The sequence below is a fragment of the Streptomyces lavendofoliae genome, from assembly GCF_014649735.1.
In the GTDB taxonomy this organism is placed as follows: Bacteria; Actinomycetota; Actinomycetes; order Streptomycetales; family Streptomycetaceae; genus Streptomyces; species Streptomyces lavendofoliae.
This window is the reverse complement of record NZ_BMTP01000011.1, coordinates 226,309-269,797: the sequence shown is the minus strand read 5'-3', so window position 1 is coordinate 269,797 and position 43,489 is coordinate 226,309. Positions and strand designations below refer to the sequence as shown.

The 43,489-nt window shown below is 69.6% G+C and carries 31 protein-coding genes and 4 pseudogenes; 12 read left to right on the top strand and 23 right to left on the bottom strand.

Features of this window, described 5'->3' with window-relative positions:
• Together IE109_RS21750 and IE109_RS21745 are read left to right on the top strand one after the other, a co-directional pair.
• On the top strand, positions 1–3,533 hold a 3,533-nt coding region (locus tag IE109_RS21750), incomplete at its 5' end, for an ALF repeat-containing protein (protein ID WP_229891404.1).
• Between the two features lie 5 nt (positions 3,534–3,538).
• Positions 3,539–3,796: a hypothetical protein gene (locus IE109_RS21745; RefSeq protein WP_189552669.1), complete on the top strand. Its 258-nt coding sequence runs from the start codon at positions 3,539–3,541 to the stop codon at positions 3,794–3,796.
• Positions 3,797–4,946: 1,150 nt separating this feature from the next.
• Here the strand turns inward: IE109_RS21745 and IE109_RS21735 are convergent.
• Positions 4,947–7,115: an FG-GAP repeat domain-containing protein gene (locus tag IE109_RS21735; protein ID WP_189552668.1), complete on the bottom strand. Its 2,169-nt coding sequence runs from the start codon at positions 7,113–7,115 to the stop codon at positions 4,947–4,949.
• Between the two features lie 166 nt (positions 7,116–7,281).
• A pseudogene (locus IE109_RS21730) lies at positions 7,282–7,647 on the bottom strand (transposase); the annotation flags it as partial.
• Between the two features lie 476 nt (positions 7,648–8,123).
• Here IE109_RS21730 and IE109_RS21725 point away from each other — a divergent pair.
• Positions 8,124–8,957, top strand: coding sequence for a hypothetical protein (locus tag IE109_RS21725; RefSeq protein WP_189552667.1), 834 nt, complete (start codon positions 8,124–8,126; stop codon positions 8,955–8,957).
• 278 nt (positions 8,958–9,235) lie between these two features.
• Here IE109_RS21725 and IE109_RS21720 read toward each other — a convergent pair whose 3' ends face one another.
• Entirely contained in the window at positions 9,236–9,412 is a 177-nt protein-coding gene (locus tag IE109_RS21720; RefSeq protein WP_189552666.1) for a hypothetical protein, read from the bottom strand.
• A 431-nt stretch (positions 9,413–9,843) separates the two neighbouring features.
• Here IE109_RS21720 and IE109_RS21715 point away from each other — a divergent pair, with 431 nt between their 5' ends.
• The gene (locus IE109_RS21715) at positions 9,844–11,262 is read left to right on the top strand and encodes a helix-turn-helix domain-containing protein (RefSeq protein ID WP_189552665.1); all 1,419 of its coding nucleotides are present in this window, start codon (positions 9,844–9,846) and stop codon (positions 11,260–11,262) included.
• A 7-nt stretch (positions 11,263–11,269) separates the two neighbouring features.
• On the opposite strand, the gene IE109_RS21710 is transcribed toward IE109_RS21715, so the two are convergent.
• Genes IE109_RS21710 through IE109_RS21665 form a run of 10 tightly spaced genes read right to left on the bottom strand, consistent with a single transcriptional unit; the run spans position 11,270 to position 22,703 of the window.
• A complete protein-coding gene (locus tag IE109_RS21710; protein ID WP_189552664.1) occupies positions 11,270–12,850 on the bottom strand; it encodes an amidase in 1,581 nt (526 codons plus the stop codon).
• Positions 12,847–13,188, bottom strand: a complete 342-nt coding sequence (locus IE109_RS21705; protein WP_229891402.1) for a hypothetical protein — start codon at positions 13,186–13,188, stop codon at positions 12,847–12,849. The genes IE109_RS21710 and IE109_RS21705 overlap by 4 nt, the downstream gene beginning before the upstream one ends.
• Positions 13,189–13,193: 5 nt before the next feature.
• On the bottom strand, positions 13,194–13,424 hold the full coding sequence (locus IE109_RS21700) for an MbtH family protein (protein WP_189552663.1): 231 nt from the start codon (positions 13,422–13,424) through the stop codon (positions 13,194–13,196).
• A gap of 25 nt (positions 13,425–13,449) precedes the next feature.
• A complete protein-coding gene (locus tag IE109_RS21695; protein WP_189552662.1) occupies positions 13,450–14,232 on the bottom strand; it encodes a thioesterase II family protein in 783 nt (260 codons plus the stop codon).
• Between the two features lie 21 nt (positions 14,233–14,253).
• The gene (locus IE109_RS21690; RefSeq protein WP_189552661.1) at positions 14,254–15,468 is read right to left on the bottom strand and encodes a cytochrome P450; all 1,215 of its coding nucleotides are present in this window, start codon (positions 15,466–15,468) and stop codon (positions 14,254–14,256) included.
• Positions 15,461–17,323, bottom strand: coding sequence for a non-ribosomal peptide synthetase (locus IE109_RS21685; protein WP_189552660.1), 1,863 nt, complete (start codon positions 17,321–17,323; stop codon positions 15,461–15,463). The genes IE109_RS21690 and IE109_RS21685 overlap by 8 nt, the downstream gene beginning before the upstream one ends.
• 1 nt (position 17,324) lies before the next feature.
• Positions 17,325–19,241, bottom strand: a complete 1,917-nt coding sequence (asnB, locus tag IE109_RS21680) for an asparagine synthase (glutamine-hydrolyzing) (RefSeq protein WP_189552659.1) — start codon at positions 19,239–19,241, stop codon at positions 17,325–17,327.
• 8 nt (positions 19,242–19,249) lie between these two features.
• A complete protein-coding gene (locus IE109_RS21675) occupies positions 19,250–21,079 on the bottom strand; it encodes a non-ribosomal peptide synthetase (RefSeq protein WP_268251482.1) in 1,830 nt (609 codons plus the stop codon).
• A 21-nt stretch (positions 21,080–21,100) separates the two neighbouring features.
• Positions 21,101–22,255 carry a hypothetical protein gene (locus IE109_RS21670; protein WP_189552657.1) on the bottom strand — a complete coding sequence of 385 codons (1,155 nt, stop codon included), beginning with the start codon at positions 22,253–22,255 and terminating at the stop codon, positions 21,101–21,103.
• Positions 22,256–22,313: 58 nt separating this feature from the next.
• On the bottom strand, positions 22,314–22,703 hold the full coding sequence (locus IE109_RS21665) for a cupin domain-containing protein (protein WP_189552656.1): 390 nt from the start codon (positions 22,701–22,703) through the stop codon (positions 22,314–22,316).
• Positions 22,704–23,002: 299 nt separating this feature from the next.
• On the opposite strand from IE109_RS21665, the gene IE109_RS21660 reads away from it, so the two are divergent.
• From IE109_RS21660 to IE109_RS21650, 3 genes are all read left to right on the top strand, one after another.
• Entirely contained in the window at positions 23,003–23,608 is a 606-nt protein-coding gene (locus IE109_RS21660; RefSeq protein WP_189552655.1) for an AzlC family ABC transporter permease, read from the top strand.
• The gene (locus IE109_RS21655; protein ID WP_189552654.1) at positions 23,605–23,922 is read left to right on the top strand and encodes an AzlD domain-containing protein; all 318 of its coding nucleotides are present in this window, start codon (positions 23,605–23,607) and stop codon (positions 23,920–23,922) included. The genes IE109_RS21660 and IE109_RS21655 overlap by 4 nt, the downstream gene beginning before the upstream one ends.
• A gap of 1,132 nt (positions 23,923–25,054) precedes the next feature.
• Positions 25,055–25,444, top strand: coding sequence for a hypothetical protein (locus IE109_RS21650; protein WP_189552653.1), 390 nt, complete (start codon positions 25,055–25,057; stop codon positions 25,442–25,444).
• Between the two features lie 947 nt (positions 25,445–26,391).
• Here IE109_RS21650 and IE109_RS21645 read toward each other — a convergent pair.
• Together IE109_RS21645 and IE109_RS21640 are read right to left on the bottom strand one after the other, a co-directional pair.
• On the bottom strand, positions 26,392–26,946 hold the full coding sequence (locus IE109_RS21645) for a tellurite resistance TerB family protein (protein WP_189552705.1): 555 nt from the start codon (positions 26,944–26,946) through the stop codon (positions 26,392–26,394).
• Between the two features lie 1,670 nt (positions 26,947–28,616).
• A pseudogene (locus tag IE109_RS21640) lies at positions 28,617–28,760 on the bottom strand (transcriptional regulator); the annotation flags it as partial.
• A gap of 131 nt (positions 28,761–28,891) precedes the next feature.
• On the opposite strand from IE109_RS21640, the pseudogene IE109_RS33290 reads away from it, so the two are divergent.
• Positions 28,892–29,054: pseudogene (locus IE109_RS33290) on the top strand (restriction endonuclease); the annotation flags it as partial.
• A 439-nt stretch (positions 29,055–29,493) separates the two neighbouring features.
• The gene (locus IE109_RS21635; protein ID WP_189552652.1) at positions 29,494–29,877 is read left to right on the top strand and encodes an SH3 domain-containing protein; all 384 of its coding nucleotides are present in this window, start codon (positions 29,494–29,496) and stop codon (positions 29,875–29,877) included.
• Positions 29,878–30,327: 450 nt separating this feature from the next.
• Here the strand turns inward: IE109_RS21635 and IE109_RS21630 are convergent, their stop codons facing one another.
• A complete protein-coding gene (locus IE109_RS21630) occupies positions 30,328–30,465 on the bottom strand; it encodes a hypothetical protein (protein ID WP_189552651.1) in 138 nt (45 codons plus the stop codon).
• 87 nt (positions 30,466–30,552) lie between these two features.
• On the opposite strand from IE109_RS21630, the gene IE109_RS21625 reads away from it, so the two are divergent.
• Together IE109_RS21625 and IE109_RS21620 are read left to right on the top strand one after the other, a co-directional pair.
• Positions 30,553–31,686, top strand: coding sequence for a hypothetical protein (locus IE109_RS21625; protein WP_189552650.1), 1,134 nt, complete (start codon positions 30,553–30,555; stop codon positions 31,684–31,686).
• A gap of 572 nt (positions 31,687–32,258) precedes the next feature.
• Positions 32,259–33,092, top strand: coding sequence for an NAD(P)H-binding protein (locus IE109_RS21620; RefSeq protein WP_189552649.1), 834 nt, complete (start codon positions 32,259–32,261; stop codon positions 33,090–33,092).
• 91 nt (positions 33,093–33,183) lie between these two features.
• Here IE109_RS21620 and IE109_RS33890 read toward each other — a convergent pair.
• From IE109_RS33890 to IE109_RS21595, 5 genes and pseudogenes are all read right to left on the bottom strand, one after another.
• Positions 33,184–34,192 (bottom strand): annotated as a pseudogene (locus IE109_RS33890) (transposase).
• A 1,103-nt stretch (positions 34,193–35,295) separates the two neighbouring features.
• Positions 35,296–35,799, bottom strand: coding sequence for a hypothetical protein (locus IE109_RS21610; protein WP_189552648.1), 504 nt, complete (start codon positions 35,797–35,799; stop codon positions 35,296–35,298).
• The gene (locus IE109_RS21605; RefSeq protein ID WP_189552647.1) at positions 35,796–36,731 is read right to left on the bottom strand and encodes a ParB/Srx family N-terminal domain-containing protein; all 936 of its coding nucleotides are present in this window, start codon (positions 36,729–36,731) and stop codon (positions 35,796–35,798) included. The genes IE109_RS21610 and IE109_RS21605 overlap by 4 nt, the downstream gene beginning before the upstream one ends.
• Positions 36,728–38,074 carry a putative antirestriction adenine methyltransferase gene (locus IE109_RS21600; RefSeq protein WP_189552646.1) on the bottom strand — a complete coding sequence of 449 codons (1,347 nt, stop codon included), beginning with the start codon at positions 38,072–38,074 and terminating at the stop codon, positions 36,728–36,730. Before IE109_RS21600 ends, IE109_RS21605 begins: the two co-directional genes overlap by 4 nt.
• Before the next feature lie 754 nt (positions 38,075–38,828).
• Complete coding sequence (locus IE109_RS21595) at positions 38,829–39,434, bottom strand: hypothetical protein (protein ID WP_189552645.1); 606 nt, start codon at positions 39,432–39,434, stop codon at positions 38,829–38,831.
• Positions 39,435–40,203: 769 nt separating this feature from the next.
• Between IE109_RS21595 and IE109_RS21590 the strand changes: the two genes are divergently transcribed.
• A complete protein-coding gene (locus IE109_RS21590; RefSeq protein ID WP_229891400.1) occupies positions 40,204–40,566 on the top strand; it encodes a helix-turn-helix domain-containing protein in 363 nt (120 codons plus the stop codon).
• A 1,127-nt stretch (positions 40,567–41,693) separates the two neighbouring features.
• On the opposite strand, the gene IE109_RS21585 is transcribed toward IE109_RS21590, so the two are convergent.
• Complete coding sequence (locus IE109_RS21585; RefSeq protein WP_189552704.1) at positions 41,694–42,839, bottom strand: GDSL-type esterase/lipase family protein; 1,146 nt, start codon at positions 42,837–42,839, stop codon at positions 41,694–41,696.
• 64 nt (positions 42,840–42,903) lie between these two features.
• Positions 42,904–43,452: a YciI family protein gene (locus IE109_RS21580; protein ID WP_189552643.1), complete on the bottom strand. Its 549-nt coding sequence runs from the start codon at positions 43,450–43,452 to the stop codon at positions 42,904–42,906.
• Positions 43,453–43,489 lie beyond the last annotated feature (37 nt).

The window sequence follows — 43,489 nt, the reverse complement described above, 5'->3', positions numbered from 1 at the left end:
GGAAGATCGAGGCGCTGCGCGGCACCGGCGGCCCGTTCTTCAACGCCGAGGTGGAACGGGTCCTGAAGGGCACGGCGCAGGACCGCGCCGACTTCCTGGCCTTCGGCGCCGACATCGCTCGGCAGCGGGACAAGGCGACGGAGCAGAACGACAAGGAGCGCGCGGCGGAGAACCGCAAGCGCGTCGAGATGCTCGCGGCGGTCGGCGGGCCCGAAGTGAAGCGCACCGCGCAGGCCGCACTGGCCACGGGCGACGACAAGGCGATCGCCGAGTACCTGGCGAAGGGCTATCTGGCCGCCGCGCAGAAGGACGCGGACGACCGGGAAGCGCACGAGAAGGCGCAGAAGGAGGCCCAGGAGGCGGCCGAGAAGCTGCGCGAGCTGGCGGAGAAGGCGGCCGTCGCAGCCGCCGCCCGCACCAAGCTGATCGCCGCGCACGGCGACGCGGTGAAGGCGCTGAAGACCGCGTCGAACGCGATGAGTTCGGCGGCCGCGCAGTCGCGTGAGGCCGACCGGATGCTCGCCGCCGACAAGGCCGGCAAGCGCCTGTCGGACTACGCCCCGGTGAAGGCCGAGGTCGCCCGCCAGGTCGGCATCGCCGAAGGCGCCGCCAAGCAGGCGCAGGTGGCTGCCCTTCTGGCCCAGGTCGAAGCCGGGATTCTCACTGATACCGGCCTAACGCATGGGGTGCAGTGGTCGGAGGTGGCCTCCGGCATCGCGGGTGCGTCGGACGCGGCGGCGAAGGCCGCGGCGACCGCGCGGCACGCGGTGGACGCCACGGCGGCCGACGCGGCCGGGCTGAATTCCCAGAACCAGGCCGAGCTGCACGCCCAGCAGGCCGCCAAATGGCGTGCCAACGCCGAGGAGCACGCCAAGGCAGCGGCCCGGCTGGCCGCGGCCGCCGCCCAGCAGGCGAGGATCGCGGCGGACGCCGCGGCGAAGTCGCGTCAGGCGAGGATCGCAGCCGAGCAGGCGGAGAAGGAGGCCTGGGCGCACGCCAAGAAGACGCGGGACGCGCGTATCGAGGCCGAGCGTCAGGCGAAGATCGCGGCTGAGCAGCGGGTGATCGCCGAGCGCGAGCGCGATCTCGCCGCCGCCGCGCGTGCGCGGGCGGAGAAGGAGCGGGACATCGCGGCTGCGGCACGCGCGCGTGCCGAGGCCGAGGCCCGTACCGCCTCCGCCGCCCGCGCGCAGGCCCAGGCGGCTGCCGCGACGGCCGCCGAGAAGCGGGCCACCGCGCAGGCCCAGGAGGGCATTGCCGCCAAGGCCGACGAGCTGGCGCGGGGCGAGGAGACCAAGGCCCGTACCGCCCGCAACAAGGCGGTGGAGGCCGAACGCGTCCACGACGCCGAAGCGGCGAGGGCCCGGGCGACCGAGGCGATGGCCGCCAAGGCCGCGGGCACCGAGCACGCCGGCACCGCCCGCGCGGCGGCCACCGAGGCGCGCTCCGCGGCCGACGCCGCCGGCACGGCGGCCGGTACGGCACGGGGCGCGGCCGACCAGGCATCCGCGGCGGCGGTCCGGTCCCGCTCGGCGGCCATCGAGGCGGCCGGAGCGGCGGCCCGCGCCAGGGCGGCGGCCGCCGAGGCCACCGCGCACGCGGCACGCGCCAACGCCGCCGCCAACAAGGCCGAGGCGGCCGCCTTCGCGGCGAACGCGGCGGCCAACCGGGCCGAGGCCGAGGCCGCGCTCACCCACGCGGCGGCGCAGCGGGCCAACGCCCAGGCGGCCGAGGCGACCGCGCAGGAGGCCCGCGCCGGCATCGCGGCCCATGAGGCGTCCCGGCTCGCCGGTCTGGCCGCGATCCACGCCAACCAGTCGCTCCAGGCGGCCAACCGGACCCGGGACGAGGCCGAGGGCGCCACCCGGGAGGCGGCGATGGCCCGCCTCCAGTCCACGATCGCGCTCCAGGCCGCCACGTCGGCCCGTACCACCGCGGCCGGCATCGCCGACCCGGCCAACACCGCCATCCTCCTCACCGCGCCTTTCACCGGCACGGACATCTCCGCCGACTTCGCCGCCGAGGTCGCCCAGGCCGCCCAGGCGATGGGCCAGGCCGAGGTCACCAAGGCCGAGGCCCGCGCCGCCGAGGCGGTCAAGGCCGCCGAAGCCGCCGAGGCCGCGGCCAAGCGGGCCAACGCCCAGGTGGCTCCGGCCTTCAAGGCGGCGGCGGCCGCCGCCCTTTCCTCCGCCGACGCGGCACGCTCCTCGGCCGCGGCGATGAAGTCCGCCGCCCAGGCCGCCGAGGACGGCGCCAAGGCCAGGGCCGCCGCGGCCCGCGCCAACCAGGCGGACGCCCAGGCCCAGGCCGACGCCAAGCTCGCCCGCTCGGCCGCCAACCAGGCGTTCGCCGACGCGGCAGCCGCCCGCAACGCGGCCACCCAGGCCGAGGCCGAGGCGGCCCGCGCGCGTGGCGCCGCCGCCGGCGCCGAGAACCACGCCGCGGCAGCCAACAGCGCCGCGAACCTGGCCGAGAAGGAGGCGAGCGTCGCCCAGGGCGCCGCCGCCCAGGCGGAACAGGACGCCGCCGACGCGAACAAGTTCGCCGAGTCCGCCGAGAAGCACGCCACCTCCGCCGAGACCGCCGCCAAGAACGCCGGCACCTACGCCAAGGAGGCCGACGAGGCCGCCAAGAGGGCCGAGGAGTACCAGCGCGAACTCGAACGCAAGGAACGCGAGGAAGCGGCCAAGGGCAAGAAGGACGCCCCCGGCGACCTGTCGGACACCGATCGCCGAGCGATCGAAGCAACGGGTATGACTCCGGCCGAGTACGAAGCGGCCCGGGCGCTGGCGCAGAAGGACCTGCTCGACTACCTCAAGGAGAACGGCGGCGAACTCCTCGTCGAACTGTTCGCCGAGGACATCAAGGAGTGCTGGGACGACCCCGACGTCGGGATCTGCATCTGGGCCATCATCCAGAACCTCGGCCCGGTCAAGGCTCTCAAGATCGCCAGCAAGCTTCCGAAGATCGCGAAAGCCATCGCCGGAATCAACGACTTCCTCGACAAGTCGGCCAAGGCGAAGAAGCTGGTCGAAAAGGGCGAGAAGGCCGTCGAGGAGATCAGGCGGAAGATCCCGGAGTGCTTCGCGAAGAAGGCCAAGGACCGCAAGTCCTCCGGTGCCTCCCGTACGTCCGCGATGCGCGTGGCCGCCGACAAGGGCAAGGGAGACGACGACTGCCCGGCGGTGACCATCTCCATCTACCGGACGCCGAAGATGGTCGACAAAGACTACGAGTTGAAGAACGGGCCGAACGGGGCGGCGCACACGGGAGGCGACGGCTCCATCTACTTCGGCGAGCACAGCGTGGCCAAGGAGTACGTGGGCAGCGGAAGCGGCCCCTTTGCCGATGGTATGATTCGCTACGAAATGTCCCCCGAGTTTCTGGCGAAGTTCGGTGACTGCGCCGAGCGGTACGACTGGCAGGGACCAGACGGAAAGCCCCGTATCGAGTTCGTCATCCCGGCAGACCGACTGAAGGAATTTAACGACCTCACCGTCAAGCGTGAGTGGCTGAAGGGCAAAAAGGACTGACGGCCATGGACTACCTTCTGCACCATGAGATCGACGTAACCGTGGTCGCCGCCCACCCCTGGGGCCTGGAGGTCGAATCGGGACACGGAACCCGTGGCTTCATCGACAACACCAAGAGCCCGGCGTGGCCGTCCGGTGATCCGCAGGACCTTGTCGGCACGGTCCTGCACGCCGTCGTCATCGATGACGAGCGGGATCCCGTCCGGCTAAGCACCCTTGACACAGACAAGCGGATCGCCCGCGAGAAGAGGGGCCCCTTCTAGCGGGACCAGCTCACGGGACCCCACCGGCCATGGCGCCGGTGGGGTCCTTCGCATGAGACCTGTCGTACACCTGTTCCGTCGGTCCACGGGCCGACGGCAGCGCTCTCACCTTCACGCGGGGTGGCAGGCGATACAGGGTGGCCCTGTAGTCACCCCGCTGAGGCGCCACCGGATCAGACGACCGCGTCATCGTCCTCAGGCCGGCCGGTCTTGGTGGGGACCCACAGGCAGCCGGGGCCGGTTCCCGTGAGGGTGGAGGTCACGTCGGCGCGCTGGCGCAGCTACCGCCGCACGGTACGCATGGTTGGAGGTGTCCGGCCCCGGGGAACAAACGGTGCGGCGGTTGCGGCGAGATCGATCTTGCCTGCACGCCGGGCACATGCTCCAGGTACCAGGGAAAGTCCTCGCCGCCATGGTGATCGGTGACGAGTGGTTACCTTGCACGGACCAGTTCGGCTAGAAACTGGCCAAGGACGCGTCCCACCCCGTTAAAGGTGCCCTTGACGAGCTCCCAGCCCAGGTCGAGACCGGGTTTCGCCGACCGTTTGTCTGACTGGTCGCCGAGTGCGCGCGGCTGGCCCTGTGTGCGCCTGCAGCTCATGTCCTGTCCCCTTCCTCAGCAGGTCGCCGGCATTGGCGGCCCGTCATATTGGAGAGTAGGGACGACAGGTAGTTGCCCATCTTTGATCACCAAGCGGACCTGCGACGTCCAGCCGGAGCCGGGCGAAGCGCACCGGGTGTCTCCACGATCCGCGCTCCTGCACCGTGTCCACCGTGATCTCGGCGACCATCTCCGGTTCGACCAGCACGACGTCGAGCGGGGTGCGCGACCCCCAGGAGGTCGTGAACCGTACACCCTCCCACGGGTGCCGGGGCCCTGCCGGCGTCAGCCGCTCGGCCAGGTCCCGCGCCGCGTCCGGCCGCAGCAGCGTACTGCGCCCGACCAGCCGGAGCAGGCAGCGGAGGGGCAGGTGGTACGTACCCTCTCCACCGTCCGCGACGTCCCGTCCTCCGCTCCGGGCGAACAGGGCCGCTTCGGCATCGCCGCCGAGCACCGCCCGGGCGGTCCGCAGCTGCCGGGCCCCTGACGAAAGCAGCGGGGGGAGCCGCCGTGGCTCCCCCCGCTGTCGGTGGGTCTTCCCGCTGTCGGTCAGTACAGCGACCGGTAGTTCTGCCAGCCCGTGGCGATAGTCAGGGTCGCCCCGAAGGAGCCCTTGCCGTCGCCCTTGTTGCGCAGCAGCTTGCCGTTGGTGTCGCGTGACAACAGGTCGGGCAGCCCGTCACCGCTGATGTCGCCGACCCCGATGATCTCGGAACGCCCGGCGCCCCAGTCCTGGAACAGCAGCTGCCGCGGCTTGAACGTGCCCTGCCCCGTGCCGCTGTACCGCCACAGCTCACCGGACGAATCGCGGGCCAGCAGGTCACCGTGCCCGTCGCCGTCGACGTCGCCCGCGCCGATCAGGCGGTACCCCGTCCAGCCGGTGCCGACGCGTACCGCCGGGTCCAGACCGCCGGCCGCGTTCGCCTTGTACAGGAAGAGGTAGCCGGTCGTGGTCTGCCTCGCCAGCAGGTCCGGCAGGCCGTCGCCGGTGAAGTCACCGGGCGCGGCGAAGTGGTCGAAACCATTCCAGCCCGTACCGATCTGCACGTGCGGGGCCGCGGCGGAGGACGGGGCGAAGTCGCCCTCGCACTTTCCGCCGCTCCGCCACAGCTTGCCGTCCGTGGTCTGCAGCAGCATGTCGTCGCAGCCGTCGCCGTCGATGTCGCCGAACGGGATGAAGCGGGTCGCCGGGTCCCAGGGCGAGCTCGACCAGTCTCCGCCGGCGGCGCCGATGCGGTGTGCGGCCAGCTTGCCGCCCTCGGTCATGGAGTAGTACTCGCCCAGGCCGTCACCATTGGCGTCGCGGTGGGCGGTGCGCCCGCCGAGCACCTGCGTGGTGCCGCGGCTGACGACCTTCGGGCCGGTGCCGTCGCCCTGGTCGGTGCTCAGCTCCCAGTGGTGCGGCCGGCTCACGGCGGGCCTGCCGTCGGCGCCGAGGCCGTCCCAGGTGGCGCGGATCGCCGCGCCGTCGCGGTCGGTGCCCGCGATCTCCCGCACCGTGTTGCCGTAGGCGTCACGGAAGGTCAGCTTCCAGGACGCCACCGGGCGGCTCAGCCGCCACAGTCCGGTCCACGGCGACGGGGAGGCCGCGCGCAGGTCGACCGACGCCGACGTGTGCGTGCCCAGGACCGCCAGCGGCGAGCGCGGCACCGTGACCGCGGGAACCCGAATACGGCGCGCCTCGTCGACGTACGCGACGTGTCCGCCGAACCTGTCGACCGTCCACTCGCCGATGGACGGCCGCTGTGCCAGCACCGTCTCGGGCGCGGGCTGACCGGCTCCTTGGTGGAAGTCCTTCAGCACCAGCCGGGTTGCGTCCGGATCGGCGTCGTCCTTCCAGACCACGAAGCCGTCGCCCAGCTGTGCCGCCACCGGCACCGGTATGCCGCGCCCCTCCGTGCGGTCCCACACCCCGGCGCGGCGCTCGGCGTAGCACCCCCAGTACAGCCAGCGGCCGACCGCCTGCAGGTCGTTCGGCACGCATGCGGAACCGATGTTGATGTCGGCCGACTCCGTCTTCTTGCGCAGGTCGTACGACCTGACCGTGCCCGTCGTGGTTCCCGGCTTCCACAGCGTGTCACCCCAGACGGCGGCCGTGCTTCCCGGCACGGAGTGGGATGCCGTCCCGGTCTCGGCCGCGTCGAAGGTGTCGACGAGCAGCCCTGGCCCGTCGGCGTTCCTGACGACGATGTACGGACCGGACGCGCCCACCACGTCGTCGTACGGGACGTACGAGGTGACGTGGATCTGTTCGGCGGGCACCTTCCCGCCGTTGGCCTCGTGGTAGGCGACCGGGTGGTCGAGTGGGGTCCGGTATCCCACGCGTCCGTCTCCGAGCGCCCACAGGCGGGAATCGAACTCGGCGCACGAGTATTCGCCGCCCGTGCCCTCGCACGGATAGTCCATGTAGAAGTCGCCCTGCACCAGCCGCCGGGGGCCGGGCTCCGGGCCGCCCGAGGCCGGCAGGTCGTACTCGTACAGGCCGCGTGTCGTTCCGGTGTCCGCCCAGCCCACCACGGTGAGCCGGCCGCCGCCCAGGGCGATTCCCTCCGGGCTCCCGGTGCCGCTGAGTGTTCCGAACGTGATGACGGCCTCGCCCCCGTCCGTCGCGGCGGGTGCCGCCGCGACGGACGGGGCTGGAACGAGCCCGCCCACCGCCAGTGCGACGACGGCGAACCCGAGGGTTCTCGCGGTACGTCGTCTCCTGCGGATGGTCATGTCATGCCCCCCTCTGGTTATGTGATCACCTGAATCCTAGGACCGGCCCGCCGACGACCGGTCCGTACACGACCCGGGGCGGACCAGGGGAGCCCCCGAGGTCCGCGGGTCCCGATGACCATGGGGCCGGCAAAGGGGCAGTTAGAGGTCGTTTTCATCCGATGTTTCATCCGGATGCGTGCTGTTTAGTGGCCTCTTTCGGGTCGCGCCAGGAGATGGTGTTCTCGCTGGTGAGGCGGCGGGCCATGAGGTCGGTCATCGCAAGGTGAATCAGGGCTTCGGAGCGGGTGGGCAGGGTTTCGTAGTCGCGGGCCAAGCGGCGGTGGAGCATGAGCCAGCCGTAGGTCCGCTCCACGGCCCACCGTTTCAGGAGCGGGGTTAGACCCCTGGTCCCGGGCTTGCGGGCGGCGATCTCCATGTCGATACCGAGGACGGCGGCATGCTCGACGAGGTGCTGGCGGTAGCCGCCGTCGACCCAGACTTGGCGGATGCCAAGGTGATCCGCGGCAACCTGGTTCAGGAGTTGGGTACCGACGCGGGGACTCGGACGGCTGGCGTGCCACCCGTCCGTGGGCGTGGCGAGGCGCCGCCCCTCTGTCCCCCGGCTCCGGCTCCCGGCTCCCGGCTCCCGAGCGGATGGAGAGCGCCCCGTTCCTTCTCCGCGCCCGGTGGAAGGAGGAGCTGGAGGAGGTCCTGCTGGACGACCTCGAGTTCGTATGGGGACCATCCATCCGTGTCAGCCGGTGAGCAGCCGGGAACGGGCGGCGGGGCCGGACAGGATGAACCTGTCCGGCCCCGCTAGACCAGTTCGACCGGGAGCCTGGTGACGTGGTCGCCGGTGGCCGCAGGGTGAGGATGACGGCGCGCGGACGTCCGTGTCGGTCGACGATCAGCTGGTGCTTGGAACCGGGGCGGCCCGGTCGACAGATGAGGGAGACGACGTGATTCCTCCAGGTGGGCGCTGCGAGAGGGCCCCGCCGTCCCCGCCCAGCCCTTACGATCGGGCGCATGTCGATCACATCGCCAATACCGGTTCTTCGTGCCTCCGATGGCGCCCTGCTCCGCTTCGACGGTGATGCGCTGGTCTTGCACCGGAAGACCGAGGAGGTCCGGATTCCCCTCCTGGCGATAGGGTGCATCCGTTCCGAGGGGCGCAGCCTGGCCGTCGAACTTACTGCCCCGTCCGGAATGGTGCCTGCGATGCACCGGTTTGACGACGTGAGCGAGGCTGCCGCTGACCTGTTCGCCGAAGCCGTCAACGCGGTCCTGCCTGAGCGTCCCGTGAGCGCCGACGGCTCGAAACTCGTGACCACCCGCGCGGTGACCGAGTCCCAGGAGGAGAGGGACAAGCGAAGGCGCAGGTGGTGGGGAACTGCTGTCGTCCTCGTGTGTGCCGGCCTTGCTGCGGCCGTCGCCGCCCATGGAGTGTGGACCCTCGCGTTCATCATTATGCTGATCGGTCCCGTTGGCGCGTTGCTCACAGTAATCGGTGCCGACATGATGCGGTTGCGGTATCGCTCCCGATACCTGCTCCGTCATGGCGTCACCGTCGAAGCGAGGAGAGTCGGGGAAACTCGCATTCTGGGCGGTGAGTTCGGGATGTTTGTGTACACCGACATGCACGGTGTGGAGCGTAGCGTGAACGTCAAGAGCCGATCCGCTACGGTCCAGGTCGTCTACCACCCGGACAAGCCAGGCATGGTGACCGAATACGGCTCGCGGGCCAGCCGCGCGAGCGACACCGTCGCCGCCCTGTGCTTCCTCGTCTTCGGGCTCATCGTCGACGCGACGGTCATCGGCGTAGCGATCGGCTCCTTCCAGGGCATGTACCCCGGCTACTGAGACGGTGCTGGTGGAAGCCTGGTCTCTTGCCCCGCGAGCCCTTAACTGATCGCTCCGACTTGAGGTGGACTCCAGGTCTTGTGTTGAGTGCTCTCGATCGGCAAGGTTCCACGGGTGTCTGATCTTATTCCTGACGACCTGTGGGATCCTGTGGCCCCGCTGCTGCCGCCGGCTCCTGAGCGGTGCGGCTGTCTCGGGCGGTTGCGCGTTCCTGACCGAGCCGTACTCGCTGGCGCAGCACGGACGTCAGCTCCTGCCCGATCCGGCACAAGCCGCCGTCAACGTGCATCCGGTCCGGCCCGGTCCGCGGACAGCTCGTGCGGCTCGTGCAGCTCGCGGGGAAGATATCGCAGGCTCGTGGTGAACAGATCAATCATTGAAGACCGGTCAACTGGACGAAGCTCCTGGCCGACGTGGGTGATCTCGGCCTCGAACCCGTCTGCCAGGAGCTTCATCAGTTCGTACGGCCCACCGCCCCTCGGCCCCCGTGGCCGGGTTGGAAACGGTTCACGGACAGTCCGGTGTCCCACCCGGCTATCTGCTCAGCCGTCATATCCAGCATCACGCCCGGTCAACGACTCCACCGGGAGTCCGTCGCAAGGCCTCCGGCTGCGGTGCCGACGGGCCAGCGAAAGCCGACCACAGACGTGACTCAATCCATTCGCCGGAAGGTATGAGTCCATTAAAGGGTTGCCTCGCCAGGGCCTACTGTGGGTACGTGAAACAAAAGGCCGTAACGCCGCGGCAGCCCGCAAGGAGCGCGGATTGCCAGTCCTCCGGAATAAGATATTTCTATTTCCACCCCTGGATGAGCAGAACAGGGGGATATAGCCGTTCCTCACCCTTACGCCAGGGATGTGTCACGCACGAATCTCGCGGAGGAGATATGGAGAACACCCCCAAACTGTCCTACGTCACCCCCTCGAGCCTCCGCTTGCACGACGGCGCGGCTCACTCCGACCAGAAGATCAACGACGTAGTGATCACCGAACTCCGGGACCCTCGCCCTCTGCTCGAAGGCGGTGAACTGGTGCTGACCACAGGAGAACGCCAGCATGAAGAAATGGGGCAGCGATTATTCGCGGAGAACGTCGCTCATGGAAATGCAGCGGCCATCGGGTTCGTGATCGGCTTACGGCACAGGGCCGCACCTGCGGCGATGTTGGAAATCGCCGAGCAGTCCGGCCTTCCTGTACTGGAAATACCCAGCCGATCACTGGTATCCGAATCCAGCCCTTTTCAGAACCCTCCAGGAAAGCCAGAACGAGCGAGCCTGCCCACGCTGTCCGAGCATCAGCGCAGGATGCTCGACGAGGTCGTGGCGGGGCGCGGCATCGCGGGGGTTCTCAACAGGCTGAGCGAGGCAACCGGCGCGCCCACGGCGGTCCTGGACCTGACCGGCGCCGGGCTCGACCCCTGGGCCGACAGCTACGACTGGTCCACGCACCGGTTGCACGACCAGCGATTACGTATGACGGCCATCGATCCCCCGCACGCCAGGACCCTGCTTCTCTCCATGGCACGCAGCGACGCGGCGGCCGAGCTCCAGGAGCACGCCGCACAGCTCATCCATGTCGAACTGGGCCGCACCGCCGCCTTCCAGGCGGGGCGCCGGGAACTGGCGGGACAGATCATCGAGGATGTGGTGCGTGACGCGCTCTCCGGGTCAGAGGCGAGCAGGAAGCTCGTCACCATCGGCATCGACCCCGGGGACTCGCACAGCGTCCTGCTGGTGCGCAGCGACGACGAGGCGGCCTCCCACGCCGCTCAACTCACTCTCAGCCGGACGGCGGAGGTGGTGGCCGGCGTCGGAGCGTACGGCGTCGGCGTGATGCGCGGCCCGCAGTCCGCCGCCGAGTGGGCGGGCAGCCTCGCTCGGTACGGGCTCGATGGCCAGGATCTCGCGGTGGGGATCGGCGGCCCCTACCCGGGGGTCCAGGGACTGCGCTGGGCGTTCCTGGAGGCCCAGGAGGCCGCCGCCCACGGCAGCGGTGTGCACCAGGGGCGGCTGCCCAACATGGTCCGGCTGTTGATGTCCATGCCGGATCTGCCCCTGCGCGAGGTTGCGCACAAGGCGATGCAGCCACTTGTCGAATTCGACGCGTTGCATACGGGCGATCTGGTGCGCACCCTGACCACGTTTCTCGACTCGGGCTGTTCCCCGCAGCAGACCGCCCGCGAACTGTTCGTACACCGCAACACGGTGCGCTACCGCCTGGAGCAGATCGAGCGGCTCACCGGCTTGTCGCTGGCGAGCACCGAGAACCGGGTCCATCTGTGGCTGGCGTCCCAGCTGCTCGCGTAGCGTCCCGTCAGCACGTGGTGCGGGCGACCTGGACCGCGTCGAGCCGTCCGTGTCCGCGCGCCACGAAGCCGCCCGCCGCCCCCGGGTCCGCCGGCCGGCGGCGGTGCCAGTCGGTACGCGCCTGGTATGCGGCGGCCACGGACAGGAGACGGTCCTCGGCGTAGGGCAGACCGCCGAGGATCGTGCCCACGGGAAGGCCCGCACGGTCGAAGCCGATCGGCAGCCCCAGCTCGGGCAGTCCGAGCATGTCGAAGGGCACCGGATCGGTCTGGACGACGACGTCGCACTGGCCGAACAGGCCGTCCAGCACCCGTTCCAGCAGCAGCAGTCTGGTCCGCTGTCCGATGAGGAATTCGTTCCCGCCGAGGAGCGCCCCCTCGAGCCAGGGGATCACGGACACGCCGAATGCCCGCAGATCGCGCCTCAGCTGTGGCAGGAACGCCTCACTGCGCTCCGGGAGCCGTACGTTGTTGAACGCGTTGCCGGTCAGCAGTTCCCACTCGGCGGGCAGTGGAACGTCCACCACAGACGCCCCGGGGACGGCGTCGAGGGTGTCGAGGAAACGTTTGCGGGCCGCCGCCGTGTCGTCGGCCCCGGAGAGGTATCCCGGGACGACGCCGATCCTGGTCGGCCAGCGCAGTGCCACCCGGCCTCTCCTCCGCACGGGGGTCGCGGCCTCGATCAGGTCGGGTACCGGCGGCAGGCCCTGCGTCCTGAGGTCGTTTCTGTCGGGTCCCGCCATCACCGACAGCATGATCGCGGCGTCGAGGGCGTCCCTGGCGAGGGGGCCGGGATGGTCACGGGTATAACTCAACGGCACGATTCCGTACAGCGACACGCGGCCCATCGTGGGCTTGAGCCCGGTGAGGTTCTGCGCGTTGGCGGGCCAGGTGATGGATCCGCCCGTCTGGGTCCCCGTGCCCGACGTGGCCAGACGCCCGGCCACCGCGGTCGCCGTACCGCTCGACGAGGCTCCCGGGTCCACAGCCGGGTCGTCCGGCGCCCAGGCGTTGACCGTGGTGATCCGCCCGTCGGGCTCAGTGGCCCGGGTGGTGGCGAGCGGCCCCATCTGAGCCTTGCCGAGGACGACGGCGCCCGCCCGTCGCAGGCGTGCGACGGCCGTCGCGTCGAACGGCGGCACGAAGTCCTGGAAGAGGAAGGAGTTGGCGGTGGTGCGCGTCCCGGCCGTGAAGAAGTTGTCCTTGACAGCCAGCGGAATGCCGTGCAGGAGACCGCGTGCGGGCCGACGGCCCGCCTCTCGTGCCTCGGCCGTGGCCGCTTGCGTCCGTACGAGGTTGAACGCCCGGTAGACGTCCTCATGAGCGGCGATACGGGTCAGGTAGGCCCGTACCAGCTCTTCCGGCACCAGGTCGCCCCGCCGGATCATGGTCATGGCCTCGGCGATGGTCAGCTCGGTGAGGTCGGCGACCGCTTCCGGACGCGGTTCGACGAACGGCAGTGTGACGCTGGGGCGGGGCGCCCGCGTGGCCGCCACCGCGGGCAGGGGCCCGGCGCCCGCGAGCGACAGTGCGGCCGCCCGGGAGAGGAAGGCGCGCCGGTCCACTCGGCGGTCCAGCGGGCCTTTCATCGTCCGGTCCTTCCGGCCACCTGTGAGGGATACAGCTGGGGCGCGGCTGTCTGCTGGCGCAGGGCGTGGTCGTCGGCCGGGTCGGTGCCGTCAGGGGTCGGGATGCGGTAGGCGGCGAGCGCTCCGATCGTCTTTCTCACGAAGACGCGGAGTTCGGCGAGCACGGTGTCCTGACCGGGTGCTCCGGTGTCCTGGTCGGGACGGGAGCCCTCGGGGAGCTGGCGGAGGTCGATGCCGATGGATGTGAGACGCGCGCGGATCATGACGTCGATCACGTCGTCCGTGAGGCCGCCCGTTCCGGGCGGCGTCTGCGGGCTGTCGTTCCCGCTCCCGTGCACCCGTTTCAGCATGATGTCGGCCCGCCCGGGCCGGCGTCCATCCGGGTGCGCAGGCTGAGAGGCCGCATGTCCGTCCAGTTCCGGCCGATCCATTCCAGGCACTGTGCGCGGTCACCGCTGACTCCCACGGGCCGCCAGCCCGCCGGGGTCTCCAGGTCCGCGGCCCAGATCGAGTACTGCTCCTCGTGGTTGACCACGACGTCGTAGTGCGTCGGGTCGTCGTACGTGTTGTCCATTTGCGTGCCTCTCCTGTTCAGGTGCCTAGGGGCGTGGCTGTTCCTGAGCTGCCCGGCGCATATGGGTCTCCAGGTCCGCGTTGATCGTCTTCAGCACATGGGACCAGCCGCGCCGGTCGAACACGTGGGCTCCCGGCACGGATCGCAGCGTGAACGGGCCCCGGGTGGTGCGTGCCCATTGCGCCATGTCCTGGCCGGACACGAGGGGGTCGTCCGCCCCGTGGAAAGCCGTGACCGGGCAGTCGAGCCGCTCGGGTGACCGGTCGAGGTAGGCGTCGGCGACGTGGAGGTCCGCTCGCACGAGTGGCAGCGTGATCTCCATCAGCTCCTCGTCGGCCAGCACCTCGTCGGGGAGTCCGAGAGCGGACAGCTGAGTCCGCAGGCCCGCGTCGTCCAGGCTCCCGAGCGCGGGCAGCGGCCTCTCGGGCAGCGGCGCGTTGCAACTGGCGAAGAAGAGCCGCACGGGTTCTCGGCCGTGCTTCCTGCTGAGCTTCCGGGCGAGGACGAGGGCGATCAGGGCACCCATGCTGTGCCCGAACACCGCGAACGGTTCATCGACGTGCACCTGGAACAGCTCGCACAGCGTGTCGGCGATGACCTCCAGGTCCGTCAGCGGTTCCTCCCGCCAGCGGTCGGCGCGGCCGGGGAGCTGGACGGCCATTACCGCGGTGCCGGCCGGGAGGTGGTGTTCCCAGCCCTTGAAGACCGACGCGGAGCCGCCCGCGTACGGCAGGCACAGCAGCCGCAGCCGAGTCGGTCCCCCGGAGCTCTTGCTGACGAACCACCTGGGTTCGGAGGTCTTGCGCATCGTCGTGTCCTCCGGTTCCGCTCAGGAGACGAGAGCGACGGGAAGGTGGCGGATGCCGTACGCGAAGTTGGAGTGCAGCTTCTCCACCGGTCCGTTGAGTTCGAAGCGCAGGCCGCGTGCGAGGAGGGCACCGAGGAAGGCCTCCATCTCGAAGCGGGCGATGGAGGCGCCGATGCAGTGGTGGCGGCCCACCCCGAAGGTGAGGTGTTTGTTGGGCGTGCGGGTGATGTCGAAGTGGTCCGGGTCGTCGAAGACGTCCTCGTCGCGGTTGGCCGACGAGTTCCACAGCGTCACCGCGTCACCGGCCTTGATGTGCCGGCCGCGAATGGTCACGGGGCGCGTGAGCGTGCGCTGGACGTAGGTGTTGGTCGCCGTCCAGCGGAACAGCTCCTCCATCGCGCTGCCGAGCAGCTCGGGCTGCTTGAGGAGCCGTTCGTACTGATCCGGGTGCTCGATGAAGGTCAGCACGCTGAAGGTGGCCGTGTGCACCGTCGTTTCGTTGCCGCCGACGGCGAGGTTCATGCAGTTGTAGAGGATCTCGGACTCGTGCATCGGCCGGCCGTTGATCTCGGCCCGCAGGAGACGGCTGACCACGTCGTCGCCGGGGTTCTCCCGGCGTTCGTCGAGGAGCTCGGCGAAGAACTCGAAGATGTCCAGCTGGGACTTGATCAGCGTGACGTCGCTGGGGTTCTCGCCGCGGTACTCGGCGTCCCTGAAGCCGATCATGGTACGGGTCAGCCTCTGGAGCCGGGCGGCGCGTTCCGGTGGCAGTCCCATGGTGGCGGCGAGCACCCCGGTGGGCATGGCGGGTGACACCTCGGCGGCGATGTCGCCGCCGCCGTTCTCGACGAGGCGGTCCAGCGCCGCCTCCAGGCAGGCACGTACGCACTCCTTGGTCCTGGCCATGGTCGCGGGGTTGAATCCGGCCTGGTGGACCTGGTGCCGGAGCTGGGTGTGGCGGGGCGGATCGGTGGAGATGAGCATCTGGCCCGAAGAGGTGTCGCTCGGACTGCGGAAGGACCCGCCGAGCATCGTGCCGCGGGACGAGCTGTACGCGTCCGGGCGCAGGTAGGCGGTGGCGATGTCGTCGTACTTGGTCAGTGCCCAGAAACCACCGCTCTCGGTGGGGTTCCAGTAGACGGGGTCGTTGTGCCGCAGCCAGCGGAAGGCCTCGTAGGGGGAGCCCTCGGCGAACAGTTCGGTCGCCGACAAGTCGATGCGGGGAGCTTCAGTCATGGCCGGGAACCTCCTTCGCCGAGGGGGTCCGGTCGATCACTTCGGCCAGCTCCCGCAGCGTGCTGTGCTCGAACAGAACGTGTGATTCCACCGGTGTGCCGAGCTCCTTGACGATGGCGCTCCGTACCCGGAAGGCCAGCAGGGAATGGCCGCCGAGTTCGAAGAAGTCGTCCGTGGCGCTGACGTCCTCGACCTTGAGGACACGCTCCCACAGGGCCGCCAGCCGGCGCTCGGTCCTGGTCTCGGGGGGCGCCGCACCGGACCTGCGACGCACCTCGGCGGCGCGCAGGGCGTGCAGCGCGTCCCGGTCCCGTTTGCCGTTGCTCGTTGTCGGCAGGGCGTCGATGACCAAGACCGAGCCCGGCACCATGTGCCGGGGCACCGTATCCGCCAGGTACCGGCGCAGCTCCGGGCCCGTCAGGTCCTCGGACGCGGAGACGATGAACGCGGCCAAGGAGCGTTCGCCGGATGTGTCGTCGACGAGGACGGCGGCCTGCAGCACCTCCGGATGGCGGCAGATGGCCTGTTCCACCTCGGTGGGTTCGACGCGGTGGCCACGGATCTTGACCTGTGTGTCGAAGCGGCCGAGAAATTCCAGCTGGCCCTCGGCATTCGTCCGTACCCGGTCGCCGGTGGCGTAGAGGCGGCTGCCCGGGGCGCCGAAGGGGTTGGGCAGGAACCGCTCCGCGGTCAGATCGGGGCGTCCGAGGTAACCGCGGGCCACGCCGACGCCGCCGACGAGGAGTTCGCCACTCTCACCGGCCGGCAGCGGCCTCAGCCTCTCGTCGACGACATAGGTCTCGTAGCCGTCGAGGGCGGTGCCGATCGGGATGGCAGGGGTGTCGTCGGCGACGGAGTCGACGTGACAGGCGGTCGCGGCGGTGGTGATCTCGCTGGGCCCGTACAGGTTGTACAGCGTCCCCTTGAAGGCGCCGGCGAGCAGTTCTCGGCAGGTCTTCGGCAGGAGGACGTCGCCGCCGCCGCACAGGTACTTGAGCGGTGAGAAGGCGTCCCGGTCCACCCGGGTGACCTCGTTGAGCACGGCGGCGGGTACCAGCATCATGGTCACCCGGCGGCGCTTCAGTTCGCGGCGCAGGTCGATCGGCAGGAGCGCGTCGATCTTGGGCAGCACCACCACCTCGGCGCCGGCCGCGAGGGCCGCCCACATCTCGAGGGTGATTCCGTCGAACGAGATGCTGGAGATCTGGCCGATCTTGTCGTCCGGGCCGAGCTTCGGCAGGCTCGCACTGCGGGCCAGCGCCACGATGTTGCCGTGGGTGAAGACGATGCCTTTGGGTTCGCCGGTCGAGCCGGAGGTGTACAGCACGCAGGCGGCGGCCTCCGGGTCGTCGTAGGGACCGCCGAGGGCTGCGAGGGAGGCCTCGTCGTGCGCCGGGAGGCCGTCGTCCCCCGTCGCTTCGGTCGTGGCGGCATCGTCCCGCGGCGCGTTCAGCCGCTCGTTCCTCGGCGCGGCGTCGCCCCATGTGAGGAGTTCGACGCCCGGCGGCAGCGTGTCCGCCTCGTTCGCCTGCCCGACAAGGACCCTGAGGCCGCTGTCACGCGCCATCAGGTCCCGGCGCGCGAGCGGATAGTCGGCGTCGATGGGCACCGCCGACGCCCCGGCCCTGACGACACCCAGCAGGGCGGCTATGGCGTCCCTGCCCCGTGGCAGCCGGATGCCCACATGCTCTTCGGGGCGGATCCCGCGCTCGATCAGCGATGCGGCCAGTCGCCGGGATTGCGCGTCGAGCTGTCGGTACGTCCAGGTGCCCGCGTCGTCGCTCACAGCCGGGCGGTCCGCGTGCCGGGCCAGGGTCTCGGCGAACAGTGCAGGCAGAGTCCGAGTGGAACTCATCTCATGTCTCCAGTCGCGCTGGTGTCCTGCAGGGGGTGGTGTTCCGGTCCGCACGCGCCGGCTGTTCGCACAGGATCGTGAAAGTGAGCACGATCATGAGCCAGTCCGTGCGGAGCGGGGTCGATGGGCGGTGGCCCGGGTCGCGGCAGGCGTCGTAGAGACGCCCGACCTCGTCGGGGTCGAAGACGCCGTGCCGCTTGATGAGTTCCGGCGAGAGCCAGTCGCCGGTGAATTCGGGTGCCGCCCGGACCAGGTGGGCGCTGCTCTGAGCGGTGAAAGGGAACTTCTCCCGCTCGGCGACACTGGCGGGCACCGTGCCGCGGGCCGCCCGCTTGAGGATGTATTTCTCCTCGAAGTCATGCAACTTCAGATCCGGCGGCACTTCCATGGCCACGCGTACGAAGTCCAGGTCGAGGAAGGGGTAGCGGCCCTCCACCGAGTTGGCCATCGTCATCCGGTCGCCGTGGTCCCCGAGCAGGTGGTCGGTGAGCCGCAGCTTCACGTCCAGGTAGGAACGCTGGTGCATGCGGTGGCGCCCACGCAGCCGGCTGCCGTCCACGAGCGGGGGCGCCGCCGGGCCCGTACAGGAGAATTCGTCCAGCGCGGAGCGGAGTTCGGCGGAGTAGAGCTGGTTGCGGATCCGGTCCAGCGCCCGGAAGTCGAGGTCGTAGCCGTAGTCGGGATCGCCCCACAGGCGCTCTCGATGGGCTCGCTCTTCGGCGGGTACGTCGTGCGGGGGCGTGGGCCGCAGCGCGTCGAAGCGGTAGCCGGAGTATCCGGCGAAGAATTCGTCGGAGCCCTCGCCGGCCAGGACCACCTTGGTCCCGTTCTCCCGGGCGGCGGCGGCGAGCAGCAGCGACGCCACGTTGTACGACTCCCGTAACGGGGTCTCCGAGTGCCACACGGTCCGCTCCAGGTGGCGGCAGATGTCGTCGGCCGACACCTCGACCCGGTGCTGCGGGTATCCGAGCCGGTCGGCCACCACGCGCTGGTAGGAGCTCTCGTCCAGTTCGCTGTCGGTGAATCCCACCGAGAACACGTCGCTGACGTGACCGTCGTGTGCCTCGGCCGCCAGGGCGGCGACGAGGGCGGAGTCCAGCCCGCCGCTGACGTACAGCCCGATCGACGCGTCGGCCTGCAATCGCGCCCGCACCGCGCGGCGCAGTGCGGCGAGGATCCGTTCCCGGTACTCCGCCTCGCTCGCGCGGGAGGACGAGCGGGAGCGCTCGGCCGTCTCCCGGGCCGAGGGGTACTCCAGGTCCCAGTACTCGTGCTCGGTGGCGCCCGCGGGGGTGACCTGCAGGTAGTGGCCTGGACGCAGGGAACGCACGCCTTCGAACATCGTCCGGGGCGGCACGAGCGCGGGCAGGCACAGCACCTGATCGAGGCCGGTGAGATCGAGGGCTGGTGACGGGCCGCCCCGCGCGGCGTGGATGGCCTTGATCTCGGAGGCGAAGAGCAGGCCGTCATCGGTCGGGCGGTAGTAGAGCGGACAGATCCCGAAGTGGTCGCGTGCCAGGAAGACGGTGTCGCGCCGACGGTCGTGGAGCGCGAAGGCGAACTGGCCGTTCAGGGCGTGGACGAGTTCCATGCCGCGCTCTTCGTAGAGGTGCACGATGACCTCGACGTCGCACTGCGAGCGGAAGCGGTGCCGGCCCGCCAGCTCGTCGCGCAGCTGCCTGTGGTTGAAGATCTCACCGTTGCAGACCACCGCCACCGAGCCGTCCTCGCTGAAGAACGGTTGCCCGCCGCCCGCGAGGTCCACGATGCTGAGCCTCTTGCAGCCGAACGCGACGTGCGCGTCGGTGTAGGTCCCGTCCTCATCGGGGCCTCGATGGTGCAGTTGGGCGGCCATGAGCGCCAGGTCGCCGGGGTCGGGCCCGGTTCCCCAGTCGACGCACCCGAATATTCCGCACATGTGTCCTCCTAGCCCGGGTGCCTGTCGGCGGCGGCGTTCGTCGTCCTGCGCAACCGCTCCAGCTCGTCGCCGAGTTCGGCCACGGTCGGGCCGCGCAACAAAGTCCGCAGCGGCACGGGAATCCCGAGGTGCTCACGCAGCCGGGCGACGCAGACGGCGGCTTGGAGGGAGTCCCCGCCCAGGTGGAAGAAGTCGTCGTGCGGGCCGATCTCCTCCACGGCCAGCAGCTCCCGCCATACCTCGGTGACGAGCTCGCGCCCGTCGAGCCGGCCGGCCGGTTTCCCGTGCGGCGGTGGCTGAGCGGGCGGCGGCTCGTGCACCGGTCCGGCCAGGGCCGCGCGGTCGACCTTGCCGTGCGCGGTGACCGGCATGCGGTCCAGAGTGAGGAAGACCGAGGGGATGAGGTGGCCGGGCAGCCGGTCGGCCAGGAACGACCGCAGTTCCAGGGGGTCCGTCGCGCCGCGGTCGCGGACGACGTGGGCGACGAGCTGGTCCTCACCGCCCGCGGGGTGGGGGCGCGTGGTCACCACGGCCTCGCGGACCGACGGCGCGGTGAGCAGCGCCGCTTCGACCTCGCCCGGCTCGATGCGGAAGCCGCGCACCTTGACCTGGTCGTCGATGCGCCCGACGTACTCGAACCCTCCGTCGGCCGTGTACCGCGCCAAGTCGCCGGTGCGGTACAGACGGCCGCCCGGCGGTCCGTACGGATCGGGCACGAACCGGTCCGCGGTCAGGCTCGGCTGCCGCCAGTACCCACGGGCCACTCCGGCGCCGCCGATGTACAGCTCCCCCACCTCACCGGCATCGACCCGGCGGCCGCCGTCGAGGACGTGGAGCGTGGTCCCCCGCAGCGGCTCGCCCAGGGTGATGCGCGATCCCAGTGTCAGCGGGGCCGTGATCGTGCTGCACACCGAGCACTCGGTCGTGCCGTACGCGTTGAGCATGGTCCGCCCGGCGGACCAGCGCTCGACGATCGCGGGCCGGCAGGCGCCGCCGCCGTTGATCACAACCTCGAGGTCGGGCAGTCCGTCGGCCTCGGTCACGGTGAGGACGGCCGGGGGCGTCTTCACCGCGGTGATGCGCAGTCGGCGCAGCGTGTCCTGCAGTTCGGCGCCCGGCATCAGATCGTCGCGGGCGGCCAGGCACAGGGTGGCTCCGCTCAGCAGGGCGACGGCTATCTCGGTGAAGGACGCGTCGAAGCTGAGCGACGCGAACTGCAGGATCCGTGCTCCCGGTCCGGCTTTCCACCGGGGGATCTGGTCCAGTGCGAGCTGGACGAGGCCGGCGTGCGGGACGGCGACGCCCTTGGGCCGTCCGGTGGAACCGGAGGTGAAGATGACGTACGCGAGGTTGGACGGTTCCGCGTCGCCACCAGGGCCCCCCTCCCGGTCGTCGTCAGCCGTCGGGGCGTCGAGCAGCACGGGGGTCAGCGACGGTACGTCGATACGCCCGAGGAGTGCGGTCGTGGTCACCACCACGCGGCAGTCGCCCTCCTCGGCGAGGAGACGTATCCGGGCCGCCGGGTAGCCGGGGTCTATCGGAACGTATGCCGCGCCGGACTTGAGCACCGCCAGGATGGTGACGATCGCCTCCGGCGACCGGTCCAGGAACACCGCGATCCGCTGTTCCGGCCGGGCTCCTAGCTTGCGCAGGCGCCGCGCGAGCCGGTCCGAGGCGATGTCGAGCCGGTCGTAGGTCAGGTGCCGCTCACCGTGTTCCACGGCCACCGCGTCGGGTGTCCGTCGGCACTGTGCCCGGAACAACTCGTGGACGAGCGCCAGTGCCGCGGGCGCACCGGCCCGGGGCGGTGCGGGAGGTCGTTCGGTGCCTGCCGTCATGGTGGTCTCGGCCCTTTCCATTCAGGCGACCAAGGGCTCACAGGTGGCGACCAGTTCCTCGTAAGGATTTCCATGGCCGTTCGTACGGCGGGTCAGCCGGCGGGCCCAGTGGCCGGCCACCCTGCGCACCACCTGATGGGCCAACGGCTTGTCGAAGGCCGTGATCCCCGCCTGTCGCGAGAACCATTCGAGTCGCGAGGTGAGCGCCCCGCCGAAGGTGAGGGTCTGTCCCGGCACGACGAGAATGTCGGGCCGCGACACCTGGCGCATCAGTTCGATGCCCTCGACTCCGGTGGGGATGGCCAGGTTGTGCGCGAGGAGCAGGACGGTGCCCGGCTGCAGCAGACTGTGGTTCGAACGTTGGAGCTCGTGGCCCCAGGTCGTCGCGATCACCGTGCTGGAACGGGACAGCGCCTCGTCGGGGAACCGGTCCGGGACCGAGGTGAGACGGGGCACTTCGGCGGGCGGCTGCGCGGACCCGTCGTCGTACTTCAGGTCGCAGACCGTCAGGTCACGGTCGGTGCGGTCAATGAGGTCCGCGAGCACCGTCGTGCCCATGGCGCCGGCCGAGCCGATGAGGGTCACCTGTGAACTCTTGATCAGGCCTTCGAACTCGAGCGTCTCGTACGCCGCCGTGACACCCGTCGCGGAGTAACTGGCCTTTCCTCCACAGCCACCGGAGTCGCAGTGAATGCCGAGCACGTGCGGGGTGAACTCGTACAGGAGGTCCGACACGCCCGCGAACTTGCCGAAGTCCGGAGTGAGCTTGACCTTGCCGTCCAGCGAGTTGAGGAGTTCACCGAGCGGTTCGAAGATCCTGAGGATGGTGTCACGGAAGTCCGGGTGTTCCGGCTCCTCCAGTACCGCCGCCACCGCGGCGCTCGCCGGCCGGATGATGCAGCGGCCGCCGCCGACACGCGCACGGGCGAAGCCGGGCGGCAGGGCGTCGGAGAGGTCGTCCAGCGCGCCTTCCTCGACGGCCAGATTTATCAGCGCGTTCTTGTAGCCGCTTTCATTGCGCATCAGCGCGCACAGCATGCCGACGGCGTCCTCATATCCGGTCCGCCAGCCGACCAGCCGGCAACCACCGTAGGCGTAGTCCTTCGACGGATCCCCGTCCCATGCCACCCATGCGTCCGCGACGTCGGTGCGCACTTGATGTATTTCGACAGGCAAGGAATTCTCCTTCACTGCTGATCGCTCACGATGTAGCGGTATGTCGGGTCTCGCTGAATCAGCTGTCCCTGCGCTCTTCGCGGGGAAATTCCAGGGCGTCCGGAACCAGACTGTCCGGCAGCAGGTCGAGCCGGGGCGGCGCCGAAAACTCCAGATACCGGGCGCCGGAAGGCCCTACGCCCACCGCCGCGTGCCAGGAATTCGCGGGAAGGAAGGCGACTTCGCCTTCGGACAGCTCGAACCGGTTGTCGTCACAGGTCATGCCGAGCAGGCCGGCAGTGACGACGACCCACTGCTCGTGGGGGTGACGATGCGGACGCCCGTCGAACCGCGCTTGTGGATCCGTCTCGACGTACACCACGGAAATCTGCTGACCGGTGGCGAATCTCCGAACCGCCCCGGCGCGCAGGCTTCCGGTAGGCATCATTTTGTCCCAGTCGATCAGCACTGGTGATTCCTCCACGGAATGGGTTGGCAGAGGACGGAATCTGTCTCCTCAGCCACCCTAGGGGCGATGCACCCGACGAACTATGGGCAGTTGCACAGAATCAGTGGGACCGACTGGGCGCACCGCACACCCGGAGAGCGGCCAACGGTGACTTTCGGCCTGAATATCGAGTTCACTCGCATCCCCGGATGTGTTCCGTATATTGGATTCTCATGGAAGACGCCGATCACACGTCCGACCCACCATCCCCGTCCCCTCCGGCGTCGGTTCGCGCGGAACTGCCCGCCATCGCATCGGTCGTGACCGCGACGTTCCTCTTCGGAGTGACGTTCGGCGCGGTGGCCGGCGCGGCCGGCATCTCCACCCCGGCGGCCCTGGTCATGTCGCTCACCACATTCGGCGGCGCCGCCCAGATGGGAGCTGCCAGCGTGATCGCCGCGGGCGGCGGTGTGGGAAGCGCGATCCTGACCGGTTCACTGCTCAACCTGCGGTATCTGCCGATGGCCATCGCGGCGATGGGAGCCTACGGGGGATCCCGGTGGCGGCGCGGCGCGTACGCGCAACTCCTCGGCGACGAGACGTGGGCCCTGTCGCGCAGGCCGGACGGCAGCTACGACCGCCGCCTGCTGTTGCTGTCGGGCAGCGCCGCTTACGTGCTGTGGTTCGCGGGGACCGCCCTCGGCGCCCTCAGCGTCGGCTTCGCGGGCGATGTCAGCCGCTGGGGCCTCGACATGGTGAGCCCCGCCATCTTCCTCGCTCTGCTCTGGAAGCAGTTGGGTGAGCCTCGTACGCGTGTGGTGGCCGCCGTGGCGGCCACGCTCGCGCTCGCTCTCGTACCCGTGGCCCCGCCGGGGGTTCCCGTCGCCGTTGCCAGTTGCGCCTGCCTGATCGGACTCGTCAAATGACCGGCGAGTGGACCCTGGTCGTCGCTCTCGGCGTCATCGCCATCGCCATCAGAGCCGCAGGCCCCTTGCTACTCGGGGACTGGAAGCCGTCGCGCCGCGCCCAGCGCACCCTGCACATGGTGGCCCCCGCGATCCTCACCGCCCTCGTGGTCCTGCAGCTCTTCACCACGGGCCAGGAGTACCGTTTCGACGCACGGCTCGCCGGACTGGCCGCCGCGGTCGTGGCGCTGGCCCTCAGGGCCAGCCTCATGACCACCGTCGTCTCTGCCGTCCTGGCCACCGTCATCGCCCGCGCGTTGCTCGGCCAGTACTGAGCTGGTCCTCCTTTCCACCCTTCCGCCTTTCCCAGCGTGGACCTGAGGCGGTGGTGCGCAAGATCGGCGGGCCCAGTGGGGTCCGGGTGTGGCTGTGAGCTTGTCGCCGTCGGACGGCTCACATGGCTTGGCCGCCCGGAGCCCCGCGACGATTCGACCGCTCATGGGGACCACCGCGGCCGCCACGCTCGACGTGATCGCCGACTGCATCGACGCCTGACCGCTTGGGGCCGACCGTGAAACGGCCGGCCCTTACAGGCAGTACAGGGGCTGCCCGGGACCGCCTCCCGTTCGGCAGTTGTCCGCCGATGCGGTTGCGCGTCGCGTCGGCGTGGGGGGCACTCAGGGAGTGTCGCTGGTCGCTGGTCAAGTGGAGGTGGACCGGCCCTGGGTCGTGCATCGTCCCGGCGCCGGTACTGGCCTGCGGGTGGCTGCTACGGCTCCATGTGGGCAGGGGGGAGGACGATGAGGTCGAACGTCCCGCTGGTGGCCATGACGGTATAGCCACACCCGGTGAGGACAGCCCTCACCGCAGTGGACACGGCCGACCTCGTGCTCTCACCCAAGTGGTCGGGAGGCCCGCTCAGCTCGGCGGACCCGCCCAACGGGGTCCAGCGCACCATGGCTCCCGCCGGAACCTGGACCACTCGCATGCCGGGCGTCGCGGCATCCGTTGCGTCCGCCAGGCTGAAACCTGACCGCAGCAGTTCGTGCCGCACCCGGCGCACCAGGTCGGCGTGGGTGCCGCTCATCCCCGCACACCCGCCTCACATCGCACTGCACAATGGGCCGCTGGTCAGACTATCTCCTGACATCCAGCCACTGGTCCGTTGCCGGGTTGGACGGACGGCTGGAAGCTCGCTCGTACGCATGGCCGCGCTCCGCTGGCCGTCGAGCTGGGCCAGGGCCTGAGCGCTCAGCGGGGCACCTGTCAGCGTGAGGGCGTCGAGGATGGCGGAGGCGAATTGACGGGAGGGGAATCCCTGCCCCGAGCGATACCGGGAAACCGAGGCGGGGCAGAAGGCGTACTTCTGGACGCAGGCCCTTTGGGACATGCCCGTGCGATCGAAGAGCGCGTTCAGATTCTGGACGTAAAGCTGCTCGGCCGGACTGGCCGTCGATTCCCCGGGGGGTGCAGCTCGACGGCGGCGGCCGCCTCGCCCCCGCCGCACGGCGCGGCCTAGTCCACATCGCCTGCCTCGCCGGCGACTTCTCCACCGCGTACGACACCACCCAGACCCTCGGCTGGGTCAGCCGCCAGCACCGCGTCGAAGGCGACGTCCTGTGGCCCCACGGCGACATGGACCGCGCGGCCGCCGCCTGCGCCGCCCCACGCGACCAGGCCGAGCAGCGCGGTATCGCGAGCGAGCGCGCCACCAGCCAGGCGCAGCGTGCTCTCGTGCTCGCCCTCACCGACCCGGCCACCGCGAATGAAAAGCTGCATCTCGCCGAGCAGCTCCTCGCCGACCTCGACCTGAGCGCCACCAACTGCACGCTGAGGATCGCCGCGCTGGTCGCCTAGGCGGGCAGCCTGCGCGGCCTCGAGGCGGCCCGCGCGCTGCGCACCGAGATCCGGGAGACCGGCATCACCGCGGTCGAAGCCCTCCTCGACCTCGGCCTCGCGTTCCACCACGCCGTCCCAGGCGAGGAGAACAAGGCCGCGCCGTCATCGACCGGCTGCGCGAGCCGGCCTGGAACGGCGACTACGCCTGCCACGCCGATGCCGCCCACTTCATGGCCGGCCTCCGAGGACAATTGGGTATGACGATGAACCCGACACCGGGGTAGGTGGGATGGGCAGGTGCGTCGTCCACAGCCACGAAGACCCCGAACGCGACCTCGACCTCCAGGACCTCCTGGCGCAGCAACTCAGATACGGCGCCTCTCCTCCCCTAGAGCCTCCCATGGGCCCCATCTGCGTCCATGGATACACGGGATACGGCGTCCGTCCTCCAAGATCCCGCCAAACCCGTCTGGTGTCCCCCACGCCGCGCAGGCGGTCAGCATCGTCCGTGCGAGGGTCCCTCCTCGCACCGCCGGCGAAGACCGCCTGACCCGTCCGTCCGCATGTTCTTACCGCTGCCGCCACCGGAGAGCGCCAGGTCCACCACAGACGACTTCGGGCCGACTGAGCCGTCGGCCCTGCTCCAGCGTGACATCCACATCTAGCCTCGAGCCGTCTTTCCCCCTGGCCCTTTGCGGGGTCGTTGACTGTCGCAGGGCGAAGGTGCCGTCCGGGTCGCTGCGGTCGTGGAGTACTCCCTCCGTTCCGGAACCACCTCGACCGGCTCACCCGTCTGCGCGGGCTCGCCCCGATGACCCCGCACACGGCCATCAGCGCCTTCACCCACCTCCGGGCCGTCCAGGCCGAAGGCGTCGACGCCGCCCGCGAATTCGCCGGCGCCGAACCGCGGATGCCCGAGCTGTTCGGTCGAGGTCGCCGAACGCATCGTCTTCCCGGTCAGCAGGTCAGATGCCGAAATCCGCCGCCGGAAGGCCAAGCGCAGCGCACGCCTCGCGGATAATCTGCTCCTCGGCAGGCTCGATGAAGCCGTCCGCACCCGCGACCACGATGCCGGTCTGGATGACTGCCCGTGCCTCGGTGGGCTTCTTCGCCACCTTGACGACATCCTGAAGCACCGCCGCTTTCCCGATGACGAAGTCGGCCGAAAGCTGGTCGACGTGCTTGTTGAAACGCTGGCGGAGCTGCTCGGCGGGGAAGTTCTGAAGGACGTCGTTGCTGAGGATGAGCGACTCGACGTGCTGGCGCTCGGCCGGATCGACCCGTCCGTCAGCGGCGGCCACCAACGCGCACATGGCCATGCTGGCGTCCCGGAAAGCGCCGCTCTTCAGCTCCGTCTTCAGTGAAGTGAGCTGCGACTTCAGCGCGCTCACGAGCTCGGCCCTGGAACTGCCCCCGGACCGTGCGCCGGATGTCCCATGGCCGCCGGAGCCGCCGCGCCCCCCTTGGGCCTGCTGCAGACCTCTGGTCGCCTGGTCCTTGATCCGATCCCACATCGCCACTCGTGCCACCTCAGCTTCTGCCACGTCGTCCTTCGTTGGACACGCATCATCGTGCACCACCCCGCTAACGCCTCACACACACTGTTAAGTTCCACCACCACGCCTGACATGACGCCCTCACCACGCATGTGACTCCAGCGCAGGCACAGGCGGAGCGGCGCAGCGCGAAGACGGTCCAGGCGGGAGGCCGGGCAGGACCGGCGGCCCGCCGAGGCGCTGGTCCGCCGAAGAGCACCCACCGGCCCCGGGAATCGGTCCCGGGCCCGGTGGGTCAACGCGGGTGTCGTCCAGGACGAGTACGGCGACTTCGTCCGTGCCGGTCGGCCGGTAGATGTCTCCACCGAGGGCCGACGGTGGCCGAACGTGGCGGACGCGCTGTGACCTCACATGCGATCGAGCAGCGTTGAGCCAGCCCCGGTAAAGGTGGCAGGCGGCCAAAGTCGGAGGTGGCGGGCGGCCGGTGGCGTGTTCGGCGACGTCGCCGGCGAAGTCCCCAGCGCCGCGAGCCGGCGAGCGTGCCGGGCGGCGGACCGGCATTGAGCGCCGCCGTCCACCACGCACCGCCGGTGAGCGCGCAGCGGGCGCCGCCCGTGGGCGGCGCGGGCGCCGCATTACGGAGCGGCCTGAGTGCACTTCTGCACGCGCGCTTGCTCACAGGTCACTGCGCCTCCCGCTCAGCGGCACGGCGACCGCACGTCCCGGCCCCGCCGACGGCGCCAGGAACGGCGACCGGACAACGACGGCACGGGGCACTGACGACACACGGCCGGGAAGCGGCGGCGGGACGGCAGCGGCGAGACCCGGCAGCACGGCCGGACCCGGGGGGCCACAGTGCAGCACACGGCCTGGCGACGGCGGAGCACGGCGGCCACCCGGCAGCACCGATGACGGCACGGCTGCGGCATACAGGCGGAGACCCGCGCCAGCAGGCAGCGGGCCAGCCGGGAACCGGCCCGGACGCCGCACAGCCGAGCCGCGGCGCACAGCCCGGTGGTGGCCCGCGCTCTGTCCGGACCAGCGCCGTCGGCCCTGCCCTGTGCCTTGGAGCGTAGGTTTGCGTACGAACGGCGTGCCCCGGCTAGGGCTGCCCGGGTAGCCCGCATGCCGAGATTGGCGAGTGCGTCGAATTGCTCCTGGACAAGCCGGTCGCGGTTTCACGAGTACCGGCTCCGCCCTCGTCTCATTGCGGCGGTCAGACAGCCTTACCCGCACGGACCCGCGCGAGGACCTGGACCACATGCTGCACCGGGCCAGCGACAGGGCCGGCACCGCGGCAGCAGCGGACCGGACGGCGGCAAGCCGGCGACGGCACGGCGGGCCGGCGGCAGGCCGCGGGCGGCTACAGGGCGGACGGCGGCACAGCGGACCAGCGGACCAGCGGACCAGCGGCAACATCTAGTCCGGACCGGCGAGGCCCGCACTTCCGGCAGCAACGCGGCGGCACGCCGACCAGCGGGACCGGCCTCGGCAATGGAACTGAGCCCGGGCTGACGGCAGATTGGCTCAGACACCGGCCGACGACCCGGACGCGCTGATCTGCCGTCGGGGGACGGCGCCCCGTCCCCATCGCCTTCGCCCGGCCCCCTCACGCCGGACCCCGCGCGCCGCCAGCCCCCTGATCCTCTGCCCCCTCTCGGCCTACGGGCCGGGATGGGGCGTCTTTGCCGTTCTCAGCCCAGCGCGTCGATGGCCCTGACGATGAGCGCTCGAGCCTCGGCGCCGTATACCGCCATGCTCCGCGGCTGCTCGAACGCCCGGAGATACAGGGCGATCTCGCCGGGTTGGGTGATCTTCACCTGCGCCGATACCAGCTCTTCGCGCCTGTCCAGCACCTTGGCGTTGTCTCACCGCCTCGCAGGCTCACGCCGTCTGGCGTTGCGACGCGTTATCCGCTGACCGGAGCACCTCCTGGCAGTTCATGACCACTTCAGCGACGAGCTGGTGAGGCCGCGGCGCCCTCGCCGAAGTCATCCTCCGCGAAGCCGCCGGACGCCTGTCCCAACCGATACAGGGCACCGCCCACTGCGCCCAGAACCGCGCCCGCCTCGTTCGGGGCCCTCTACGAACGGCTGGACCGCCTCACCGAACCCGCATCGGCAGCCACGTAGTTCGACCGGAGGACGGCGCCCAAGACCTCAGTCCCTACACGCACACCAGTGCGGTGCCGCCGCTCCAGCCCCCCGGCATCGCACTTGAGTGCGTGTAGGCCCTGGGGCGCGGTGCGGCTGGCCCTGGTCAACGGGAGACGTGTTCGACCTCGCACCAGTTCGCGCGCCAAGCGCTGACGCCGTCCGGGCGCCTGAAGGGGGCGTCCCCGGGGGTTCAGCGTCCTACGGACTGCCCAACCGGAACGGGCCACTTCCCCCGTTCCGGTTGGGGAGTTCTCGTGTCAGGCGGCTGATTTCGCCCCGATGGCGCTAACGTCGTGCGCGGCTCCGGGTGCGCGGCTCCGGTGTCTTTGAGCGGTGACACCGCTCGGCCGACCCGGGCCTGCTCCTACGTACGTGTTCCGCACCCAGAACCGACGACGCAAGGAGAATCGATTCCATGACCGTCACAGCAGCACGCCGCACCATGTCACCGCGTCGCTCCGCCGCCCGCACGGCGGCCGTGGCGGCCCTGTCCGCCGCCGCGCTCCTCGGCGGCGGTCTCACGGCCCAGGCCGCCGCACCCGCCCGCACGACGGGCGCGCCCGTGGAGCTCGCGCCGGCCGGTGTTCTCGCCACCCAGTGCTACTACAGGGTCAACGCCAGCGGCGGTCTGCTGATCCGCAGCGGTCCCGGCACCGGCTACTCGGTCGTCGGGTCCTACGCCAACGGCTCCACGATCCTCGCGTCGGCGTCCACCACCAACGGCTTCCGCAAGGTGGGCACCAACCGCTGGGTCGCCTCGGCGTACACCGTCCGCATCACCAGCTATCCCTGCGAGTGACAGGGACCCGCGCCCAGGACACCGTTCCCCAGCCCTTCAACGGGCCGCCGGCCGCCGGAAGTCCCTCCGGCGGCCGGCGGCCTGTCCGCTGCCTCCGACCGGTCTCCGAGTTCATCACTGTCAACGTGTCATTCCCGACGATATGTCCGGATACCGATGAGCGCTCTCCGGACATTGCGCGAATAAACAGTCCGTGAACCACGCGACCGTACCCGCGCTCGGGCCGTCATGCCCCCTAGGCCATGTTTTGAAAGCTGCCGCTGGTGTGCTGGGCGGGCCGTCCGGGGAGCAGCGGGCGCCATCCAGATCGTGGGTTGCCCGACCTGGAAGAGCTGTGCCGCCGGGACGTGCTGGCCGCCCGGCCGCCTGCCCCGGTCGCCGCCCCCTCGCGCCCGTCGTCCCCGCTACCTGGAACCGCGTTTTGAGTAGCCGGACCAGGGAGAGCGGGCGTCAGGCCAGCACCGGACGGGCGGCCCTGCCCGGCAGCCGGAGCACCCCGCCGCGCGGCGACCGCTGGTGCGGCGGAGCTGAATGGATGGAACGCCCCGTACCGTGGCCCTGGCGCAGGCCGTCACCCGGCTGCTTCACGGACGGGAGTGTCTCACGTGAGGATGCGCCGTTAAGCCGACCATGAAGAAGAACCGAAGGAATCGTGCACTGGGTGCCGTAGCAGGTATGGCGGGCGTGCTGCTTGTCTCAGCGATGCCCTCCGGTGCCGCGCCCGCTTCCGGGGCAGCCCCGACGCCGGTCGTTAAAGAGGTGCCTTGTGAGACCAAGGCACTTCTCTCAGCGGCCTCCCGGGTCAAGGGTGAGAAGCCGCACCTTCTGAAGCTGGCCGCGAAATGTACGTACACCCTGACCACGGCCAAGACCATGCAGCCTGGTTTGTTGGTCAAGGGCAAGGACCTGACGATCGAAGGCAACGGAGCGACGATCCGCTGGGCCGGGGCAGCCGGGAAGATGTTCATCGGCATCTTCGAAGGTGCCCGTGTCACGATGCAGGACCTGACCGTCAGCGGGGGTAAAGAAGGCGGCATCTGGGTGGGTACCCTCGGCGGCGGTGGCTCGAAGGACAAGTACCCGCACCTCACCCTGCGCAACGTCCACGTGACCGGCAACACGAGTTCCTCCGAGGGGGCGGGGATCTACGTCTACTACGGCACACTCATCGCCCACGACTCCCGCATCGACCACAACACAAGCCGGAGCGGCGGCAACGCTTGCGGCGCCGGCGTAGGCATCTCTCGTCGGGGACACGTGGTGCTCTCGGGCACCACGACGGTCACGGCGAACACCTCGTACGGTGAATACCTTCCGAATGGCAGGCACGACATTTACCGCGGGGGGCTCGGCGGCGGAATCTGCATCCACAGGGGCAGCCTCACCATGAAGGACACCGCCACCGTCACCGGCAATACGGCCAAGCCTGGCACCCCGCCCAACCCCGCACTCGACAAGATCGGCGAAACGGGCCTGGGAGGCGGCATCTACAACCAGGGAGGCACTGTCTTCCTGGAAGACCAGGCCAGTATCACCGGCAACACCGCCCACAAGGGCGGCGGCATCTACAACACCAGCATCACCTTTCCGGGCTCGCCCACCGGCAGCGGCACCGACTTCAACCCGAACGGCGGCACACACACGGGCACTGTCACGCTGTCAGGCCAGGCCGCCGTCACGGGCAACACCGCCTACCAGGGCGGGGGCATCTACAACGACGGCAGCGTGAAAACCACCGGTAGCGCAAAGGTCGAAAACAACACCCCCAGCAACTGTGCCGGCCCGGCCGTCACCGGCTGCACCGGCTGACCGCCCAGCACACGACACGTATGGAGGCGGGCCGCCACCCGTTAGGCGGTCAGATCAAGGTCGCCTGGTGAGCAGCGCCACTCCAGGGTGCAACGCCTTCCCCATGCAGAGCCGAAGGCCCCGGCAGCGCACACCGGGCCTTCGGCCTATTGCGCTTGGGGCGATGATCAAGTGGGATCTTAGGAGACCCGGCGAGCTTCCAGGAGTAGAGCGTGCCCTACAAGGCCCACCAGTACTACGCGCACCGGACGAAGCAGGGTGGTTGTCACCGGGTCGGCACGCGGCCTGTCACCACCAGTACGCAGCAGGGTTGGTATCACCGGCTCCGGCATTCCGCCCGGGCTGTCCAGCAGCCCCGGGAAGGCCTGATGCGCCTTGTTCGTGAGGGCGGCCGGAGCTTGGCTCTTGACGAGTTCTGCGATCCCCGGGGCGACCTGGGCTGAAGTCTGGGCAGGCCGTGTCCCGCCCTCGACCGCCTCCCGGGCGGGAAATAGGTCACGTACTGACCTGAATGCCACCTAGCGTTGCGTTTCGGAAGGAATGCCTGCGGAACTCGGCGAGGGGAACTCCGAATGACGATTCTGGTGACCGGCGGGACGGGAAATCTGGGCCGTCACATTGCGGAACAGTTGCGGCTCACGGGCCGGACGGTCCGCGTGCTGACCCGCGATGCGGGCGTCGCCCGGCCGCCGGCGGGTGTCGAGTTGGTGGAAGGCGACTTGGAGCAGCCGTCATCCCTGGCCGCGGCGCTGGACGGCGTCGACGCCCTTCATCTGCTGAGCACCACGGGGGCGGACCACGCACCGCTGCGGACCGGGGGCGAGATCCTGACGATGGCCGCCGAGGCGGGCGTGCGCCGGATCACGGTCATGTCACCCGGCGACGGGCAGGAGCTGGACGAGGCGGTGCGTGGCAGCAGTCTGGAGTGGACATTCCTCTGGCCGATCGACCTGATGTCCAACACTTTGGGGTGGGGCGACACCATCCGCGCCGAGGGGCGGGTCCGTGAACCCTACGGCGACCGGCGAACCGCCTCGGTGCACGAGAAGGACGTCGCGGACGTCGTCAGCGTCATCCTGACCAATGGCGGGCATGCCGGCCGCAGTTACGTCCTGACCGGCCCCCAGGCACTCAGCCCGGCCGACAAAACCGCCGCCCTCGCAGCGGCAACCGGCCACGAGATTCATTTCACGCACCTGACAGACAGGCAGGCACGCGAGCTGTGGCGGGCTCAGGGGTGGCCGGAGGAAGGCATCGACTTCATGCTGAACATGTGGGCGACGGTGCCCACCACAGTGGCCGATGTGACGACTTCGGTAGAGCGTGTCACCGGCCACCCTCCCCGGAGTTTCGCGCAGTGGGCCACTGCGCACGCCGCGACATTCCGGAGCGTCGGCTCCGAGTAGGACACCGGACCGGGTGTCGAGCGTTCGTTGAGGCGTACGTCGCGGCGGACCAGTGCGTGGTCGTCGGCAAGCAGGATGCGGGCCGGTTCGGTCATCGGGCGCTCTCCCCTGGATCAGCGGTGCCTGTGACGTTCAGACGGGCCTGGGTGCCGCAGCTCGGGCCGGCGCCGATCTGGAGCTCCGCACCGATGATCAGCGCGCGTTCGCGCGTGCCGCGGATGCCGGCGTCTTCGGGCGCCGATCCGAGTCCGGGGGTGACCCGATCCCATGCCTGCGTCTCGGCCTTGCCGTAGTTGGTGGCTGCGGTGACCGTGGTGATCGCGGGCTCGGGCCACGTCTCCGGGTTGGCGAAGCGGAATTCCGGGCGCGCTTGGGCGGTCGGCCGCCCTTCGGGTCGTAGACCCGAGGCAGCTTCGGCAGTCGCATGACACGGTCGGAGCGGACCCGGCCGACCAGCTCGACCGGCAGATCGCGCAGGACCCAGGCCAGGCGGGTGACGTCGTAGCCGGCATCACTGACGATCACGATGTCCGGATCTCCGGCCTGCCACTGGCCCACGGCGATGAGCCGTTCAACGACTCCCCGCAAGTCGGCTTCGGTGACTGCGGTGGCGTCGTCCACCGGTCCGAGCCGGACCGCGTCCAGGATCGCGGTCCAGGACGTGGCGCCCGGCTCCAGGACGGCGACGAAGGAGTAGGGCCAGCCCGGGATGAACCGTGACGCCGTCTTCGCGCGGCCGTAGACGTGGCAGAACAGCCGCTCGGCCGAGCACGGCGCGTCCGAGCGAAGCCACGGCGACACATCGACGATCAGGACCAGGCGCCCGCCGTCGAACCGCGGCCGCGGCAAGCGGCCAGCACCGTCCGCAGCCGATCCACGTCGATCCGGCCGTGGTTCAGACCGCCGCACATCGCTCCCTGCCCACACCGATGTTCGACCAACAACGTCAAGTCCACGGGAGTTTCCGCCCCGTCCGCACACAGCACCGCGTCCGTCAGCTCGAAAAACGCATCGCGCCGAGCGGTCGGACACTCGCAGAACTCGCCCCGGAAGCGCGACGCTTCCGCGAACGCATCCCTCCGCACAACATCAGGCAGCAGACTCGCCCTCACGGCCTTCGACGTAGTCACGTGCACCTTGGCCGGAGCACAGGATCAGACGAAGGCCGCCCCCATGTCCGGCAAACCCCTAGGTGAGCAACTCTGTTCAAAACGCCATGCGAGACCGGGATAAAAGAACAGACTCAGGTCAGGGAGCGAGGCAGCCCGTGGCCGGAACTTCTTGGGGCACTCCCAGACCGGCCAGGTCAACGAGACCCGTAACGTCTTGAACGGCACAGTCGATGGTTGCCACTGGGTCCGGGACAGCGTTGGCTGGTGACGCGAGGACACCGAGAAGCGCAAGAAAGCCAAGGAAGACGGTGATGATTCGACGCATGACGCCCTTCCCACAAAGTGCTGACGCACCGAGTCTGCCACTGCCGTGGGTTCCTGATGCCTTGTTTCACTCATGTGGGTTTGACGGAACACCCGGCGCTCTCCTGGCGGCCCGCGTCCAGAGTGGATCTTGGTAGATAAAGAACAAACTGAGTGACTGTTTTCGAACCCCTATGAACCAGGTCACGACCAATTCGGCTAGGAAGTGGAATTCATTGCCCGTCAGGGGAGCTTAGGGGGCGTGCCGGTTGTCGACAGATACGCAGGTGCGGCCGAGGCCGGCGCGCCCTCCACGTCGAGGACGACCACGGCCGTGCACTCCTGGGGGCTCGGGTGCTGGACGTCCGACGGGGTGCCGGTGATGTTCCACCCTGCCTGGTGCAGTGCGCGGGCGACGGAGGCGAGGTAGAACACCGCGCGCCGGCCGCGCAGGATGGTCTGAGCGAGGGTGACCGCGCGGCGTACCTGCCCGCCCGGGGAACCGAGCCTCTCGGCCGCCTTGCGGGCCGTCAGCGTGCCGGTGGCGTCGTCCCGCAGGACGTCGGCGATGCGCTCGGCCCGCAGGCGGGTCAGGGCGTCCTGCGCCGTGTTGCGGTGGACGCCGAGCGCGTCGACGACCCCGGCGGCACTGATCGCCGGGTCGGCGTCCAGCAGCGGCTCCGTACGGCCGCCTCACCAGGCGGGCGGGAAGACGTTGTTGTCCGCTGCTAGCACTGCGTGCGATGGGCCCCCGGGGACTCTCGAGAACCTATCGGTGTGTCGGTGGTCTACAGTCCGTCGTCGCGATCATTACTGGTGGTGAGTTCGCCCCGGATGGCCTGGTTGAGATCCCGGCCGTGGGTGTCGATCGGCCCGCTGTCGCGGGCTTGGGGTCCGCCGATGGCGTAGGCGTGGCGTTCGATGCTTACTGCGGTGTTGAGCCATCGCATCAGCTCGTGGGGGGACAGCTCTTGAGGATCCAGAGCCTGGAGTCGTGCCACTACCTTGGCCTGCACGGCTACGGCGATGCGGGCGTGGCGGCGTGCCATGTCGCGGCGTGTGGTGTTCTGTTGCTGCCGCCACAGCCGGTCCTGTTCGGTGTCCCAGGCCCTGGCCCGGGTGGACCAGGTGTGACGGATGGCCCAGCGTTGCATGAGGCTCGGTGATTTCCCCAGTTGCCGGGCGGTTTTGGTGGCTGAACGCAGGGGGCCGAGATCGCGGTAGATGGTGAACGCCTCGAAGGCAGGTGCTGATTCGTCAGGCTGGGGTTCCCAGGGCTGTGCAGCAGTCATCGGTCGGTCTCCTGGTGTCCGTGGGGGTGTGTCTGGTGGGTGAGGTAGCTTGCCGCCCACCGCTCCAGGACGCGCCAGTTTTCACCGGGGGCGATATCTCCGGTGCTTTCGGCCTTGTCCAGGGCTCTGGCGACCACGGCTGCGATGGGTGCGGGCATGGTGCGTGTGCCGAGGAGTGATTCGATCGGCACGCTCCCGTGGTGTCGCGCTTCGTGGGTCTGCGAGTCGTACCAGCCTTCGCGCAGGTCCTCCAGGTGTGCTTCGAAGACGGCCAGTACCAGGGCGAGGGCGGTGGCGGTGTTCCTGACGTTGTATGCCGAGGTGGCTGTCTGCAGGGCGTCCAGGAGTGGTTCGTACTGGGCGGTGCCGGCCAGCCAGCGGGCGTCTGCGGCAGCGATGGCCGTGGCGGCCATGAGGGCTTTTTCGGCGGCGGTGCGTTCGGGTGGCAGGAACAGCACCTGGATGCTGGTGTAGTCCAGGTCCGCCTCGGTCAGGCTCTCCACGCTGACGGTGTCCAATAGGCGCAGGGTTTTGTCGTCCAAGCCGCTGTAGTGGCGGGCGGTGAGGTTCTGCAGTTCATCGAAGAGCTCCCGCAGCGTCGCGGGGTCGTCTTGTCCGGTGATCGCGTTGTGGGCGAGTTGAAGGGCGATCTGTCGTTGCCGGGTGAGAGGTTGGTCGATCTCGAGCCAGCCGATACGCGGCAGTCCGGCGTCGATCGCCGCCTTTGTGCGGTGGTTGCCCGACAGCACGATCCGTCGGCCGCTGGTGAGGTCGTGCCAGACCAGTGGGGTGGAGGTCAGTGCCCCGTCGGCACGCACGTTGGTTACGAGCCGTGTGTACTGCTCGTGTGTCATGAACCGGGCATTGATGTCCAGCAGAGTGAGGTCGCGGGGGTTGCCTTCGACGTAGCGGGGGGTGAGGGGCGTGGTCACTGGGAGGCCTCCTTGCGCGGTGTTCGGGAGGGGGCTGCCCACCTTGCGGACCAGGTGGTCCAGCTGTCGGCCAGGGTGTGGTCGCCGATGGTGCGGGTGTAGTGGAGCTGGTAGCGCCAGGTGGGATCGGTGCTGGCGGTGCGGGCGGCCAGGTGGAACAGCCCGCGGTATTTCATGCTCACGGGGCGCTGGGTGAAGGCGGTTGTGGCCAGGGCGGTGATGCGACAGCTCAGTGAGCGCTGCATGAGGAGCTGGGCCTCGCGGCTGGTCGCGGCGAGCAGGATGAGCTTGGCCAGGCGCCTGTAGCGGGTGGGTGCGACGGGGAAGTCGGTGATCAGGTAGGCGGTGTGGGGGTCGAACTTCGGTCGGTTGAAGGCGAAGACGCCGATGATCCGGCCGGCGTCGCGGACCGCGACTGCCAGCAGCGCCTGGCCGGGCGGAATGTTCGGGTTGAGGTACTGCGAGCGCAGTGCGTTGAATTGCGGGGAGGTGAGGATGGCCAGACTGAGGTCGCCGGTCAGCACGCCGTTCGACAGGCGGGGGGCGGAAACGGGCTGCAGGGATTGGCGGGGTGCCACGATGCGGCTGCGGGCCGCGGCGTAGACGTAGAACGGTGCGGCACGGGGCGATGCTTTGATCGTGGCGCGCAGGTGGGCTTTCAGTTCCGGGACTTCGTGCATAGTGGCGGTCAGCCAGTGCGGCCGGTCGGTGATGGTGTCCAGCACGTGGGTGATGGCCGTCTGGTCCAGGAGGGTGTAGGTGGGGGCGTCCCAGGTGAAGGCGGCCTCCAGCGGAGCGTACAGCGTTTCGTACCCGCCGCTGTAGAACGGGGGGAAGGAGCAGACCGGGGCGGTGGGTGGGACGCGCGTGAGCCAGGCGCGTATGTCCTGGGCGTGGTAGCTGTCCAGGCGCAGTGTCATCCTGTTCAGCCGTGTCACCGTGTGTGCATGGAGGCGTTGCCATTGCTGCCGGTAGGCTTCGACGACTCTCTGGTGCCAGCGGTGGCCGACGAGGGCTTTGGCCCTGGAGGGCAGGAATCGGGTGCTCAGCATCAGTGTGGCGACCGTCCCGGCCGCATCGTCCAGGCTTTCCCTCATCCAGGCCAGGTCGGCGGCCTCCTCTCGCAGCCGCACCCCGCAGGGTCGGCCGGACAGCCAATGGCCGATCGCGCTGGAGTAGATGGAGACGTCGCTGCTGTGCAGGGGAAAGCCGAGGCCGGCCACACTGCGTTCGATGGTGAAGTTGCCTGCGCACGGGATCCACAGCCCGTGCCGGGTGGGCCAGGTCGCGGCCGTTTCGTAGACGATGGACCGCATAGGGCCGGGGATGGTGCCTTGGAACATGACAACCGCCTTTGAGCAGGAAGGTGGGGTCTGGATCGGGGCGTGCGCTGTATTGCGGATGTGCCTCCGGGCGGGGTGGGAGAGTGCGGAGCTCGGCCAGGAAGCCTTTCGCTTCGCTGGTCGAGCGTGTACGTGGTTGCCAGGTGAGCTGGGATTCCGGAAGCGGGAAGGATGTTTTCTTCCGGCCGAGGTCAGAGCTGGGGTCAGCGTGGCGTTCGGTTCATTCGGGCGACGTATCTGCGTGGCCGTCGGCGACGCGTAGCGCGCCGGGCGCCGACGATGCGAGGCGATGGCTGGCGCTGTGGGCGCGAGAGGGTGGCAGGGAGAGCGCTGTCGATGCCGTTCCGGTCATCACGGGGATCGACAGCCGAACACGCGGCAGGCCCCCGGTGTTTACACGGGGGCCTGCGTCGGTGTGGGTCCGGGCACGCCGGGCGTGGTTCCATCATGCGACGTGTGACGCGGCGAGGTCAACAGGTCACGATAAGTAACATTAATGGGAGGTCGGCGATGTTTCAGGCGATCATAGAAGGGCGTGTCATCAAGCGGTGTCTCCCCGCCGCCCGAGCAGCATCGCTTCACCCTGGCCGGGAACGCCGGAGGAGAGTCCCGGCCGGGTGTGCTCCGTTTTCGGCGTAGCTGCGCGGCAGGGTGCGGCCGGACGGCCTGCTGGCTCGGCTCCTTGAGGCGCTCTTGGCACGTCAGGCGCCTTCCCGGCGGTCCGGGCATTCCGGCGGGAGGGGCCCAGACCGGGTCAGGCCGGTGCCGTGCGGCGCCAGCTGCAGTGCGCGCACCAGACGGCGGGCTCGGTACCGTCTCCGCCTTCGATGAACAGGCCGTCCGGGGCCGCGCACTGGGGGCAGGGCCGGTTAAGCGGAGTCTGCAAGCGCGCCAGGTTAAGGGCCCGGTCGATGCGGTGGGCGGCTCCCGCGGCGACGAAGGTGATCTGCTGCACGCGGATCTCGGAGAGCGCAGGAGTTTCCAGCAGGCGGGCCTGTAGCCATAGTGCGGCCGTCGGCGCGTTGCGGCTGACTCTGTGCTGTTGGCGCCAGTGGCGCGGGGTGGAAGCGGCGAAGCTGGAGGGGCGGACGGGAAGAGGCGCCCTGTGCGTGTCGGCGGCCACCTGGTCGGCGAGGGCGAGCAGCGCCTTTTCGACCGTGCGCTGCGTGTCGAGGATGGAGAGCCTGATCGGCACCGGCCGGGCTCCAAGGGGGATCGCTGTGAGGTCGGCTGCCCGATCAGCGGTCTTGCGGCGGCACGCGGCTTCGGTCTCTTCGGCGTCCAGGTCGTCGAGCTGACGCAGGTAGTCACTCATCCGGGCTGCCGGTGGGAACGGGCCGCCGTGATGGGTGGTGAGCATCTCCGCGAGCAGAGGCCAGTCACGGGCAATGCCAACGAGGTGGGCGATGGCGTCTGATACATGGGGGGGCCGGGGGATGTTCATCGCTCTCCCTGGTGTTGGGGCGCCGGGCCGAGAGCGCCGCCCTGCGCAGGCATGTGCAGGGCGGAGAATCACTCCGGGGCGGCAGGAGGGATGTGCAGGGACCTCGCTGAGTGATTCAGGTGCGGAGCGAGGCTGTTGGTGCCAGGCCGGCAGTGGTCGCGAAAGCGTTGCGGGGCGACCATTAGGTCGAGGTTGCTGTGAGGGCGGTGCAGCCGGTCGGCCCGAGAGAGCCGCCCGGGGCCCAGGTGTCCCGGCCGTGCCGCCCGGACGGGATAAACGGTCGGTCTGGAAGCCGGCATGCCCGATAGGCAGGTATGGGCGCGAGAGCGCCGCACGTCGCGGGGTCGCCGCGCCCGGTCGCTCGTCTGGATGTGTCGCGAACGGGGAGGTGGGCCACCTCTTCGCCCTCACGGTCACAGAGTGTGGTCTCCAAGAGGCGTGGCTTGGCTTGGAGTGCCGCACGCCTTTCGGTCGGCCGGAACGAGGTGAGACATTTCTACATTCACAGTCTTACCCTGGGTGTGCGCTTCACACCCCCTCCCCCGCGTTCTCTTGTGTGTCGATGGCGGACCAGGAAGGCGAACGGGCGCCTACCGGGTTGAGGGCGACTGCCCCGAGAGCCCGTCGAAGAGGCACGGAAGCCCATGACTTGCGGAAGACAAAAGCCGGGCGCGATCCTGGGCCCGTGGACACGCCGCCCGAGGATCTCGCCGCACTCGTCAAGCACATCAAGGAGACGTACGACGTCTCCGACTCTGAGATCGCCCGCCGGATCGACGTCCATGTCTCCACCGTGAACAAATGGGTCAATCACAAGCGAGCGGGCGGGCGCGGACCGCACCCGGACAAGTTGCGCAGGCTGGCCGAGGCCTTTCCCAAGTTCACCGTCGAGCAGGTCTTCGCCGCCGCCGGCCGTAAGGTGCCCGGCCCCCTGGGCCCCGATGCGGAGACGCGCCTGCTTGCCCTCTTCGCGGAACTTACCTCAGAGCAACAGGAAACCTTCGAAATCCAGATGAGGGCTGTCGCCGAGCACAACCATCAAAGCTGAAGCATCGAAGCCTCCCGCCGCCTTTGCACCGGGAAAAACGTCACTGCGGTCCATGTGAGCCGTCAGACAGTCGGGGTTTCGCCCATCTGGCGCTACGAGGATTCACCCATCTCCCATTACCGTCAGTCACGGATGACTACGCACCGCCTTTCTCCACACAAAAGGAAGGTAGGGCCGAGTCCGCTGCTCACTGGGGGTTGTGCATGTGCGTACGGATCCGGACCGCAGCCCGCGTCATCCGGCCCTGGGACAGCGACACCAACGAGATCACCATCCCGGCCAGCCTCACCCCGGAAGACTCCGCCCTGGCCATACGGGCCGTCCTCAGTGAACTCGGCATCCGCCAACCGCACGAAGGAGCCATTTGCTGGTGCGGCGCCCGCCTGACTCCTCCCAGCATCCGTGGACCTTCCTGAGCCCCGCCGCGCACACGGCCGGGTCCGCACAGCGCACGCCCGGGCCGACTGAAGGCCGTAACGCCGCGGACGGCCCCGAACCAGGCCGGACGTAGTCCGGGCCGGCACCACCACCCTCTTCGCCGCTCTCGACGTAGCGACCTGCTCCCCGGGGACAAGCTCCGCGTCACCGGCTACCTCCGGCCGCCCCGCACGCCGGACGAGCGGATGTGGATGGTCGTCGCCGCGCTCACCGTGCTGGAGACCGCGCCGCTGATGTCGGACTCGGCCACCGTTGCCACGGCCCTCATCGAGTGGTAGGGGCCGTACGTCTGCTGGTTTCGACGCCGACACCACCGACGTGGACGTGTTCACCGAAGGCGGCACCTGTTCGGCACCGTGCCCGAGCCGAACGACCTGGGCCAACTGCTCGAAGCCTTCGAGCACCGCCAGGCCGCCAGCGGCGAGTAACGGAGCCACCGCGCCCATCCGTCCCGAGAACCTGCACCGGTACCCGCGCGACTGGAACGAGATCAGCACGCGGATCCGGTACCAGCGGGCAGCCGACCGCTGCGAGTGCACAGGCCACTGCGGCCTGACGCACCCGGGCGGCCGCCTGCCCGGCCTCCACAAGCAGATCCACCCGACATCGGCGGCGAGCAGTGGCCTGAATCCCCGGCCGAAAGAGCGTGGAAGCTCGGCACCTGGTGCGGGGTGTGGAGCCCAGCTCACTCAGCGGAAGGGACCGTGGGTCGCGAAGGCGTGGGCTGCAAAGCGCTTGCCCATTCGACGGTATGCGGCGGCGGTGGGGTGAAGGCCGTCGGGCAGGTCATCTGCCTCGTCCGGGCCGAGCAGCTCGCGTCCGTCGAGATAGTGGAGGTGGGGATCGGACGCCTGCCGTGCCGCAGCGATCCGGGCCAGCTCGGAACGGACCACCGCCAGCGACAATGCCCCGCCGGCCACATCGGCCGGGTCGCCCAGGGCAGCGAGCTTCTCGCCCGGGCCGGTCGCGGTCGGGCCGGGGGCCTCCTCCAGGGCCGGACAGCTCACCGGAGAGATCAACAGCAGCGGGGTGTCCGGGTGTCCATCCCGAATCGTGTCCAGGAATCCGTGTACCGCCGGGCCGAACGTCCGCAGTCGATAGGCGGAGAGGCTCACGATGTTGATGCCCACCTTGAGGCTGATCAGGTCTGCGGGCGTATCGCGGATCGTCCGGGCGACATAGGGATCCAGCAGCGCGTTGCCCGCCTGGCTGAGGTTGATCACCTCCACCCCTCCGAGCGCAGCCGCCACCACCGGCCAGGTCCCGGTCGGGCCGTCAGCCTCGATGCAGTGGCTGATGGAACTGCCGTGGTGCACCCAGCGGCGCCGCCCGTCCGGCAGCGGTGTCAGCACGTCACCGTCAGCGCGCAGTGCCACCAGTTCCGTTGGGGTCTGCTGTGGCAACCACAACTCAACGCCCTTCATGCCGGCTGGCAGCCCGGTGAACCGTACGGTCCCTGGCTCGCCCGGGATGAGTCGCTGGACGGCCCCGGGGCCCGCCATCCGCAGCACGTTGCCCACCGGCGCCTGCTGACGCCCGGCCAAGGCGCCGTCCACCAGCAACTCCAGCATCCCGGTCGGGCGAGGGTGAGGGTCGGAGTCGAGCTGGCCGGTGGTGGTGAGTACCTCGAACTCCAATGCGCGCGCATCGGTGCGGAACACCAGCCGCACCCCTGAAGGCATCACGGTCACCCCGTAGACCGACGGGTCCTGGTACTGCTCCTTGGTCCACGCGGGCAACCGGCGCGGCATCACCCCTGCCTGTGTGGTCTCCAGGTCCAACGCACCTCGTACCTCCACCGGCCCGCCCACCAGCGGAACCGCCCGCAGCGCCATCGTCACCACTCCTGTCCCAGGTCAATGTGCTCCGGAGATAACGTCAACCCGGTGCCTTCGTGACTCATCGACGCCCGCCGAACTCCCAGTCGTGGACCTCGACGTCCGCGTACCGGTCCGGATTCAGGACGGCTCGTGCCGTGTCCGGATCCGGGGCCCTAAGCAGCACCGCCGTACCCAGCCAGGTGTCGCCGTCGTCCGACAGCAGCGGCCCGTACGCGACCAGCTCGTTCCGGTCGAGCGGCAGGGCAAGGTCGGCGGCGGGGCCCTCGCCGAGCCCGAGCACCAGGTACCTGTTGCCATCGGTCCGGCCACCGGGGAAATCCCACATGGTGCGCCCCAGCACGTTGCGCCACCGGCGCAGCAGCACATCCCGGTACACGCCCGCCTGGTAGTTGGGCTCGTCGAAGGCGAACGCGCGGGCGGCAGCGGGATCCGGCAGGTCGACGATGTGCACGCTGCCGGTGGATGTTTCACCATCATCGGCGAAGGTCGGGCCGCGAGCGATCAGCTCCTTCGCGTGCCGGTCCATGTAGGCCCAGTGCTCCTCCAGCAACTCCTCGCGTAACGCGAGGGAGCCGGGCCGGTCACGGTGATAGCAGAAGAACTCCATGACCACAGACCCTTCCCCATTAAAGGCACCATCTCAA

What these genes read in the sequence shown, in the direction of transcription:
- IE109_RS21745 (WP_189552669.1), top strand. Translation starts at nt 3,539, where the DNA reads ATGGACTACCTTCTGCACCATGAGATCGACGTAACCGTGGTCGCCGCC.
- IE109_RS21735 (WP_189552668.1), bottom strand. Translation starts at nt 7,115, where the DNA reads ATGACCATCCGCAGGAGACGACGTACCGCGAGAACCCTCGGGTTCGCC.
- IE109_RS21725 (WP_189552667.1), top strand. Translation starts at nt 8,124, where the DNA reads ATGTCGATCACATCGCCAATACCGGTTCTTCGTGCCTCCGATGGCGCC.
- IE109_RS21720 (WP_189552666.1), bottom strand. Translation starts at nt 9,412, where the DNA reads ATGAAGCTCCTGGCAGACGGGTTCGAGGCCGAGATCACCCACGTCGGC.
- IE109_RS21715 (WP_189552665.1), top strand. Translation starts at nt 9,844, where the DNA reads ATGGAGAACACCCCCAAACTGTCCTACGTCACCCCCTCGAGCCTCCGC.
- IE109_RS21710 (WP_189552664.1), bottom strand. Translation starts at nt 12,850, where the DNA reads ATGAAAGGCCCGCTGGACCGCCGAGTGGACCGGCGCGCCTTCCTCTCC.
- IE109_RS21700 (WP_189552663.1), bottom strand. Translation starts at nt 13,424, where the DNA reads ATGGACAACACGTACGACGACCCGACGCACTACGACGTCGTGGTCAAC.
- IE109_RS21695 (WP_189552662.1), bottom strand. Translation starts at nt 14,232, where the DNA reads ATGCGCAAGACCTCCGAACCCAGGTGGTTCGTCAGCAAGAGCTCCGGG.
- IE109_RS21690 (WP_189552661.1), bottom strand. Translation starts at nt 15,468, where the DNA reads ATGACTGAAGCTCCCCGCATCGACTTGTCGGCGACCGAACTGTTCGCC.
- IE109_RS21685 (WP_189552660.1), bottom strand. Translation starts at nt 17,323, where the DNA reads ATGAGTTCCACTCGGACTCTGCCTGCACTGTTCGCCGAGACCCTGGCC.
- asnB (WP_189552659.1), bottom strand. Translation starts at nt 19,241, where the DNA reads ATGTGCGGAATATTCGGGTGCGTCGACTGGGGAACCGGGCCCGACCCC.
- IE109_RS21675 (WP_268251482.1), bottom strand. Translation starts at nt 21,079, where the DNA reads ATGACGGCAGGCACCGAACGACCTCCCGCACCGCCCCGGGCCGGTGCG.
- IE109_RS21655 (WP_189552654.1), top strand. Translation starts at nt 23,605, where the DNA reads ATGACCGGCGAGTGGACCCTGGTCGTCGCTCTCGGCGTCATCGCCATC.
- IE109_RS21635 (WP_189552652.1), top strand. Translation starts at nt 29,494, where the DNA reads ATGACCGTCACAGCAGCACGCCGCACCATGTCACCGCGTCGCTCCGCC.
- IE109_RS21625 (WP_189552650.1), top strand. Translation starts at nt 30,553, where the DNA reads ATGGCGGGCGTGCTGCTTGTCTCAGCGATGCCCTCCGGTGCCGCGCCC.
- IE109_RS21620 (WP_189552649.1), top strand. Translation starts at nt 32,259, where the DNA reads ATGACGATTCTGGTGACCGGCGGGACGGGAAATCTGGGCCGTCACATT.
- IE109_RS21610 (WP_189552648.1), bottom strand. Translation starts at nt 35,799, where the DNA reads ATGACTGCTGCACAGCCCTGGGAACCCCAGCCTGACGAATCAGCACCT.
- IE109_RS21600 (WP_189552646.1), bottom strand. Translation starts at nt 38,074, where the DNA reads ATGTTCCAAGGCACCATCCCCGGCCCTATGCGGTCCATCGTCTACGAA.
- IE109_RS21595 (WP_189552645.1), bottom strand. Translation starts at nt 39,434, where the DNA reads ATGCTCACCACCCATCACGGCGGCCCGTTCCCACCGGCAGCCCGGATG.
- IE109_RS21585 (WP_189552704.1), bottom strand. Translation starts at nt 42,839, where the DNA reads ATGGCGCTGCGGGCGGTTCCGCTGGTGGGCGGGCCGGTGGAGGTACGA.
- IE109_RS21580 (WP_189552643.1), bottom strand. Translation starts at nt 43,452, where the DNA reads ATGGAGTTCTTCTGCTATCACCGTGACCGGCCCGGCTCCCTCGCGTTA.